General features: G+C 49.4%; 49 protein-coding genes, 2 pseudogenes and 2 riboswitches (1 of these 53 running past the window's edge). Of the genes and pseudogenes, 20 read left to right on the top strand and 31 right to left on the bottom strand.

What is annotated here, in order from left to right:
- Positions 1–480, bottom strand: the 5' portion of a protein-coding gene (locus EH198_RS07490) for a TVP38/TMEM64 family protein (RefSeq protein ID WP_124694933.1). 132 nt of this gene lie to the left of the window's left edge; the window shows 480 of its 612 coding nt (coding positions 1–480); the start codon lies at positions 478–480; its stop codon lies beyond the left edge, outside the window.
- Positions 481–806: 326 nt separating this feature from the next.
- On the opposite strand from EH198_RS07490, the gene EH198_RS07485 reads away from it, so the two are divergent.
- The gene (locus tag EH198_RS07485; RefSeq protein WP_124694932.1) at positions 807–1,316 is read left to right on the top strand and encodes an RNA polymerase sigma factor; all 510 of its coding nucleotides are present in this window, start codon (positions 807–809) and stop codon (positions 1,314–1,316) included.
- A 21-nt stretch (positions 1,317–1,337) separates the two neighbouring features.
- On the top strand, positions 1,338–2,816 hold the full coding sequence (locus EH198_RS07480; protein WP_185702792.1) for a DUF4179 domain-containing protein: 1,479 nt from the start codon (positions 1,338–1,340) through the stop codon (positions 2,814–2,816).
- 120 nt (positions 2,817–2,936) lie between these two features.
- Here EH198_RS07480 and EH198_RS07475 read toward each other — a convergent pair whose 3' ends face one another.
- The 3 genes from EH198_RS07475 to EH198_RS07465 are packed head-to-tail and all read right to left on the bottom strand — an operon-like array spanning position 2,937 to position 5,870.
- On the bottom strand, positions 2,937–3,824 hold the full coding sequence (locus EH198_RS07475; RefSeq protein WP_124694930.1) for a glycine betaine ABC transporter substrate-binding protein: 888 nt from the start codon (positions 3,822–3,824) through the stop codon (positions 2,937–2,939).
- A 14-nt stretch (positions 3,825–3,838) separates the two neighbouring features.
- Positions 3,839–4,672, bottom strand: a complete 834-nt coding sequence (locus tag EH198_RS07470; protein WP_124694929.1) for an ABC transporter permease — start codon at positions 4,670–4,672, stop codon at positions 3,839–3,841.
- A 1-nt stretch (position 4,673) separates the two neighbouring features.
- On the bottom strand, positions 4,674–5,870 hold the full coding sequence (locus tag EH198_RS07465; protein ID WP_124694928.1) for a quaternary amine ABC transporter ATP-binding protein: 1,197 nt from the start codon (positions 5,868–5,870) through the stop codon (positions 4,674–4,676).
- 252 nt (positions 5,871–6,122) lie between these two features.
- Between EH198_RS07465 and EH198_RS07460 the strand changes: the two genes are divergently transcribed.
- From EH198_RS07460 to EH198_RS07450, 3 genes are all read left to right on the top strand, one after another.
- Entirely contained in the window at positions 6,123–6,680 is a 558-nt protein-coding gene (locus EH198_RS07460) for a GbsR/MarR family transcriptional regulator (RefSeq protein WP_124694927.1), read from the top strand.
- Between the two features lie 177 nt (positions 6,681–6,857).
- Positions 6,858–7,307: a GNAT family N-acetyltransferase gene (locus EH198_RS07455; protein ID WP_124694926.1), complete on the top strand. Its 450-nt coding sequence runs from the start codon at positions 6,858–6,860 to the stop codon at positions 7,305–7,307.
- 82 nt (positions 7,308–7,389) lie between these two features.
- Entirely contained in the window at positions 7,390–7,965 is a 576-nt protein-coding gene (locus EH198_RS07450; RefSeq protein ID WP_185702791.1) for a guanylate kinase, read from the top strand.
- On the opposite strand, the gene EH198_RS07445 is transcribed toward EH198_RS07450, so the two are convergent.
- On the bottom strand, positions 7,931–8,788 hold the full coding sequence (locus tag EH198_RS07445; RefSeq protein WP_124694924.1) for a sulfite exporter TauE/SafE family protein: 858 nt from the start codon (positions 8,786–8,788) through the stop codon (positions 7,931–7,933). The two genes, EH198_RS07450 and EH198_RS07445, sit on opposite strands and share 35 nt — an antisense overlap.
- A 138-nt stretch (positions 8,789–8,926) precedes the next feature.
- Here EH198_RS07445 and EH198_RS07440 point away from each other — a divergent pair, with 138 nt between their 5' ends.
- Positions 8,927–9,865 carry a helix-turn-helix transcriptional regulator gene (locus EH198_RS07440; protein ID WP_124694923.1) on the top strand — a complete coding sequence of 313 codons (939 nt, stop codon included), beginning with the start codon at positions 8,927–8,929 and terminating at the stop codon, positions 9,863–9,865.
- 96 nt (positions 9,866–9,961) lie between these two features.
- Here EH198_RS07440 and EH198_RS07435 read toward each other — a convergent pair whose 3' ends face one another.
- Positions 9,962–10,432, bottom strand: coding sequence for a C40 family peptidase (locus EH198_RS07435; RefSeq protein WP_124695213.1), 471 nt, complete (start codon positions 10,430–10,432; stop codon positions 9,962–9,964).
- A 2-nt stretch (positions 10,433–10,434) separates the two neighbouring features.
- Positions 10,435–10,525, bottom strand: a riboswitch (cyclic di-AMP (ydaO/yuaA leader).
- Between the two features lie 316 nt (positions 10,526–10,841).
- Between EH198_RS07435 and EH198_RS07430 the strand changes: the two genes are divergently transcribed.
- From EH198_RS07430 to EH198_RS07410, 5 genes are all read left to right on the top strand, one after another.
- Positions 10,842–11,933 (top strand): Fe(3+) ABC transporter substrate-binding protein, encoded by a 1,092-nt coding sequence (locus tag EH198_RS07430; RefSeq protein ID WP_124694922.1) that lies wholly within the window; start codon positions 10,842–10,844, stop codon positions 11,931–11,933.
- An 87-nt stretch (positions 11,934–12,020) separates the two neighbouring features.
- Positions 12,021–13,586, top strand: a complete 1,566-nt coding sequence (locus EH198_RS07425; protein ID WP_246014140.1) for an ABC transporter permease — start codon at positions 12,021–12,023, stop codon at positions 13,584–13,586.
- Positions 13,583–14,263, top strand: a complete 681-nt coding sequence (locus EH198_RS07420; protein WP_124694920.1) for an ABC transporter ATP-binding protein — start codon at positions 13,583–13,585, stop codon at positions 14,261–14,263. Before EH198_RS07425 ends, EH198_RS07420 begins: the two co-directional genes overlap by 4 nt.
- 136 nt (positions 14,264–14,399) lie before the next feature.
- Positions 14,400–14,789, top strand: coding sequence for a hypothetical protein (locus EH198_RS07415; RefSeq protein WP_124694919.1), 390 nt, complete (start codon positions 14,400–14,402; stop codon positions 14,787–14,789).
- Entirely contained in the window at positions 14,782–15,129 is a 348-nt protein-coding gene (locus tag EH198_RS07410; RefSeq protein ID WP_124694918.1) for a hypothetical protein, read from the top strand. Before EH198_RS07415 ends, EH198_RS07410 begins: the two co-directional genes overlap by 8 nt.
- A 144-nt stretch (positions 15,130–15,273) precedes the next feature.
- On the opposite strand, the gene EH198_RS07405 is transcribed toward EH198_RS07410, so the two are convergent.
- From EH198_RS07405 to EH198_RS07380, 6 genes are read right to left on the bottom strand one after another with little or no spacing between them, the layout of a single operon-like run.
- Positions 15,274–16,173, bottom strand: a complete 900-nt coding sequence (locus EH198_RS07405; RefSeq protein ID WP_124694917.1) for a sugar phosphate isomerase/epimerase family protein — start codon at positions 16,171–16,173, stop codon at positions 15,274–15,276.
- 31 nt (positions 16,174–16,204) lie between these two features.
- Positions 16,205–17,287 carry a Gfo/Idh/MocA family protein gene (locus EH198_RS07400; protein WP_124694916.1) on the bottom strand — a complete coding sequence of 361 codons (1,083 nt, stop codon included), beginning with the start codon at positions 17,285–17,287 and terminating at the stop codon, positions 16,205–16,207.
- Positions 17,288–17,340: 53 nt separating this feature from the next.
- Positions 17,341–17,697 carry a cupin domain-containing protein gene (locus tag EH198_RS07395; RefSeq protein ID WP_124694915.1) on the bottom strand — a complete coding sequence of 119 codons (357 nt, stop codon included), beginning with the start codon at positions 17,695–17,697 and terminating at the stop codon, positions 17,341–17,343.
- A 47-nt stretch (positions 17,698–17,744) separates the two neighbouring features.
- Positions 17,745–18,578 carry a carbohydrate ABC transporter permease gene (locus EH198_RS07390; RefSeq protein ID WP_124694914.1) on the bottom strand — a complete coding sequence of 278 codons (834 nt, stop codon included), beginning with the start codon at positions 18,576–18,578 and terminating at the stop codon, positions 17,745–17,747.
- Between the two features lie 3 nt (positions 18,579–18,581).
- Positions 18,582–19,529 carry a carbohydrate ABC transporter permease gene (locus EH198_RS07385; RefSeq protein ID WP_148091489.1) on the bottom strand — a complete coding sequence of 316 codons (948 nt, stop codon included), beginning with the start codon at positions 19,527–19,529 and terminating at the stop codon, positions 18,582–18,584.
- A gap of 3 nt (positions 19,530–19,532) precedes the next feature.
- Complete coding sequence (locus tag EH198_RS07380) at positions 19,533–20,882, bottom strand: ABC transporter substrate-binding protein (RefSeq protein WP_124694912.1); 1,350 nt, start codon at positions 20,880–20,882, stop codon at positions 19,533–19,535.
- Positions 20,883–20,992: 110 nt separating this feature from the next.
- On the opposite strand from EH198_RS07380, the gene EH198_RS07375 reads away from it, so the two are divergent.
- The 3 genes from EH198_RS07375 to EH198_RS07365 all read left to right on the top strand — a co-directional run bounded on the left by EH198_RS07375 (position 20,993) and on the right by EH198_RS07365 (position 25,093).
- Positions 20,993–22,801, top strand: coding sequence for a cache domain-containing sensor histidine kinase (locus EH198_RS07375; RefSeq protein ID WP_124694911.1), 1,809 nt, complete (start codon positions 20,993–20,995; stop codon positions 22,799–22,801).
- The gene (locus EH198_RS07370) at positions 22,788–23,567 is read left to right on the top strand and encodes a response regulator transcription factor (protein ID WP_185702790.1); all 780 of its coding nucleotides are present in this window, start codon (positions 22,788–22,790) and stop codon (positions 23,565–23,567) included. Before EH198_RS07375 ends, EH198_RS07370 begins: the two co-directional genes overlap by 14 nt.
- Positions 23,568–23,641: 74 nt before the next feature.
- Positions 23,642–25,093, top strand: a complete 1,452-nt coding sequence (locus EH198_RS07365; protein ID WP_124694909.1) for an alpha/beta hydrolase family protein — start codon at positions 23,642–23,644, stop codon at positions 25,091–25,093.
- A 126-nt stretch (positions 25,094–25,219) separates the two neighbouring features.
- Here EH198_RS07365 and EH198_RS07360 read toward each other — a convergent pair whose 3' ends face one another.
- The 6 genes from EH198_RS07360 to EH198_RS07340 all read right to left on the bottom strand — a co-directional run bounded on the left by EH198_RS07360 (position 25,220) and on the right by EH198_RS07340 (position 31,486).
- Positions 25,220–26,725 (bottom strand): glycoside hydrolase family 32 protein, encoded by a 1,506-nt coding sequence (locus EH198_RS07360; RefSeq protein WP_124694908.1) that lies wholly within the window; start codon positions 26,723–26,725, stop codon positions 25,220–25,222.
- Between the two features lie 20 nt (positions 26,726–26,745).
- A complete protein-coding gene (locus tag EH198_RS07355; RefSeq protein ID WP_124694907.1) occupies positions 26,746–28,098 on the bottom strand; it encodes a glycoside hydrolase family 172 protein in 1,353 nt (450 codons plus the stop codon).
- Between the two features lie 79 nt (positions 28,099–28,177).
- Entirely contained in the window at positions 28,178–29,071 is an 894-nt protein-coding gene (locus EH198_RS07350; protein ID WP_246014139.1) for a carbohydrate ABC transporter permease, read from the bottom strand.
- A 12-nt stretch (positions 29,072–29,083) separates the two neighbouring features.
- Positions 29,084–29,959, bottom strand: a complete 876-nt coding sequence (locus EH198_RS07345; protein ID WP_124694906.1) for a carbohydrate ABC transporter permease — start codon at positions 29,957–29,959, stop codon at positions 29,084–29,086.
- Positions 29,956–30,102, bottom strand: coding sequence for a hypothetical protein (locus tag EH198_RS24530; protein WP_185702789.1), 147 nt, complete (start codon positions 30,100–30,102; stop codon positions 29,956–29,958). Before EH198_RS24530 ends, EH198_RS07345 begins: the two co-directional genes overlap by 4 nt.
- Before the next feature lie 79 nt (positions 30,103–30,181).
- Positions 30,182–31,486 (bottom strand): ABC transporter substrate-binding protein, encoded by a 1,305-nt coding sequence (locus EH198_RS07340; RefSeq protein WP_246014138.1) that lies wholly within the window; start codon positions 31,484–31,486, stop codon positions 30,182–30,184.
- A 180-nt stretch (positions 31,487–31,666) separates the two neighbouring features.
- Between EH198_RS07340 and EH198_RS07335 the strand changes: the two genes are divergently transcribed.
- Positions 31,667–32,536: a helix-turn-helix domain-containing protein gene (locus EH198_RS07335; protein ID WP_124695211.1), complete on the top strand. Its 870-nt coding sequence runs from the start codon at positions 31,667–31,669 to the stop codon at positions 32,534–32,536.
- 159 nt (positions 32,537–32,695) lie between these two features.
- On the opposite strand, the gene EH198_RS07330 is transcribed toward EH198_RS07335, so the two are convergent.
- The 6 genes from EH198_RS07330 to EH198_RS07305 all read right to left on the bottom strand — a co-directional run bounded on the left by EH198_RS07330 (position 32,696) and on the right by EH198_RS07305 (position 39,585).
- Positions 32,696–33,376, bottom strand: a complete 681-nt coding sequence (locus EH198_RS07330) for an ABC transporter ATP-binding protein (RefSeq protein ID WP_124694904.1) — start codon at positions 33,374–33,376, stop codon at positions 32,696–32,698.
- 23 nt (positions 33,377–33,399) lie between these two features.
- Complete coding sequence (locus EH198_RS07325; RefSeq protein ID WP_124694903.1) at positions 33,400–35,895, bottom strand: FtsX-like permease family protein; 2,496 nt, start codon at positions 35,893–35,895, stop codon at positions 33,400–33,402.
- Positions 35,896–35,937: 42 nt separating this feature from the next.
- On the bottom strand, positions 35,938–36,618 hold the full coding sequence (locus tag EH198_RS07320; RefSeq protein ID WP_124694902.1) for a hypothetical protein: 681 nt from the start codon (positions 36,616–36,618) through the stop codon (positions 35,938–35,940).
- The gene (locus tag EH198_RS07315; RefSeq protein ID WP_124694901.1) at positions 36,611–37,489 is read right to left on the bottom strand and encodes an ATP-binding cassette domain-containing protein; all 879 of its coding nucleotides are present in this window, start codon (positions 37,487–37,489) and stop codon (positions 36,611–36,613) included. The genes EH198_RS07320 and EH198_RS07315 overlap by 8 nt, the downstream gene beginning before the upstream one ends.
- A gap of 5 nt (positions 37,490–37,494) precedes the next feature.
- On the bottom strand, positions 37,495–37,863 hold the full coding sequence (locus EH198_RS07310) for a GntR family transcriptional regulator (protein WP_124694900.1): 369 nt from the start codon (positions 37,861–37,863) through the stop codon (positions 37,495–37,497).
- A 306-nt stretch (positions 37,864–38,169) separates the two neighbouring features.
- A complete protein-coding gene (locus tag EH198_RS07305; RefSeq protein ID WP_124694899.1) occupies positions 38,170–39,585 on the bottom strand; it encodes a glycoside hydrolase family 1 protein in 1,416 nt (471 codons plus the stop codon).
- A gap of 114 nt (positions 39,586–39,699) precedes the next feature.
- Between EH198_RS07305 and EH198_RS07300 the strand changes: the two genes are divergently transcribed.
- From EH198_RS07300 to EH198_RS07290, 3 genes are all read left to right on the top strand, one after another.
- A complete protein-coding gene (locus tag EH198_RS07300) occupies positions 39,700–40,668 on the top strand; it encodes a LacI family DNA-binding transcriptional regulator (RefSeq protein ID WP_124694898.1) in 969 nt (322 codons plus the stop codon).
- Positions 40,669–40,943: 275 nt separating this feature from the next.
- Positions 40,944–41,043, top strand: a riboswitch (cyclic di-GMP riboswitch).
- A 210-nt stretch (positions 41,044–41,253) separates the two neighbouring features.
- A complete protein-coding gene (locus tag EH198_RS07295; RefSeq protein WP_221621493.1) occupies positions 41,254–44,403 on the top strand; it encodes a polysaccharide lyase family protein in 3,150 nt (1,049 codons plus the stop codon).
- A 272-nt stretch (positions 44,404–44,675) separates the two neighbouring features.
- A complete protein-coding gene (locus tag EH198_RS07290; RefSeq protein WP_124694896.1) occupies positions 44,676–45,212 on the top strand; it encodes a CueP family metal-binding protein in 537 nt (178 codons plus the stop codon).
- Positions 45,213–45,362: 150 nt separating this feature from the next.
- On the opposite strand, the gene EH198_RS07285 is transcribed toward EH198_RS07290, so the two are convergent.
- The 4 genes from EH198_RS07285 to EH198_RS07270 form a co-directional block, all read right to left on the bottom strand.
- Positions 45,363–47,756, bottom strand: a complete 2,394-nt coding sequence (locus EH198_RS07285; protein ID WP_124694895.1) for a polyprenyl synthetase family protein — start codon at positions 47,754–47,756, stop codon at positions 45,363–45,365.
- Between the two features lie 217 nt (positions 47,757–47,973).
- Positions 47,974–49,587: an ABC transporter substrate-binding protein gene (locus EH198_RS07280; RefSeq protein WP_124694894.1), complete on the bottom strand. Its 1,614-nt coding sequence runs from the start codon at positions 49,585–49,587 to the stop codon at positions 47,974–47,976.
- Positions 49,588–49,646: 59 nt separating this feature from the next.
- On the bottom strand, positions 49,647–50,528 hold the full coding sequence (locus tag EH198_RS07275) for a carbohydrate ABC transporter permease (RefSeq protein WP_124694893.1): 882 nt from the start codon (positions 50,526–50,528) through the stop codon (positions 49,647–49,649).
- A 34-nt stretch (positions 50,529–50,562) separates the two neighbouring features.
- Complete coding sequence (locus EH198_RS07270) at positions 50,563–51,498, bottom strand: ABC transporter permease (protein ID WP_124695210.1); 936 nt, start codon at positions 51,496–51,498, stop codon at positions 50,563–50,565.
- A gap of 278 nt (positions 51,499–51,776) precedes the next feature.
- On the opposite strand from EH198_RS07270, the gene EH198_RS07265 reads away from it, so the two are divergent.
- Both EH198_RS07265 and EH198_RS25535 read left to right on the top strand, forming a co-directional pair.
- On the top strand, positions 51,777–52,538 hold the full coding sequence (locus tag EH198_RS07265; protein ID WP_246014137.1) for a DinB/UmuC family translesion DNA polymerase: 762 nt from the start codon (positions 51,777–51,779) through the stop codon (positions 52,536–52,538).
- A 31-nt stretch (positions 52,539–52,569) separates the two neighbouring features.
- Positions 52,570–53,060 (top strand): annotated as a pseudogene (locus EH198_RS25535) (YhjD family protein).
- A gap of 236 nt (positions 53,061–53,296) precedes the next feature.
- Here EH198_RS25535 and EH198_RS07255 read toward each other — a convergent pair.
- From EH198_RS07255 to EH198_RS07245, 3 genes and pseudogenes are all read right to left on the bottom strand, one after another.
- Positions 53,297–54,709, bottom strand: coding sequence for a sugar porter family MFS transporter (locus EH198_RS07255; protein WP_246014136.1), 1,413 nt, complete (start codon positions 54,707–54,709; stop codon positions 53,297–53,299).
- A 118-nt stretch (positions 54,710–54,827) separates the two neighbouring features.
- Positions 54,828–57,194, bottom strand: coding sequence for a phosphoketolase family protein (locus EH198_RS07250; RefSeq protein ID WP_124694890.1), 2,367 nt, complete (start codon positions 57,192–57,194; stop codon positions 54,828–54,830).
- A gap of 66 nt (positions 57,195–57,260) precedes the next feature.
- Positions 57,261–57,545 (bottom strand): annotated as a pseudogene (locus EH198_RS07245) (L-arabinose isomerase); the annotation flags it as partial.
- Positions 57,546–57,671 lie beyond the last annotated feature (126 nt).

Here is a 57,671-nt window from a genome sequence, read left to right as displayed (position 1 = left end):
GGAAGAACTGATTGTGCCGAAGAACCAGATGTAAGACAGGTTTCCAAGCGACGTTCCCCAGACAAAAGCCGGGAGGGGCAGTGGCGACACCGCCGACATAATATTAATGACATTATTCGGGATGATCGGTATTGTGCGAAGCAGCACCAGCGTCCAGATGCCGTAACGGTTCAAATAACGCTGCCATTTGTCATAACGCTTCAGCTTCCTGCCCCATTTCCGGTCAAACCAATGAAACAAATACCGACGGGACAGATAAAATACGAACAGCCCTCCCAGGTTACAGACCAGCCAGCTGATCAGCATCCCGCCGATCACATCAAATACCGAGACATGCAGCACGATCAATATAACGAACGGAAAAAATCCAAACAGGCTCTGAAGGAGCGCGAGCGGGATCGTAACCAGGAGAATTGCCGGCCCGCTAAGGCCCAGCGCCTGCAGCAGCCAATCAATCCATGCGTTTATCGTGTCCGTCATGCGATCGCACTCCTCTCTCTTGCTCTTTCCCTTGCACCCCTTGCTTCTGATCATATTCAGATATTTCAAAGAAAACACCCCGGACGGGGTGTTTGTAAACGAAAATTTCACTATATCTATCATTTAAGAACAAAAGAATATAAAGTATGACAAATTTTCAGCCGAGTTCACTCCATCATAGCATACTTGTTAATCTACTGTAAAATAATAGGGCTGCATAAAAAAATCAATCGTTTTTCCGGCCAACTGCGTCTTACTTTAAGAACCTAATAATAGATGACTTCTTCCCAATACCAACACTAATAAAGAAAGAGGGGGAGTGGTGAATGGTGGACAATACAATGGACGAGGCCCTGTTGGCGGATTTTGCGCTGATGGATGAAGAAACTTTTTTTGAGCGCCTGTACGTCGAACACCGCAAAATGTACGCGATCGCTTTCAGCTACCTGGGAACAGAAACGGACGCGCTGGAAGTGGTGCAGGAAGCGTCATGCCGGGCATGGATGAAGCGCAAAAAGCTCAAGGACGAGCAGGCCTTTACGCCCTGGCTAATCCGGATTACCATCAACTGCTGCATGGATGAACTCCGGCGCAAAAAGCGCATGTTTCCAGCGGAGAAGCTGGTGGAGGAAGCGGTGCAGGAAATGAAAAGCAACGAACGGATCGACCTGGAACGGGCGATGAATCGGATGAAGCCGAGATACCGGCATGCCGTGATCCTAAAATACTACCAGGACATGACAACGGCCCAAATTGCAAAGGTGCTGAAAAAACCCGAAGGCACGATCAAAACCTGGCTGCGCGAAGGACTGAAACAGCTTCGGAAGTATCTGTAGACATACGGGAGGCGAATGGAAATGATAAACAAAGAAGAACGCATTCTGCGCCAGAATGCCCAAGATGTGAACCGGCACGCCGAAACATTCCAGGAAATGAAAATCTACAACGCCATGCGAGAAGGAATCATGCAGGGGAAAAAGCGCGAGAAGCGGCGCATCTATTCATATGGAGCGGGTGTGGTTGTAGCCGCAGCGGCCGCAGTTCTGCTTACGTTCTCTTCCATCGGATTACCGGCAAAGGAAGTTGCTGAACATTCAGTGCAAACGGCCAGCACTAAAAATTGGGACGATTTCAAAGCGTACCGCTTGAGCTCCAGATTAGATCCTGCACTTACAAGCGCCCTGGAACAGAATCTCGTAAAGCCGGTTCGCCAGAGCGCGGAAAGCAAAGGCTACCGTGTCGATGTGGCCGGCGCTGTTACGGATGGCCGAAAAGTGTTTGTCCTGTACAGCGTCCAGAATAATACGGACAAAGAAGTAATACACGCGGATACCTCGCTTCTATTTGGAGACTTTAAGGACCCGTTTCCGCATAAGGGCGCAATATTAATGATGCTGGGTCCCGAGAGCCGAATCCCGGCGGGCCAATCCGTAGATTTTATATACTCCACCAACCTTCCCCCATCGGTTCATTCGAAGGAGGTGAACTTCCATGTTGCTCTTACCGAGACCTCAGAGGAGGCGCTCGCTTCCAGCGGTTCCCGCAAAAGCAAGTACCGGACTGATCTGGATATTGCGTTCGAGCTTGACCCCGACATGTTAAAAGACCAGCAGCATACGTTAACGGCTGATCGCACCTTGACCGTGGACGGACAGAAAATCAACGTGCGTCAAGTGCTATATACCCCGCTGAGCACCTATGTGGATTTGGAGTATGACAAGAGCAACGAGAAACGAATTTTCCAATTGATTAATCCTGTTCTGATCAGTAAAAAAGGGGACACTACTGAAAAATTATATTACCCCGGCATCATTACATCTGACAATTCCGAAGTCTACTCGGACGATTCCAAGGCTACGCTCGTGTTCAAGAACAGCCAGTACAGCCAGCCAGACTCCGTCTCATTGAAAACTTTCGGCATTTCGGCTGTCGATAAGGATCAGATGAAAATTGTCGTCGATTTAAACAAGAAACAGATTATTGAAGCGCCGGGGAGCGGTCTTGAACTTGTCGAGCCCACGTCGGAGAACAATGCGGATACGGGAGAAATTCTGTTACGGCAAAAGATTGACAATGCCCAATATTTTAACACTATTACCTGGCTGGCCGACAGCTTCACCGATGCGCAGGGTAAAGTGCACAAAAAAGCGATTAATCCCACCTCATCAAGCAGCTACGGCGTCTCTAAGTCAATGGATGGTACAGCGGTGCACGAGATTCCTTATAACTTTGGAGAGGAAGCCAAGAATTATCCGCAGCCTCTAACCATACCGATTGAGAAGTTTATAAGTCCGATTTGGGACACGCAGGCCGTAGAGCTGTACTCGAAGAATTAGGGGCTAAATCATAATCCGCACAAAAAACAGGGGTGTCCCCGCAGCCGGTTCACGGCTTGTGGGACACCCCTTCTATTTAACAACCTTCCCTCTTGTCGTCCGGCATCCCGTCAGACAAGCTTACTCTATACCCTTCGTCCATTCATTCACTTTGTCCGGATTGGCTTCAACCCAAGCCTTGGCCGCTTCCTCCGGACTCTGACCGCCCTGGATGGCAACCATGACCTTCGCCATCTCCTCCGGCGTCCACTGGAACTGGTCCATTACCCGGTAGACATCGGGCTGGTCGTCTTTAAGGCCTTTGCGGGCCATCGTATGGATCTGCTCGTCACCGCCGTATACGCCTTTGGGATCGTCCAGATACTTCAGATCCATGTTCGCAAACATCCAGTGCGGCGTCCAGCCGGTAACGACGATCGGCTGATTGGCGTCATAGGCTTTTTGCAGCTCCTGCGCCATGGCCGCCGACGAGCTTTCCACCAGCGTGTAGTCCTTCAGATTGTATTCGGCGAGCGCTTTTTCCGTGGCCGACATAATGCCGGCGCCCGGCTCGATGCCGATAATTTTGTGGTCCAGGGAATCGCCTGCCGCGCTGCCCTTCAGATCCTCGATGGAGTTGACGTTCATATAAGCCGGAACCGTCAGCCCGATTTTTGTTCCGTTCAAGTTGACGCCAAGGTCTTCTATATCTTTTCCGTATTTCTCCATATAGGAAGCATGGGTGCTCGGCAGCCAAGCTGCTACCATTGCGTCCGCGCTGCCGTCCGCAATGCCCGCAAACATCGGCCCGGCGTCGACTTGAAGCATTTCAACCGTCTTGCCCAGCTTCGATTCCAGCACTTCCTTGACTACATAGGTGCTGGCAATTTCCGAATCCCAGGCCACGTAGGCCAGCTTTACCGTTTTCGAGCCGCCGCCCGAAGACGAACAGCCTGTCAGCATAATGGCTGCGGCCATGACGGTTAATAGGGTGATTGACAAAAAGCTCCGGTTGTTTCTTTTCTTCATTAATAAAACTCCTCCTACTTATGCTTGATTTTAAGCGCGTTTTGCGTCAGACGATCCAGCAGAATCGCCATAACGACAATGGCAATTCCCGCCTCGAAGCCGGCGCCGGTCTTGGCCTGCGATACGGCGCGGTACACATAGGCGCCGACTCCCTGCGCGCCGATCATGGATGAAATGACGACCATTGACAGAGACAGCATGATCGTCTGGTTAATGCCGGCCATAATGGTCGGCAGGGCAAGCGGAAGCTGCAGCTTGAACAGCTTCTGCCTTGGGGTCGAGCCGAATGCGTCGGCGGCTTCGACCAGTTCCGGCGAGACCTGGCGGATGCCCAGGCTCGTCAGGCGGATCGTCGGCGGAATGGCGAATATAATAGATGCAATTACGCCCGGAACGACGCCCAGCGAGAAAAAGGAAACCGCCGGAAGCAGATAGACGAATGCCGGCATCGTCTGCATAAAGTCCAGAATCGGTGTTGCCACATTCCGCGCGGTAACGCTCTGCGCGCACAGAATGCCGATCGGCACGCCGATCAGCACCGCCAGCACCGAAGCCGTCAGCACAAGGGCCAGCGACTGCATCGAAGGTGCCCACAATCCAAGGTTATCGATCAGCAAAAGACCGATCAGCGCAAACAGCGCAAGACGCCACTTTCCGACCCAGTATGCCAGTGCCGAAATCAGCAGGATGACGGCAATCGCGGGCAATAAGGTAAGGCCGGCATTGATGCCTTCCACCATTCCGCCGATTACGGAATGAATCAAATCAAAAACGGCGCCGAAGTAAAGAGTAAGCCACTCCTCAATCTGCTCCACCAGGCGGCCAAGCGGCAATTTTGGAATATTCATCTCAGATATCCCCTCCTTCCGGCAGCGCATTGCCCGCAAGCGCGGACAGCACGGCGCCTTTAATCACGATTCCTTTCAACCGTTCCCGCTCATCCACGACGGCCACCGGCAGCGGCGAGCCCGCCATCAGATCGAACAATTCATTCAGCAGCGCATCCGGACCCACGATGGGAATCTCTTTCCTCAGCACATCGGAAATCGACTTTTGCTCTTTCAGCGCCAGCGAGGCGTCGTCTGCGGTAATCACGCCCAGAAGCTTCATCTCTTTATCCGCCACGTACAGGCTGGATACGCCGCTGTCGCGCATCAGCTGCAGCGCGACGCGCGGACCGCGCTCGGGCCGGATCATCTCCGGCTGCTTCATGACATGCGCCGCGGTCAGCACCTTGGACAAGTCCACATCCTCCACGAACCGCTCCACGTATTTGTTGGCAGGCTGGATGAGAATTTCCTCAGGCGTCCCGATCTGCACAATAACGCCGTCCTTCATCAAGGCAATCCGGTCGCCGATCCGCAGCGCTTCGTCCAGATCATGCGTAATGAAGACGATCGTCTTCTTCAGCCGCGACTGGAGCTCCAGAAGCTCCTGCTGCATATCCTTGCGGATCAGCGGATCAAGCGCGCTGAACGCCTCGTCCATCAGCAGAATATCCGGGTCGTTCGCCAGGCCGCGCGCAAGGCCCACGCGCTGCTGCATTCCCCCGCTGAGCTGGTCCGGCCGATGCTGTTCCCAGCCGCCGAGGCCCACCAGCTCCAGGGCCTTAAGCGCCAGTTCCCGCCGCTTCTTTTTATCTACGCCCTGCACCTCAAGTCCGTATTCCGCGTTGCCCAGCACCGTCCGGTGCGGGAACAGACCGAACTTCTGAAACACCATACCGATATTTTTGCGGCGGAACTGACGAAGCTCCTCGGCATTCATCTTCACAATATCCTGTCCACGGAACAAAATCTGTCCTGCCGTAGGATCGATCAGACGGTTAAGCAGCCGGACGAGCGTAGATTTTCCGCTGCCCGACAAGCCCATAATGACGAAAATTTCTCCTTCTTTAATATGAAATTCGGCTTGGTTCACTCCGACCGTCAGCTTGGCTTCGCGGGCAATCTTTTCTTTGGACCAGCCTTGCTGCAGCATCGAAAGCCCTCTGCGGGCATCCTGACCGAAAATTTTAGTCAGCTGTTTGACTTCCAGTATCGGCATATCGGCCTCCTTCTCCCGTATTTTCCGGGTCAATTCACTCGTTACAGTCTACCGGACGACCGAAACGGGAAGCAAACTCTATATACCGTAATAATTTAACGTACAGTTTTTACTTTACGTACTTTACATAAAGAATACTCCGTTTTACTCCAAATTACGTTCCAAACCCTTTCTTTACTTCCATCGGGGGATATGATTACAATGAACTAGGAGAAATTTTGTATATATAACGCTTCCTTCAGGAGGGACAGCATGAACGATTTAGAAGGACTCGCGCCCGAACAAATAGAAAGAATCAGCAAGGTCCGGGAGCGCGTCATTGATTCCATCGGTAGAAATATGGACTTATACGGCGTCACCCTGTCCATCGGCCATTTATACGGATACATGTATTTCAATCAGGGTCCGGTTACGCTCGACGAGCTGAGTAAAGCGATGGGCATGAGCAAGACGTCCATGAGCACGGGTGTCCGTACGCTGCTTGATCTTAAAATGATCGATAAAGTATGGGGCAAAGGAACGCGCAAAGATCTGTTCGAGGTGTCATCCGACTGGTATCAGAACTTTAGCGACTATTTTTCGATAAAATGGAGAAAAGCGGTTGAGAGCAATATGAACGTCCTGTCGAAGTCGCTTAATGAGATTCGGGCGATGAAAGAGGAATATGGCGGGCAGGAGGAACTGAAGTCCCTGCTGCATAACGACGAACACAAAATTGAAGAAGCCATCAAATACTACCGGTGGCTGCTGAAGCTGATCGAGGCTATGGAAACCGGCAAAATATATGAACTGATTCCGAAAGAAGAATAGGAAGCCTTTACTTCCGCGAGCGATGTTCTCCGGTCTCATCGAAAAGGAGCCTTTAACGAATTTCCGGTTCGTTAAAGGCTCCTTTTTCACATACTCCCATTCCCCTTTGGCCGCGGGAAGACTTATACTGGTGAAAAACCTTTCGTTCCATTATTTATTCTTATGAGGTGAGGACTGTTGAACTGGCATTTGAAAGCATTTGATGAGTTGTCCAATCTGGAGATCTATAACATACTGAAAGCGCGGACCAACGTTTTCGTCGTTGAACAGAACTGCCCCTATTCCGAGGCAGACGGCAAGGACCCGGCTTGTCATCATCTGTATCTTGAGGATCACGGCGAGATTGTCGCCTACCTTCGAATTCTGCCCCCGGGCGTGGTTTATCCCGAAGCGTCAGTCGGCCGGTTTATCGTCGATCCGAAGCTCCGGGGAACGGGCCTTGGCAGAGAGCTGTTCGGTAGGGGACTTGCTTTTGTTAGGGAGCATTTACAGGAAACCCGCGTCAAAATCCATGCGCAGGCCTATCTTCAGACGTTCTATGCCTCCTTCGGCTTCGAGCCGGTGTCGGACGTCTACCTGGAAGACGGGATTCCGCATATCGAAATGCTTCTGTCCCCGGAAGAATAAGCCGTTCAAGTCCTTCGTCTTTGATGGGCAACCGGCCCAAATCCGATTTTCCGCATCCATTTCTCTGATAGGAGTGTTGGCATTGGGACGCATTATTGTGCTGTACGGGCCGTCCGCTTCCGGCAAAAGCGAGATTCAGCGCCAGCTGACGAATCCCGGGTTCCCCCGGATCATCACGGCGACGACCCGTCCGCCGAGGCCGCATGAAAAGGATGGCGTGCATTACCTGTTCCTGGACAAAGAGAGCTTTCAGGAGAAAATGGCGCGCGGCGAGCTGATCGAATGGACCGAGTATAACGGAGAATGGTACGGCACGCTGCGCTCCAGCATCGAGGAAGCTATAGCCGGCCCTGCGGATGCCAATATCATTCTGGATCTGGCCGGTGTGCTTGCGCTTAAAGAGCGCTACAAGGAGCACATCGCCGCCATTTACATCGGCGCCAACCTCCCTTCTCTCGCCAGAAGGCTGGCCGAAAGAGGCGGAGACGATGCCGAAACGGCAAGCAGGCTGCAAAAGGCGCGGGAGCAGGAGCTCACCGAAGCCTATATGCAGCCTGCGGACGCCGTCATTTGGAACAACGACGGCGTAGATTTCGAGGATACGCTGAAGCGGATACGGGAAGTTATAGCTTCCTTCCGCGGACGGGGGGCGCAATGACGGCCTTGCTTGCCCGCGCCGATTTGAGCGCTTTTGTAAACATTTTGATCGCGGACAGGATCAATATGAATCCCAGAACCAATTTGAGCAGGCTGGAAGAAATGTAACCGATCAAAAGGCCGCCAACGAATGAACCGACAATCGAGCCAATTCCCATGGGAACGACCAGTTCCCTCCACTCTTTTTTCTCCGCATACGCCCCATTGGAAGCATGCTTGATCATCCCGATCACCACCGTCGGCAGACTGATCAGGACGCTGGCGGTGCCCGCGATTTTGATATCCACCCCGTAAACGAGCAGCAAAGTCGGAATAATCAGTTCCCCTCCGGCAACCCCGAGCATGCTGCTTACAATGCCGATTCCTATCCCGCAAGCGATTCCTACGAGTACAGCAACGGGCAGCAGCATCGGTATTCCGCTGGAGACCACCGGGGAGAAGCCTTCGACGACCAGCAGGATGCCAATGGAAACGAGCAGAATGAGAATGATTTTCTCGAGCGTGTGCTCTGACAAGCGCTTGGAGTAGTTCGCCCCCGTGTAGGCGCCGATCATCCCGCCGGCGATAAAAGAGGCAATGACGGGCAGAATAGCCGTCAGCGCTGGAAGGGAAGCCTGGGGAAGACGCATGATCAGCGAGGAGATCAGGGTGACCAGGCTGACAGCCAAATTGAACGCCACCGCCTGACGCGTCGGATACTTGAACAGACCCACGAGCACAGGAAGGCGGAATTCCGCTCCGCCGAGTCCGATCAATCCCCCCAGACAGCCGATTGGCGCTCCTGTTAATACGGCGAGCAGTGATTTTTTACCTTTTTCATTCATAAATCCTTTATCCCCTCCCACAAAACCGTACGAAACACCACGAAACGCAACAAAATCCTATTTTAAAAAAGTGTATCCTAGCCTATAATCATTGACAAGAGCAAGATTTGAACGAATATTGACGAGGTGATGTTCCGCATGTCCGACAACACGCTTTCCTATTCACCCGAAGAGGTATCCAAAATCCTGAAAATATCCAAAGGCACCGTGTATGACCTTATCAAACGCGGCGAACTTCCATCCTACCGGATCGGCAAAAAGCTGCGGGTCGCTCCCGCCGACCTGGAAGCCTACACCCGCCCCTCCAATGCTGCCGAAAAGCCTCAGCCCGCAGCTCCGCCGGTCTCCATGGAGAAGCTTATCATCGATAACCACGGACTCATCATATGCGGCCAGGACATTGTACTTGATGTGCTGGCTACGCATATGGAAAAAAGAACCCCCGCCATCCGCTCCCTTCGTTCCTACGTCGGCAGTCTGGACGGGCTGCTGTCCCTTTACCGGGGCACCGCCAATCTCGCCGCCGCCCATTTATGGGACGCGGAGACAGACGAATTCAATATTCCATACGTCCGCCGGCTGCTGCCCGGACACCGGAGCGTAATCGTTAATCTGGTATTCCGCAATCAGGGATTTTATGTCGCTCCCGGCAATCCAAAGAATCTGCGCTCCTGGGAGAGCCTGCTGGAACCGGGAATCGTCCTGGCCAACCGGGAAAAAGGCTCGGGAACCCGCATCATGCTGGACGAATGGCTGCGCAGTATGAACGTCGACTCCCATTCCATTGAGGGATACGCCCATGAGGAACCGAGCCATATCGCTGTGGCCAGCGCTGTTGCGCGGGGAATCGCCGATGTGGGGATCGGCACGGAGAAAGCGGCGCAGCAGGTATCCGACGTCGACTTTATTCCGCTGAAGAAGGAACGCTACGATCTTGTCTTTTACAGAGAGGATATGGGCAAGCCGCATTTCCAGGCGCTCCTGGCGACTCTGCGGTCGCCTGAATTCAGACATGAAGTAAGCGGACTCGGAGGATATGATATTTCAAACTGCGGTGAGATTGTTGGAGAGGTGTGACTTAGAGAATTAAGGGCTGGGAAAAGAACGGATTTCTCAGACAAGCTAAAAGGACAAGCCCGGCGAAATACCAAGGGCTTGTCCTTTATTTTTCATCTATTCGCTTATCATCTTGGAGTAACTCTTCTCATCTACTACTCGGCGGGCAGTAACATAGCGGTCCTTGTAATACGCATCCGACAGCTTGCTTACTCTTACTCCCCTGACGCTGGAAGAGTGGGCGAACTGATTATCGCCGATATAGATTCCCGCATGGGAAACTCCCTTGCCAAATGTATTAAAAAACACCAGATCGCCAACGCGAAGATCTTCTTTCGATACCGGAGTTCCAACCCTGGCCTGGGATTGGGAGGTGCGCGGCAGATCATCAACATTAAATTTCTTTAACACATACAGGATAAATCCGGAACAATCGAAACCAGAGGCGGTAGTGCCCCCGTAAAGGTAAGGCGTTCCTAAAACTTGGTTCACGACACTCTCAAGCTTAACTTCACTTGCATATGTACTGGGTGCGGCGGAAGTAAATATAGCAGCGGCTGCGATCAGCGACAGGATAACTTTCTTCAGTGTCGTTCTCCCTTTCAATGCCTACGGAGTTAGCTGGAGGGTTCGGTTAAAGGTTCGCCCGTTTTCAACAGCGAAATTCGGCAATTCATTAATATTTTGTAACTATTTACACTTTAATATAGGAAAAAGAAGACTGTCAATCCTTATGTCACCCCGTTTTTTATAAGGAAAACACCACTGTCCGGGCAACCTTTTATTTTCGTTAAAAAGAACAAAGTTGTAACCGCATCTCCCTACATCCCAGGATGTGGAATTACACGGCGAGAATATGGCGGAAATGTGCTTATTTAAAATGACTATTATAAATTCCTGAAATATTTAAATTCAATCTTATTGACATAAAGAAAGCACTGCAGTTATCATGTTGCTAATTGAGAATAATAATCATTATCTTAGGGGGATGTTTGAAATGTTGAAACGTAAAATCTTTGCTCCGCTGCTTACGGGAGTAATAGCTGCCGGTCTGTTGGCCGGATGCGGAGCGGATAAGGCGAGTGAAGCCGGTGCGGGTAATACAGAAAAGACAAAGCCGAGCGCACAGGCAGTGGAGCAAGTCGTCAATATTTATTCCGCCCGCAGCTATGATGTGGACGCACTGCTGTATAAGAAATTCACGGAAGAGACCGGCATCAAAGTAAACGTGATTGACGGCAAGGCGGAGGAACTGATTGAGCGCATGAAGCGTGAAGGCGAAAGCACACAGGCCGATCTGTTCCTTACGGTAGACGGCGGCGTGTTGAACAATGCCAAGCAGGCCGGACTGCTTCAGCCGGCCACTTCGGAAACGATCGACCAGAATGTTCCAAAAGAGCTTCGCGATCCTGAGAATCAGTGGATCGGACTCTCCACACGCGCCCGTGTAATCGTCTACTCCAAGGATCGTGTAAAACCGGAGCGGCTCTCTACCTATGAGGACCTCACCAGCCCGGCCTGGAAAGGTAAAGTGCTTGTCCGTCCGTCCTCCAGCTTGTACAACCAGTCCCTGCTGTCCTCCTTCATTGAATTGAATGGCGAAGAGAAAGCGGAAGAATGGTCCAAAGGATTGGTAGCCAATCTGGCCCGCACTCCGGAAGGAAACGACCGTGACCAGGCCAAGGCAATTGTTGCCGGTGTAGGCGATGTAGCGCTGATGAATACGTACTACGTGGGCCTGCTGATCAATTCGGATGATCCGGAAGAAGTGAAGGTCGGACAAAGCATCGGCGTCTTCTTCCCGAATCAGGAAACGACAGGCACGCATGTAAATATCAGCGGCGCGGGCGTAACCAAGTACAGCAAGAACAAGGATAACGCCGTCAAGCTGATTGAATTCCTGACCGGCACCGAAGCGCAGACGATGGTTACCAATGAAAACTACGAGTTCCCGGTCAATGCCAAAGCCGAGCTGCCCGAGCTGCTCAAATCCTGGGGAACATTTAAAACGCAGCAAATCGATTTCAACACACTGGGCGTTCACAATGCCAAAGCGATTGAAATCATCAATAAAACAGGCTGGAAATAACATATGCATTTAAACACAGTTAAGGTACACATAAAAAGACGCCTTAGCGGTTGGCGAATCGTAAGCTTGGCAGGGGCGGCAGTTATTATGCTGCCCATTCTTTTTGTACTGCTCTCGATCTTTGATCCCCCAAATAACAACTGGGTTCAAATCAGGCAGTATCTCGTAAAAGATTATATCGCCCAGACGATTCAGCTGACGCTGACGGTTGCCGTGCTAACGACATTGCTCGGGGTGACGTTGGCCTGGCTTACGGCGGTCTTTGATTTTCCGGGAAAACGGTTCTTCAGATGGGCGCTGATTCTTCCTCTGGCCATTCCTCCATACATCGCCGCTTTTACATACAGCACGATGTTCAGCTATACCGGCGTTGTCCAGACCACGCTCCGGAACCGGTTCGGAATTGTTCCCAATCAGGAGCTTGTTACCGTCTCCTCCATGCGGGGCGCGGTCCTGGTATTCACCTTGTTTTTGTTTCCTTATGTATATCTGATTACCAAATCGTTTCTGGAAAAACAGAGCGCTTCTTATATTGAGAACGCCCGGCTGCTGGGAAGAAATGGCTTGTCCATATTCCTGAGGATTACGCTTCCTTTATCCCGGCCGGCTATTGCGGGAAGCGTCAGCCTGGTCATATTTGAGGTGCTGAGCGATTACGGGGTCACGAGCTATTTTGGCATACAGACCGTCTCGACGGCGATCTTCCAGACCTGGTTCGGGATGTATGATGCCGATTCGGCGATGCGCCTTGCCGCCTGGCTCATGATGATTGTCATCGGCTTGTTCCTGGTCGAAATGCTGCTGCGCAAACGGCGTGCTTACAGCTCGACGACGAGTAAGTCGAGGCCGCTTGTGCCGAGGCGCTTAACGGGAATTCGCGGGTGGGCTGCTGGCCTGTTCTGCATGATCGTCTGGTGCGCGGCCTTTTTGTTCCCGCTTATGCAATTAATCGTATGGGCGGGCTGGACGTTTGACAGCATGTGGAACGCAGGGTTGTTCCGGCTGATCTATCAAACCTTGATCGTGGCTGTCGTCTCCACCTTGATCATCATGATTTTTTCGCTGATTGCCGCCGCGTCCAACCGGACACGTTCCACAGCTTCATTTGTGCTCTCAAAGGCGATAACCGCCGGATATTCGATGCCCGGGGCCATTATCGCCATCGGTGTGCTGGTTGTTTTTTTGAAGCTGGATAAAGTCTGGGCGGCCTTCCATCATCAGTTCACGCTCGGGGGAACGCCTCTGGTGATCAGTCTGACTCTCGCGATGCTGATCGCGGGGTACGTGATCCGGTTTATGGCTACCGGGTATAACGCCGTGGAAGTCGGTTTTGAAAAAATGGGCCGGAAATATACGGAAGCGTCCCGAATGCTGGGGCACGGAATGACCGCAACCTTTTTCAAGGTGGATCTGCCTTTGATTAAGGGAGCGGTGATGAGCGGATGCCTCCTGACTTTTGTGGAAATCTGCAAGGAGCTGCCGCTGGCTTTAATCCTCAGGCCCTTCAATTTCGAGACTTTGGCTACAAAAGCTTACCGGTATGCGAGCGATGAACAGATTTTCGAGGCGGCCATTCCCTCTTTGCTTATTATTGGCATCAGCTTGATCTCGGTTTATGTCATTCATTATTTAGACAGGAGGTGGGAGCAATGAGTATCGTAGACATCCGAAATCTATCCTTCTCTTATGAGCGGGGCAAGTCCCCGGTGATCGACCGGTTCTCCTGTTCCATTGAAAAAGGGGATATCGTTGGGATCGTAGGCGCAAGCGGCAACGGAAAAAGCACGCTGCTGCGGCTGATCGCGGGTCTGGAGATTCCTTCGGGCGGGGAGATTCGGATCAACGGGGCTCCCGTTGTAAATGAAGGCTGCTACATCCAGCCGGAGCGGCGGGGTATCGGCATGGTGTTTCAGGATTACGCCCTGTTCCCTCATATGACCGTCCGCAAAAATATCGAGTTCGCCCTGCACCGTCTCCCCCGCAAAGAACGGGCCAAACGGCTGGAAGATATGCTTGAGCTTGTCCAGCTCGGCGAATTCAAGGATCGTTATCCGCATGAGCTGAGCGGCGGACAGCAGCAGAGGGTCGCGCTGGCCCGGGCGCTGGCGCAGAAGCCGGAAGTTCTGCTGATGGATGAGCCCTTCAGCAACCTGGATGCGGGATTAAAGGACGCGATCCGTTCCGAACTACGGACGATTTTGAAGAAAGCGCAGATGACCTGCCTGTTCGTCACCCATGACCGGCAGGATGTAGAGGCGATCAGCGACCGGTCGATTCATCTGGGGCCGGGGGCCGGTTTAACCGCACGGGTGCTGACCTGCAAAGCTTAGTGTTGCGGCAGCATAATATGATAACACCAAAAAGTGTAGTTGAGCCGCATGGCATTCTTGGATTCATAATAGGCGTGAGTTCTCTCCGATGATATAATGGAGATAATCTATTCCCCTTAACAGGATGACGCTTATTATGAACTTGGTTGATAAAAAGAAGAAGGCCGCGGAGCTTGTAGCCTTGATGAAGCAGAATGAGCCCATATGGAAGCCAGGTTCAGATCAGCATCACTTGAAGCGGCGAAAACGTAAGGGTCATCTTCCGGATGACTTTACGTTGGACAACTATAACAGCTTGATTCGAAATCTATGTACGTCAGATGAGCATGAAGCCTATGTGTATCACCTGCAGGGCTTTGATCAGGACTATTATGTGTTCGGTGACGGGGGTTATTGGATCGCTATCATTGGAGAGAATGGAGTAATGGAGACAGCATTTCCGCCGGATTCCTACTCCGACTATTTGGCCCCGGAAGACGGCTATCAATTATTAGGAACAATCAAGGAGGTGCTCCGATATGTCTAGGCAAAATGATATTGACCATTATGGGATGGATGTGAAAGACTTGGATGCCAGCCCCTTTGAAATGGTCGAGATGCTCCGGCTGCGGAGCAAGATCCATTCGTATTTCCGAGAATTGACCGACGAAGAGAAGCTGGAGGTGAATCGATATGATTTGATCCTCCTGTCTAACGCCAAGGGATTCTACGATAAACTGAAGCTCATTCATGACTTTCAGAATAGCAATAAGCCAGAAGACGAGTGGTGGTGGCATTTGCATAACGTGGTTAGGGCCTTCTATAAAAGGAGTTTCTCCATTAGCTTTGCAGACCCCCACGGGGATTTGATGGTCAACATGGTATAAATTAGATAGAAGCCAAATTCCACGTCGGGTGGGGTTGGCTTTTTTTACTTATATGGCTTCCGACCAATCCCTTTTATACGAAATGCCCCTCCGCTACAGCGGAGGGGCAAGCTACTATTATTGATATTGGCTCCATTCATTCGATCAATCCGCCGTAATGGATTCGAAAAAACGCTTGCTCCGGCGCATGACTTCCACTTCCCCCAGCTTGTCCTTTTCGTCCAGCGACGGATAATGGGGGTCGATGGTCATTACGGCCTGCGGGTCATGCTTGGCGATGGCCGACATGACCGGTTTGTGATCGTAATCGTCCTGTCCGGGAATGGCAAAATTCCCGAACTCGCCAAACGGATTGTCATCTGTTGCCGAATCCGCCTTACGGTATGCCCCTTTGATATGGGTCTGCCATACGTATTCTTTGACATGCTCGTACGCTTCTTCCGTCGGGTACTCCCCTGCGCGCCAGCCGTTTAATATATCCCAGTTAATTTTGAGCCCAGGATGGTCCGCGTAGCGAATTAACAGGCCTAGCTCCTTTGCGTTACATGACATGGTAGGAGGCTCGTTTTCCACCAGCAGCATTTTCCCCCGCCGCTCCGCATGTTCGGCGTGCCGGCGCATAATGGACGCATTATAGCGGTACTCCGCTTCTTTTTGCTCATCCGTCCACTGGTCAAATCCTTCCGGGCGATGCAGAGAATAGACGCGTACATGCGGCGCATCAAAGATGTCGGCCAAATCAAACAGCCGATCCAGCACCTCCGTCATCTGCCGATGATGTCCTTCATCGTGACTGTCATACTTCGGAGGTCCGGAAAAGGCGCAGGAGTTAACCGCCCATGAACTGACACTGCTGACTTGCAGGCCGTGCTGATCGATCTGTGTTTTCAGCTCTTTTGCCTTCTCCAGCGAAATTGTGTCAATCGTGTCGCCATCCAGCTTCGCCCGCAAATCAATGGAGGAAAAGCCAAGCTCCGCCGCGGCCTTTAGAGCATCCGAAAAGGTTTCAAACCCCAGCATATCGGTAAACACGCTAAATTTCATCAAGTGTTCCTCATCCCTTCAGGTAGTAGTCTTAGTCAATGGTGATCCATTTGCCGGAACGCTGTTTGAAAGCGTCGAAAATCTTGGTAAGATGAAGCGAATCTCTCAGCGTGGAGCGTTCTATTTTTTTGCCTTCCAATACGGCATTGGCAAAGTAACTGACGCTTTGGACCATTCCCTGCAGGAAGAGATTTTTGTTATACACTTGGCCGAGCGAAAACTCGGGTTCCCATAATACAGGCCCGTCTGCCGGATCATCGCCGATATACACCGGCGCCTTGCCATATTCGCCGCTTCCTTTTGACCCCTTATAATAAATCAGGCGCATACCGTTATCTATCACCACATTCTGATTGCTGCCGATCACTTCGAAGCGCTCCAGCGGACTGGTCGGCGCTTGCGTCGAGGCCAGCTGAAGATTTCCGATCCCGCCGGATTTGAACTGCAGCAAGGCCTGTACGTTTCCACTGGGCTGATGCTCAATAAAGCACATTTCTTTGACTTCGCCCATGAGATAGTGAATGCCCGACATCGGATGGCAGATATCCTGGAACCAATGCAAGCCCGTTCGGGTAGCTATATCCTCTTGGTAGGGACTGAGCGTGAGCGGATAGCGGCCGTTAATCGAAACCGGTTGGCCAAACCCCTCCAGACCAATGATTTGCTTGGCCTTTTCAAACGTCGGGTAGAAGTAACGCTTGTTGGCTACCAGTACGAATTGTCCGGATCGCTCCTCTACTTCCAGCATCCGTTCCACTTCATCAGCGGTATAAGCTGCAGGCTTTTCCATCCACACCGGCAGTCCCGCCTCTAACAAATCGGGAACGATACGGGGGTACATCGGACGTCCTTCTTTATCGAAGTTAAGCACGACGAAGACGGCATCCAGTTTCTCCTGCTTGATCATTTCCTTGTAGTCGGTGTATATGTTCTCCGCTCCAAATCGCTTGCGAAAGATTTCAGCACGTTCCGCATTCAAGTCGCAGACTGCCACCAGATCAACCGGGGCATAGTCAAACGTAGGATACACGTTGCGAAACGCATGGGCGCCGCACCCGATAAAGCCGGCCTTGATTTTGCGGTCGTACTCATAGTTGAATTTAATTGGGCTCATTACGGTCAGGCCTCCTGTTCAATGTTGTATATGAAGTTGATAAAGTGAAGCGATTATTCGCCGATGGTCTGACGGTCACCCGCCGAGTAAGCAATGATCATACGGCACGGCTCCCAGCTAGTCACTGTCGCGTTATGGGGCACACCCCGCGGAATACGCAGCAGCATGCCCGGCTTCAGGTGAAATACCTCGTCCCCGAGCGTATGGTCGCATTCACCCGAAAGCACAAAGATCACTTCCTCGCAGTTGGGATGGATATGTCTTGGATTGCATTCTCCCGCGTTGATATACACCATGCCGAAGGTCATTTCCGCCTCGGGGTCGATCTCCTGTCCGTACAGCCACTGGATTCCTCCCCAATTCTGCGGAAAAGGAAACTGTTCTTTGTTCAAATCGGTTATCGTTGCCATGTACATTCTCTCCTTTTATCCATTTCATGTGCTTGTCCTTCGGTTGATTATTTATTCGACCCGGCCGACATGCCTTCCACAAACTGCCGCTGAAAAATCAGGTAAACAATAATACTGGGGATCATGCTGATCAGAGTGCCGCCGAAAATAAGTCCGTAGTTGGCGCCGTTGTTTCCCTGGAAAGAAAGCAGCCCGAGCGGAATCGTATACTTGTCCTCGGAAATCAGAAGGACCAAAGGCAGCAAAAAGTCGTTCCAAATATTCATAAAGGTGAATACCATTAATGCCACAATGCCGGGCTTGGCCATCGGCAGCATGATGTACAGGAAAGCTCTCCACTCTCCCGCTCCATCAACATAGGCGGATTCACGCAGCTCTTTCGGCACGTCCTTGAACGTGTTGCGCATCAGAAAGACCGAGAAGGGAAGCGCCATCCCGACCGAGACAAGGGTGATGCCCGTCAGTGTATTGACGAGGCCCAAGGATTTCAATTGGAAGAAGACCGGAATGATAATCGCTTGAACCGGCAGCGACCATCCAAAAATGAATAAATATAATAGAAGCTTATTTCCCGGGAATGACATCTGCGCGAAGGCATATCCTGCCGGACATGCAGTAAGGACTACAATTAGCATTCCGATGCCGGTGATAAACGCGCTGTTGATAAAATAGGTTTTGAAATTCCCCAGCTCCCACGCTTCTCTCAGGTTATCGAATTTCCAGGAGGATGGAAGAGAAAACGGATGATTGGCAATTTCGAAAGTGGTCTTGAAGCTTCCCAGAACTACCCAAAGGATTGGCATGATGATAAACATAAGCGAAATCGTCAAGAATACCAGCAATAATACCTGTGATTTCCCTCCGGCACTCAGCAGTCTCATACACTATTCCCGCCTTTCCCGCCATTGATTGAACAAGATGGTCAGCGTGATGACAATAACGGCCAACAGTACGCCGCCTGCTGTCGCGTAGCTCACTTTATTCATGCCAAAAGCTGATTTGTAAATGTACGTGGAGACCACTTCACTTTTATAAAACGGTCCGCCTTGGGTCATAATCCAGATGAGGGCAAAACCTTTAAAGGCGTATATGATAACCATACTTATGACTACATTCATGGTGTAACGCAGGCTTGGGATGGTAATGCTGAAAAACTTACAGACCGGTCCTGCCCCGTCGATCTCGGCCGCCTCGTACAAGGAAGGATCAATGTTCTGCAGCCCTGCCAGGTACAAGATCAGGAAAGACCCGTAAAACGCCCAGGTTCCGACGATCACCAAGGCAGGCAGCACCGTCCATTGTTCTCCCAACCAGTTATGCGCCAGAGTTCCGAGGCCCGCTTTCTGTAACGTGACGTTGATCGGACCCATCAGGGGATCGTAAATCTTGGCCCAGAGCACCCCCACCACAGCCAATGAAATGACGGAAGGAAGGTAGAACCCGGCACGAAAGAACAATCTCCCTTTTTTTACTTTGCTGATCAGGACCGCAAGCACGAGTGTAGGAATGACCACAAGGGTGAGGCTGATGACGACCCATACAAGGTTATGGAACAAAGATTGCAAGAATACATCATCTTTCAATAAGTTCATATAGTTGTCCAAGCCGATAAAAGACATGGTCGGGGAAGCTCCGTCCCAATCGAATAAACTAAGCCGGACCGCATCGAACATCGGGTAGAGCATAAATAGTCCGTATAAAAGTAAGGAGGGAGCCAAGAAGGAGAGCACCACCGCAAAACGTTTCGCTTTCCGGCTCCAGTGTCTGACTTGTAAATGGGGCCTTATATTAACAGCACTTTGAACAGGCAGCGGATTCATGGTATTCTTCACTTCCTATCTAGTTAATTGGTAACCGGCCTCCTGATCCTTCTTGACGCCTTCAGCTATTCTCCCCATCGCTTCCTGCGGCTTCACTAACCCTCCGACAAGTCCGACCAGGTTTTGGTAGTAGGCCTCTTTAGCTTCACTTCCGATGAATACGCTCGGGTTGTAGCCTGATCTCGCCTCAATAGACTGAATCGCACTCGTCAGCAGCGCACCCGCCGGCTTGACGTTCAATGCCGCTTGGGAAGTAGGAATCAGATTGTAGGACGGATCACTCAATACGACGTTGGCATAATCTTCAGAGACAATGAAATTCAGCCAGTTTTCGGCTTGCTCGGGGTGAGCGGCTTTTGACGGAACAACCCAGGTGTAACCTAGACCGCCTGTCGGATCTGTCTTCTCCCCGCCGATAAAGGATGGCATCGTGAACGCTCCTACACTGTCTTCCTCCTGCTTGTCTACGATCGTGGAAATGAGGTGGGTAGGCGAGATCATCATTGCCACCTTCTTGTCCAGGAAGGATAGCTGAAGGTCGGCGAGATTAAGAGACATGGATTCCTTCCCGATGTATCCCTGCTTGGCCCAGTCCGCCAGCATTTCCCCCGCTTTGACAAACTCCGGGTCGGTCCATTGTTTCTCTCCATAAAGCAGTGCTTCCACGGCATCTCTGCCTGCAACGGATTCCATAATATTGGAGAACAGGCCGCCAACGGTAAACGAAGTACGGGCCGCCGTATTCAGCGGGGTGACCCCGTTATCCTTCAGCTTTTTCATCGTTGCTACAAACTCGTCGCCCGTTTGGGGAACCGGAATGGCATATTTTTCAAAAATATCTTTATTGTAATAGACCTCAATCGCATCGACGGTATGGGGCAATTCATAGATTGTATCGTTGACTGCCGCCATTTGATAAGCAAACGGCTGAAGCTTGTCTTTCCAGCTGTTCTTCGCATACCAGTCATCGAGCGGCTTAATCAGGCCCACATCCGACAAAATACTGACACGGCCCGGTCCTGCATTCATGAGGATAGCGTCAGGAGGAGTAACACCTGATTGCAGAGTTGTTGTCAATTTTCCTGACTCTGTGTTAACATCACCATTAGACAAAGTCACTTCAACACCAGGGTTTAATTCTTTGAATTTGTTCACTACACTTTCCCATTGATGCTTTTCCGTATCGTTGTAAAAGTTAGGGATCAGCAGGCTTAATTGCTTATTATCTGCTGCTGCAGCTGCGGCCGGCTCTTTGTTCTCCGCCGGGGCATTGGAGCTTGAGCCCGTGGGAGAAGAACACCCGGCTACCAAGAGTAAAGAAACGGAGGCAGTCGCTACAAATTTTTTAAGGTTGCTAATTAGCATGGAATTCACTCCCTGATGTTAGTTTTGTTGACGGCCGTCGTCTTATCTAAATTTTAAAATATTTTAGATTTTAAACAATAGTTCAAATCGTGGGAAAAGGGGGCGAAAAAGTGGAACCCTTGAAAGGAAGACCGGCAGCAGTAACCTTCATCCACTCGATTTTTTTTAAACTTTTAATCTGCTTTCTGCTGTTGTCGATCGTTCCTTTGACGTTGGCGGGGCTTCTGACCTACAGCAATGTCTCCGATTTACTGACCCGGAAATTAGATAAGGATGCCTCCTCCGTGTTAGATCAGCATTCCAAGGTACTCACCTTTTATCTCAACGACTTGATACGAATGGGCGAGATTTCAAATACAAGCCCGGCGGTCTCTGACTTTCTAAAAAACAAGGATTACGATAACTATCTGCGTTCCTTTCTCCCGCTCGATCAAGTGTTCACCGGCATTCATGTCATCCGGCCTGAAAACGCGGGGATCACTCTGGTAAACGAGCAAGGCTATGTCTATACCTACGGTTATTCTTTGAATCGCGAGCACAGCGGCTTCTACCACTTTAACTGGATTCCGCAGCTGCCTCCGTTATCCATAGAGCACAGGCTGACCCCCCTGCACGATCGGCCGTACAGTAACCAAGAAGCGCAAGAGCAGGTGTTTTCTTACGTGCAGCAGGTGTTCAGCAGGGATTTGAAAGCCAAAGGCCTGCTGATTATCGATTTTAAGCGCGATGTGCTGGCAAGCTTGTTCCAAAGCTCCTCCCTTTCGCATAACGTCCCTGGAGAAACGGAAATCGGCCTGCTGATCACCAACTCAAGCGGTCAATTGTTATATCCCCAAGATACCGGGCTGTTCCGTCCGGAAGAGCTCAAGAACTTAAATATGGCGGAACGGATCACCGACCTTAACGGCGACGTGTATCGGCTGGTTACCCGGACAAACGATGAAACGGGTCTGATATTAACGGGCTATTTTCAGGAAGACAAGCTGTATGAGCCCATCCACCGTATCCGCAATTCGGTCTATTGGATCATTTTGCCGAGCATCGCCTTTTGTCTGCTGGTCTCCTTTTACTTATCCCATCGCATATCCGGCCCGATCCGCTATTTGCAGTACCTGATGGGAAAGGTGGGCCGGGGAGAGTTTTATTCTCTGTTTAAGCTGAAGCGAAAGGACGAGATCGGCCAGCTGGGACTTGGATTTAACCATATGGTGGAGAAGATCAAGGAGTTGATTCAGCTCGTTTATGAAGAACAAAGCAAAAAGCGTGACGCCGAGGTAACCGCGCTGCAGTCCCAGATCAACCCGCATTTCCTATACAACACACTGGAGTCTATCAACAGTTTGGCGCGTAAGCGGAAAGAGCCGCAGATCAGTAAGATGATCGTTCTCTTAGGCAAGCTGCTGAGGGCGTCGATCAGTACGTTCGATACGATGATTCCGATCTGGAGAGAGCTGGAATACGCGGCCTGCTACCTGGAACTGCACCAAATCCGCCTGAAAAAGCCTATTCAATATTCAATCGATATCGACGAAGAGATCCGAAGCTTATTTACGGTGAAATGGATTATTCAACCGATCGTGGAGAACGCCGTTCTGCACGGGTTGGACCCCATTGCAAGTGAAGAGGTCAGCGGACGCATTGAGATCAAAGGCTGGCTGGAGCAGGATGCCGTCTATCTGCAGGTGAGAGATTATGGCGTAGGCCTGGATAAGGCAGCGCTGAAAGAGCTGCGCCACAACCTGGAGTATCACTCAGAGAATCTCACCAAGTATGGACAAAAAGTGGGGATCCTTAACGTTCAGTCGCGAATCCGTCTCCACTTTGGAGAGACGTACGGGCTGTCCGTGGACAGCGCTCCCCAGCAGGGCATGAATGTTACCATTAAACTGCCTAGGAGGTTCGGCAATGAGAACAATTAAACTGTTGATCGTGGACGATGAATGGATGATCTCTGACAGCTTGCGCTCGATGGAGGAGTGGAAAGAGCGGAACATAGAGGTGGTCGGCACGGCTTCCAGCGGAAGAGAAGCCTTGCAGTGGGTGGAGCAGGGAGACCTGGATATGATCCTGACAGATATCCATATGCCGGACATGAGCGGTCTGGAGCTGCTGCAGCGTCTTTATGAAACCAAGCCGGGGATCAGCGTCATTCTCATCAGCGGGTACGAGGAGTTCACCTATGCCTGCACCGCCCTGCGGTATCAGGCAAAAGGATATGTAACCAAGCCGATTGATACCGATGAGCTATTCTCCATTGTAGACAGCCTTCTGGACACGGAAACAAAAAAGGGAGAAGAATCAGGCGATGCCGAGTCTCCCAAAACGTATCACGAAGCCATTGTGGAACGAGCCATTACCTATATGAAAACAAATCTGGACAAGCCTCTTTCGTTAAAAAGAACGGCGGAGGAGGTCCATCTTACCCCCCATTATTTCGGACAAGTATTTAAAGCGGTGACCGGAGAGACGTTCGTCAATTATCTCACAGGACTCCGTATGGAAAAGGCGTGCCTGCTGCTGAAAAACCCCGAGCTGAAGCAATATGAAATATGCGAAAGCATAGGGTATCCGGACACTAAATATTTTGCAAAGGTGTTTACCAAATGCTTTGGCATGCCTCCGCGCGAATACCGGAGAGAATATATAAACAAGAGCCGTCAGGCCAAAGATTTAACCCAATTTTAAACATTACCTGCCCGCAGAATTAACCTTGATTCGATATGATGATGGCAAACCAGATGAATTGAGGAGATTATGCAATGCGTATGTTGGAAATGACCCTGGCGGCGCTTGATTTGTTGGTGTTGTTCTATTTTGTTTTTGCCAAGCCAACCTCCCCCCGCAAAACAACGAATATGCTGATTGGCGCCGGATTGCTCACGATTCCGGTGCTGCAGCTGCTTCTGGAAGGCTACCGGTGGCAGCTGGTTCCCCTTTATTTCGTCACTCTCATCCTGCTGGGAAGCATTCTGCTTAGACTATTCAGACCGGTTCCAGCGGTGAAAAAACGGCGTGTTCTCCGGTATATAAACGGCCTTGCGCTAAGCGTGCTGGTTATACTCTCCACCGTTCTGGCTGCAGCTCTGCCGGTCATTGATTTGCCCAAGCCGGACGGAGCCGATGCGGTTGGGACGGCTACCTTTGATTGGATCGACGGGAACCGCGAGGAGACGCTCACAACCGATCCGGGAGATAAACGCGAGCTCGTAGTACAAGTATGGTATCCGGCGGAAAAGACGGACGGCCCGCCGCAGTTTCTTTTTCCCCAGGACCCGCAAATTTTTCACAATTACATCTCAGCTTTTGCCGAAGGGCTTCATCTGCCTGCGTTTGCCCTGGATTACTGGAAGTATGCGCGCAGCCATTCCTTTCATGATGCGCCCGTCCTCCCGTCCCTCAAACCTTACCCCTTGGTTATCATCAGCCACGGCCTGGGCACCAGCCGAATGCTTCATGCCTCGCAAGCCGAAAATCTGGCAAGCCACGGGTATATCGTAGCCGCTATCGACCATACGTACAGTACGGCGGCAACGGCATTTTCGGACGGCCGAATAACAGGATTTAAAACGGAACTCTCTGCCGAGGATATCTATGATAAAGCCCCCGCTATCGGAGAGATATGGACTCAGGATGTGGAATTTGTGCTGAATCAATTAGATTCGCTGAATGCGGGACGGGTGGAAAGTGATTTTAAGGGCAAAATCGATTTGGACAACGTTGGCATTATGGGCCATTCGTTCGGCGGGGCAACCGCCTATAACGCAGCCTATACGATCGACAAAATCAAAGCCGGGATTAACATGGATGGGTCGCTGCTTGAATTGGACCGGGACCAATTGAACAAGCCGTTTATGTTCTTACAGTCCGATGCTTCCGCGAACATAATTGAAGCCCTAGACGATCCTGCGGTTCCTGAGGAAATCCGGGAAAGGTTCGCCAAAGAGACGCAGATTGCCCGCCATGTTGTCGAACGCGGAGGCAAAAGCATTCATATCAAGGGAACGGCCCATTTTAATTTTACAGATCTGCAATTCTATTCGCCGTTAATCAAATATATGGGTATGACCGGCAGCATTGACGGGGACAGAGGGGCTTATCTTGTGAACCGGTACGTTCTGGATTTCTTCGATAAATATTTAAAGGGGGGCGCGGGCGAACTCATCAACGGACCTCATGCGGATGATCCGGAGATTGATTTTCAGACGCTGTAAGGTTTGCCATGTTTTTGAGCGCGATGCGCCGGCAAGAGCACAAGCAGCCCGCTTTCCTGTTAGGAAAAGCGGGCTGCTTTCGCTCATGTAATCAAGTGCCAATCATTGGCATTCGGGTACGATGACTTACCACGCCGACCGCAGCTTCCAGATATCCAGCGACGCGATATTCGCGCTGCCGCCGCTTGCGAAGACTTCCAGCGCAATGCTGGCGGGCTCCGGATAGATATTATTGGTCATGGAGGTCCGGTAATTATCGGTATAAACCTCTACTACACAGGTATCGACAAAAATATGAATTCTTAGCGGCTCTTCCCCCGTTCTCTCCAGAACAGCCGACCGGACGCCCTCGCTCCAGCCGTCGGAGCCGGTGCGGTCAAAGCGCAGCTCGCCGGTCTTCGTATTATAGACGAGCAGCGTCTGCTGCGCACCGTCCTCGGAACCCCTCAGCACGAACCCGATTTCTTCGGCCGTGCAGCCGAACATTTCGAACTCCACCTTAATCTCCAGGCAGTCGCTGCCCACATATTTCGGGATCACCGAAACTTCCGGTGTGACTGCGGTCTGCTCTATATGGTAATGCTCTCTGCGGAGAACCTCCAATTCCTTCACTGGCGTGAATTTCAGCCGGCCATCGCCGTCCAGCTCCACGGTACGCGGGGCCGACATGGCGCCGCACCAGTGATTGACAGCCGTCGGCCCGAAGTCCTTGAACCACGGCATCCAGTCCCAAGCGTTCAGCCAGGCGATGATGATCCGTCTGCCCTGGCCGTCCAAGAAAGACTGCGGAGCGTAGTATTCAAAGCCGAGATCCACATCGCCCATCGTGTCCCAGGTGAACCGGCCGGTTTCATAATCCATGTCCCCGACCAGATAGATGGTTTTGCGTTCTCCCATGCCCATCGGCGAGAACAGCAGCACATAGCGTCCATCCAGAGGGAAGAAATCCGGGCACTCCCACATCGTCCCCATCGTTCCGTCGCTTTCGGCCAGAACGCCTGCGTAGTTCCATCCGCGAAGATCCGGAGATTTGTAGAGCAAAGCCTTCCCTATTCCGTCTTTACCGGAGCCAACGACCATGTACCACGTTCCGTCATGCTTCCAAACTTTCGGATCGCGGAAATCGGCGGAGCCGTCCTCCGGCGGACCGGGAATGACCGGGTTGCCTTCATACTTCTCGAAGGTGATCCCGTCCTGGCTGGTGGCCAGGCACTGGGACTGGATCAGAACGCCGTCTTTAATGACTGTCCCCGTATAGAGAACGGACAAAACGCCGTTGTCGTCAACCGCGCTGCCCGAAAAGACGCCCCCCCGATCATGCAGATCATAAGGCTCGCTTGGGGCGAGCGCGATCGGCAGATGCTCCCAGTGGACGAGATCCTTGCTTTTGGCGTGGCCCCAGTGCATGGCGCCCCATTTGGCCGCATACGGATAATGCTGGTAGAACAAATGATATTCGCCCTTGTAAAAAATCAGGCCGTTCGGATCGTTAATCCAAAATGCTGGCGCCATAAAATGATATTTCAGCCGTCCCGGGTCCTTACCGACGGTGTCCTTGATCCTGGAAATGGACTGTTCCGCCTTTAACAACGCTTCCCGGTGCAGCAACGCTCCTTGAGTTGGTAGCTCCACTAGTATCCCTCCACCCTCTCTTATTTGGACAAGAACGAATCACGCACGCTTTTGCTTTGCATGATATTGCCTTCCGAATGCCAGGACACCCGGTCCGTTTTAATTTGAACCTGCTCTTCTCGCCCTTTGGCATAGCCGTCCATCCGTTCTGCAGCCAGTCTGAAGGATTCTTCCATCTCTTCGTTCAGAGCGGCCGGCTTAAGCGGCCCCGGGCTAGGGAATTGCGGCATCCGCTGAATCCGCTCTTCCACAGGCAGAATGCCGAACGGCTTGGACGGCAGGGTCTGGTACCAGTATGCGGTCGACGACCAGTCGTCGGACAGGTGGTTGGCATGACCGTGCTCGATTGTTACTTTGAGGCTCTCCGAGAAATGCACCGGGTCGGTGATATGAAACCGGTAGGAGACCTGATAGCCCGGAACGTCGCTCTCATGCACAATGGAGCCGTGGAACGGGAACGCATTCTTTTGCATCCCCCAGGCATGGTTGAAATAATCCTCAGCGCCCGTGCCGACAATGCTCGGCAGCTTCTCTCCGTCGATGAAAATCATATCGTCCCCCTCGCCCCACCAGCTGCCCTGGAAATGGGTGACCGAGAGGTTGCAGCCGATATAGTGGCCTTTGCCTTCCGCCTCCAGAATGACGTAATTTCCTTCGCCGTCCAGATTGGCCACCTGGTTAACTTCCGGTGTATTCACCTGAAGATTCGGCCCCCAGCCGTCGCAAGGATTCTCGCGGCGCCACTGCGCATGAAAATAAGCGGTATCATCGCCAAGCGGCTGCTTGTACAGCTCGTAATCGATATGGAAGTACAAGCCGAACGGCACATCATTTTCATTAATGATCTCGATTTTGGCCCGTTTGTTGAAAGGCATCGGCAGATAGCAGTTGACCGAAGCCACGCCGCCGAATTTGAACTGCTCCTCCGGTTTCACCGAAACGGTGAACGGAAGGGAAGCGAAGTTGCCGGGCATGGAATGGCCGATGCAGAAGAAATCGCCATACGGTACAAGCACGCTTGGATGGGACTCATCGTCCCAGGTCATTCGGATCAGCACCTTGCGGTACCAGGCCGGATCGGCCGATTCCCAGGTCACGCCGAGCGCGTTATGGATTTCGTTAACAGGCGCGATATTGCCGCCCCACTCGGGATTCATTACGCTTGGCCCGTGTACCCGGCGGCAGAACGAGGTCATCCAGATATGATTGATGCTGCCCGGTCCTTCCATATCGCCAAGCACGACGGAGCCGCCGGCCGGAATCATCCAATAATCTTGATTTCGTCCGTCCTGATCCCAGCTGGATACGCGAGCCGAGCGGACCTCCTTCACCTGGGTCAATTGACCGAGCAAATTCAACGATTGAGTATGCATGCGTAATCTCTCCTTTAGCGTGAAATAATTTTTTCTATATAAAAGAGTTGTTGCCGATAGGTTGCCAGCAGGTACTTGTTTACCCCTTTACGGCCCCGGCCGTCATGCCTTCGATAATGAATCTTTGAAAGACGGCGAAGAATACCAGCTGCGGGATAATGAGCAGCGTGCTCGCCGCAATGATGCCGCCGTAATCAATGTTAAAGCGGCCTTTGAACTGGGAAATGCCAAGCGAGATCGTGGTCATCGTTTCATCGCTGATTAAGGTGACCGCAAACGGGAACTCGTTCCAGATATACAGCATATTGAAAATGAACACCGTGGCGACCACCGGGATAATAATCGGGAATACGACAGACCTGCCCAGTGTAAGGAGACCGCAGCCGTCGATAACTGCCGCTTCCTCCACCTCTCTCGGAAATCCGCGGAGAAAGCCTGTGAAGAGCAGCGTATTGAAGGAAATTGAAGTCGCGATATAGGGAATGATCAGCGAAGCATACGTGTTGAGCAGCCCGAAGGACAAGGTCAGCCGGTACACCGGGAACAGCAGGATGAACGCCGGTATGGCTAACCCCGCCAGCAGGAACGCGGTCAAGGAATTTCTCAAGCGTTCGGAGCGGAACACCATCCGAGTCAAAGCATAGGAGCTCATAAACGTAATCAACACTTCAATCACGATGGTGATGACGGCGATGATGAACGTATTTTTATACAGCAGCCCCATATTCAGCGTCGTAAACGCCCGCTCGTAATTGTCAAAGCTCAGCGTTTTGGGCAGACTGAACGGATTGTTCAGAATGTCGCTGTTTGTTTTGAATGACAACAGAAGCATCCACAGAAAAGGAAGCAAAACGATAAGGGTGACGAGATAGGCGAGCAGGTTCATGCCGGCACTTCCATTCATACGGCCCTTCTTCATCACTTTCGCCTCTTTTACAGCGGAGCCTGTTGCGGTACCTGATACATAACTCATTGAACTCCACCCCTATTCCTCAATGCTCTTTCTGCTCAGGGTCATATAGATCAGGGAAAAGACCAGGGTCAGCAGAAAGGTAACCGTGGCAATGGCCATGCCGTAACCGTATTCGCCCGAGGTAAAGGTGATATTGTACATGTAGGTAACCATGACCTCAGATAAATGATTCGGGCCTCCATTTGTCAGCAGCAGCACGGTTTCAAAGATTTTGAACACACCCGTAATAATAAGGACGACATTAATCTTGACCGTCTCGTTCATCATCGGAATGGTAATCCGGAACATCTGCTGAATCTTGTTCGCCCCGTCCATGGAACTGGATTCGTAGACGTCCCTTGGTATCATCTTGAGTCCGGCCAGAAAGATCGTTGCCAGAAAGCCGATCATCTGCCAGGTAAACACAATGCCGATCGAATACGGGGTCAAGGTCTTCCCGCCAATCCAGGACAGGGCGAACTGCCCGAGACCCAGCTTGGTCAAAATAACGTTGATCAGCCCCATCTGCGGGTCGAGAATGAACACCCAGATCAGGCCCACCAGGATCGGAGCGACAATGCTTGGCGCAAAATTCAGCGCTTTGACGGCGTTGCCCCCTCTCACCTTGACATTGAGCAGCAGGGCGAGCAGGAAAGCTCCCGGCAGAAGCAGCAGCAAGGAGACTGCTAGAACAATCATTGTGTTCTTTAGCGAAATCCAGAACAGGGAATCGTGCCAGAGCCTGCTGAAATTATCCAGGCCGATAAATTTCGCCGCGCCTATGCCCGTATATTCGGTCAGGCTGTAGTAGAAGGAAATGAGCACGGGCATGATGATGTAACCCAGATAGACAATCATTGTAGGGATCAGCATGAAAAAAATCGTTCTTCGTTTACTAAGCCAGATCATTTCTTTTCCCCCCATCCGACAGATGTTGCTCCGCTTCCCGTATCCGGTTTGCCGTTATACTCTGAAATGGCTTCGGACCGGACCGAACTGGCAGAGACAATCAGCAGAAGGATCAGCGCGCCCAGAGCAAAGCTTCCAATCATGACATCAACCGCCTTTCCCGGGTTGGGTATCGGCTGCCGCCGGACGCCGGAGCGCCGGCAGCAGCCTGTGCTTATCCAATTACTTCGCGACTTTCTCGTCAATCAGATCCAGCGCTTGTTCCGGCTTGTAAATGCCGTTGATGACGCCGTAAATGCTGTCGTTAAGCTGATTGGCCACCGCCTCACTTACCACGAGATCGGGCTGCGCCTTCGCCCGTTCCCAGCCCGGCTCATTCAGCTTGCTGATCACTTCCGCATATACCGGATATTTCGCCTTGTCCACGGTTCCCGTATACTTCACGACCGGCGGCGCCTCGTTCTCGGCCATTACCGCCGCGCCTTCCTGGCTGTAGAAGTAGGCGAAAAACTTCTGAACCGCGTCATACTTGGCCGGGTCATCTTTCACTTTGGCGCTTGCGACCAGCGGAGCCGCGGCGACAGCCATGGCAATCTTCTGGTTGCCTACTCCGTCGGAGAAGGTCGGGCCCCAGGAGAAGCCGGCTGTTTTGCCGATCGGGCTGCCTTCAATCTTCTTCGTCTCCCATACGCCGGCATCCAGCATGGCAGCCTTGCCGCCGGTGAACATTTCGACCGCCTGGAAGTAGGACAGCGTCGAGACATTTTCCGGGAAAGCCCCGTTCACCCGAAGCTCGTCAATCTTGTTGAACAGCTTCAAAAAGTCGGGATTGTTGAATTTCTCTTTGCCGCTCTCGATGTCGGCGATTTTGTCAAAGAATCCGTACCGGGTCAGCATGCCGAGAAAAGCCCATGTACTGAACGTATCCTTCGAGCCCTTTGCAATGGTAACGATGTTATTGGCTTTGAACACTTTCGCCGCCGCCAGCAGCTCCTCATACGTTTCCGGCACTTTGACTTTGTATTGATCAAACAATGCCTGGTTGTACCATAATCCCGTCACGAGCGCCTGATACGGCAGCCCGAACTGCTTGCCCCCATCCTGGTAGTCGCTTACCATTTGGGAATCAATGCTTGAAGCAATATCGGGATTGCTCTTCAGGAAATCGGTCAAATCCAGCAGCAATCCCGCCTGGTTCATTTCCTTGGCCGGAGCCGGCAGCATCCAGAAAATATCGGGAAGGTTCCCCGACTGGGACATCATTTTCATTTTCTTGACATGCTCCTGAGTTTCCGCTCCCGTAAGATCGATCTTGATATCGGGGTATTTCTCCTGGAACTTTTGAATGATCCCGTACATATAAGGCTCTTGATCCTTGACGTTGGCTACGTGCATGGCAATAGATAAAGTGACCGGACCCGCCTTTGATGAAGCGTTTTCATTTTTGGGAGTGCTATTGCTTCCGCAGGCTGCCAAACCGAGAATCAACAAACATGCCATCAGAACAATCAGAAATCTTTTCTTCATAGCTCGCATGTCCCCCTCTGTATCGAATTCTTCAAGATGGCAAATATTGCTTCTGCCTTTGAAGTACACCTTTATCGTAACCCTATTTTTAGGCTGCGTATTTAGCATAGCTTATTTTTTATTTAACATTTATTGCTTTTGTGATACGCTTTCATTTAGAGAGGGGAGGGCTTGATTATCATGATCCTGCACCAGATTTCGCCTTACATCCGTGTAGCCATGGATAATATTGTGGAAGATTCCTGGGTTATAAAAGAGAGGCAATTGTTCGATTATGAGCTGCTGTACATTATGGAGGGCAAGGTGATCGTGACGATCGAGGATGCGGTTTATGAAGGCGTTCGCGGCGATATTTTTCTGTTCCGGCCGAAGCAGCGGCATAAAATTAAAAAGGTCGGCAAACAGCGCCTCCGCCAGCCCCATATCCATTTCGACTTCTTCTATACGGAAGACAGCGAGAAGGTAAAGGTGTCGTTTCGGCCGATCGAAGAGATTGAACCCGAGGAATTGGCCTATTTCCGGCCGGATATTATCGATGAGATGCCCGTCCCCTTATCCAGCCATCTCCGGCTGAAGAATCCGGTGCTCATTGAAAAAATGCTGCTGGACATCATCTACGAATACGAAACGAAAATGCCGTACTACGAGTTCAAGGTCAAAGGCTTATTCATTCAGCTGTGGATTCAGCTGCTCCGCGAAAGTTACTGGAGCCTCAACTCCCATGTCGAGACTAATATGCATTCCCTGATGCACATTAAACAATATCTGATGCATAATACGAACCGCAAAGTCAGTCTGGATGAAATCGCAAAAATGTCCGGAATCAGCAAGCACTATCTGGTCCGCCTGTTTCAGCAGGCTTTCGGCATGAGTCCCATTCAGTACCACCAGCTCATGCGCGCCCACGCCGCGAGGCATATGATCCAGTTCACCGCCGACCCGCTGACCATCATCGCCGAGAACATGGGGTTTTCCAGCATTCACGCGTTCAGCCGCTTTTTCAAAACCGTCGAAGGCAAGAGTCCTTCTTATTACCGCCGGAAAAGCTAACACTCCTTGCTGTTCTCTGTTATGTTAAGGAATGATGTTTGATTTTGAAATGACGGCTCATCAAATTATTTATTCAAAAAAGAATCCCAATCCTACTGCATACCTTCAAACATTTCGGCACGGTCGAGATAAGCGACCTAAAGGTACACCATGCTCCACTTACGCCTCTTTCTGCAAAACTCCATCTTTCAAACGAATGATACGGTTGCCGTACACGGTTGCTTCTTGAGAGTGCGTCACTTGAATAATGGTTTTGCCACGTTCTTTGTTGATTTTTCTGAACAGTTCCATAATCTCCATGCCGGTTGTGCTGTCAAGATTGCCTATCGGTTCGTCGGCCAGAATGAGTTCAGGCCCATTGATTAATGCCCGAGCAATTGCCACTCTTTGCTGCTGTCCACCGGACAGTTCCCTTGGTGTATGTTTTCGTCTTTCCGACAGGCCGACAATTTCGATAATGCCATCCAACTTGTCCCGATAGCTGCTTTTAGGCTTTCCATCCAGCAGCATGGGTAGCATAATATTTTCTTCCACACTCAGATTTGGGATTAAATTATAAAATTGAAACACAAATCCGATGTCCCGCCTTCTCATAATGCTTTCATCCTTGTCTTTCATAACGGAAATTTCCTTGCCAAGTATCTCGATTCTACCTGCGCTCGGTTTGTCTAAGCCGCCTATTAAATACAATAATGTACTTTTTCCAGACCCGGAGGAGCCCATAATACTAATGAATTCACCCTTATTGATTTGAAGATTCACGTTTTTCAAAATTTCAGTCGAGATACCTCCCATTTCATAACTTTTAGATACATTTTTAGTTTCAACGATAATACTCATTGCGCTCTCCCCTTCTTTATCACCTATTCGTATTTAATTACATTAATAATGTTTAACTTAGATGATTTATTCATTGGGCTGATGGAAGCCACGATTGCGATGCACACCGATGCCAGGAAATATAGCCACACTTGGCTAATCGGATAGAAAATATATACCGGTGGAATGAATACCGCTTTATAAATGTACGGGAGAAGCCATATTAGCAGATAGCCTCCTAAGCATCCAAACACGCCACCCATTAAACCAAGTGTTAACGATTCAATAAATATCATTTTAACGGTCTGAACCTTGCTCATGCCGATTGAACGAAGCATCGCTAGATTTCGTCTTCTCTGGATAAGATTGATAACCAGATTATTGAACACACCAACAATGCCGATCAGCATAGAGAGAAACGCAAAGCCTTTTAATATATTAAATATCTGCTTGTTGCTCTTGACGTTTCCCTGCTGCCAGTCTTTCACCGTTACAATTTGAGGTCGATCAGAGAAAAACTTCCGTTCCAAATGTTTAGAAACCGTACTTGGATTTTGATTTGTTTTAATATAAATGTTCGAATACGTTGTCGCACCCAAATCCTGTTTCATATACTTCTCGGAAATCAATGCATAATTGCCCGTATACATCAGCGTGTTGAAGCTGCCTTGAACTTTATATTCTTTATTTCCCTTAGGAAATGCCAGCGTAATTGTATCCCCGTCTTTTACGCCGAGCCTTTCTTTTACCTGCACGGCAAGCAAAATATTGCGCTCGTTATCCAGCTTTTTTAACTGTCCCTTGAGATCGCCATCCATATCTATTTTCCAAAAATCAAGGTGCCGGGCGGAATCCACACTGTCTATGGCAAGAATATCTCCGTTCTTATCAACTACTTTTACATTTTTCGCTTCATAATTCGCATATACGTCTTGTACCCCATCCACTTTCCGAATATCGTTCACAAGTTGTTGATCCGCTCCGGCGGCGGCCATCTTAATATCAAAGGTGGAACTTTCTGAATACAAATTTGTAGTTGCTGTCAAGACGCTATTGCTCGCCGTATTAACAAACATAATCGAAGTGATGCCAATTGCGATTAACGATATCGTATTCATCATATTGCTATTGCCTCTAATGTTCTTCAACGCGAGCGGCCCTACATTGCCGAAGATGAGAGCATAAAGCTTCTCAAGAATTGCAGCAGCAAGTTCAGTCAAGAAAGGAACTACCAGCGTTACTGCCACTCCTGCTAATATAACGCTGACACCTACAACCGCTACGGCTAATTGGCCGGTGACCATTGGCGCGAATATCACAATCATTGCAATAAAGACAAGGCCCATAATGAATTTCTTTGTTTTCCCTAAATCCTTTAACTCGGTAAGGCTTAATATAACTTCTTTAAGAGGAATTTTTGATGTTTTAAGAATAGGCATGAGCGAGCTTCCCAAGCACAACACAATAGCAAATAGGGAGGCTGCAACTATATGTACTGGCGAGAACTGAATCATCATTTGGGACTGCTTAATATAGCTTGGAGTAGTCATGGACGTAATATAGTAAAGAATGACAACACCGAAAGCACTGCCTAATACTGCACCAATCACGCCATAAAACAGACTTTCCGCAATGAGTAATAAATGAATGACTTTCTTTGTCGCTCCTATGCTTCTAAAAGTTCCTACCATTGGCAGCCGCTCAATCGTCAGAACTTTAAAGCATGTATATATAATGAATATGCTCATAAACGTGACTACGACAACCATCACCATCAACGCGGTACTTAGAACGCTAGTTTGACTTTTAATATCCTCTGGAGATACAGGATCTTTCACCATTTGATTCTTATACACACCTGACAGCTCCGTAATGGCTGCCGACTTATCATTGACGTCCGCAAGTTTAATATTCACATAATTAACCAGACCATTTGCCTGATATATTTGACTGAGCGTTTGTTTCGGCACGATCGCCGAGTAGAACTGGGACTCATCCATAAAATAACCCACCGGATAAGAAATTCCGTAAATATGGAAGGATTGCTTTTTGCCGTTAACCTCCAAATAAAGAGCATCGCCTATGCTGAGCTTAAATTTATCAACCATCCCCTGGCTGACAATGATCTGATTCCCCTCGAAGGGCTGGTCATTTTGTTTGTCTACGTACGTAATGGGGTTCAGTTTTTCAAGCTCATTCTCCTCCAACCCATGCAGGTTAAACCAGTTTATGTTATTATCCTTTGTTATAAATATGGCCGGGCTCTGGATTTCCCCGATGATATAGGTTGTGCTGTTGCTCAATTTCTCAGCCTTATCTGCCGAGAAGAACGAGGTAGTATTATCCCCATTCTTAATTACAATATCTGCATTGCCTTGCGCATTTTCCAGCTTCTGTGTATATACATGGGTCAACGCATTCGAAATCGTAATAGAGGAAAAGAAGAGCGCAGTGGAAATCAAGATAGAAAATATAATTAGACCTGTTCGAAATTTTCTTTCAGCAATATTTTTGATAATACTTCTAGCAATAATATTCATAATTCGCTCCCCACAGCCATTTTTCTTTCGAATAAACCATGATTATATTTCTTTTTTTGAAATAAAATACCATCCCATTGCAAAAAAGAAGCCCGCAACAACTAAAGTTAACAGTGTTCCCACAACGATGTTCGGATTCATAATGACAGCCGTCAGACCCTCTACAAAAACGGTTCTCAGCGCTTTAATGGACAAAACGGAGGACAACACTCCCGCTATAATCAAGCTGAGAACAATTCCGAGCTTGCTCTTAAGAGAAGTGACAATGAAGCTGAAAAACGAAATAGCGAGTAAATAGGTCGCGAACTGGTATACGAACATGCCCCATTTCCCATGTTGATTCCAATTAAGAATTTCAATAATATTAAAGTAGTTTTTGTAGTTAATAAATATATTAATTTCAAATAAGTACCATATTATATTAAAAAAAGAGAAGACGGCTGTGAATAGGAGATAAGTAACTATGCTACCTATATAATATTCCTTGCGAGATGCTCCCAGATTCAGAATTCGTTTGAATAAGATAAGGGGTAATATGATAGCCATAACAATGAGGAAGGATGTCGCAATATTGCCTGCCGACACTTCAGGATTTTGATTAAGCCCGCTCATGCCCAAAATAGAGTTGATCAGAAAGTGGAGTCCCTCCAATCCAATAATAATGAATAAGTACGGCTTCAACAAGGAATATGCGCCGTTTACAACGCCCCGAACTCTAGTCATGTTTCCTCACCCCTTCTACCAGATCGGTAAATAGCTTCTGAAGTGACATTCCTGCAATAGAAATGTCTAGTTTCTGGGAATCCCTCTTCTCTGTGTCACTGATTTCATCAAATACACTAGCGACTTCTATGTTTCCGTAATTTTCTATGTTCAATATGTTCTTATTGCTTAAGAAATCTTTAAGCGCAGCAGGCTTGCCTGATACAATATGGGCTTTGCTCCGAATAACTTCCATAGACTCGTTCAGCAGTATGCTTCCTGTATGAAGGATATAAATTTCTTCAACAATTTTAGAAATTTCATCCAATAAGTGGGTTGATAATATTATTGTACGCGGATGATCTGCATAATCCCTTAACAGCACATTATAAAATTGTTCTCTCATAATGACATCCAAGCCGAGCACAGGTTCATCGAACAAAGTAATCGGGGCCCTGCTTGCTAGTCCGATTATATTTCCGACTAGCGACTGCGCGCCTCTAGATAATTGGCTTATTTTTTTATTGGGATTCACATCGAACAGCTGCAGCAATTCTTTGGTAAACGCCCAGTCCCAATTCTCATAAAAGGGAGACGCCACTCTCAATATTTCTGATACCTTTAAACGGGGAAAATGAATGTTTTTCTCCCTTACATAACACATGCCCTTCGGTGTATCGCCCTTTTTTAAGACCTCTTCTTGAACCTTGATCGTACCGTCACTCGGAAACAGTCCGCCGCTGAGCATATCCATCAGCGTTGTTTTGCCTGCTCCATTTGGCCCGAGCAAACCATAGATTATATTGTCTTTGAACAATAAATCAACATTTCGAATAGCGTGTAAATTCCCATAAGTTTTAACCAGCTTCTTGGATTCCAATACAATCGCCATTGAGGTTACTCCTTTAGCCCATTATTAATCATGTCAATAATATCTTCAGTTGTTAGATGAATTTTGTCAGCCTCTATCAAGAGCTTCATAACATAATCATGATAAAATGTTTTTCTTCTCTTGCTTAAAATTTTCGCCTTGGCTCCCGGCGCAACAAACATTCCTAGCCCTCTTTTTTTGTAGAGAATCTCATTATCAACAAGCAAGTTTATTCCTTTAACAGCAGTCGCCGGATTTATATGGTACACATTGGAAAACTGCGTTGTTGACATAATCTGCCCATCCTCTTCATACGTTCCGTTAAGGATTCCATCCTCAATCATTTCAGCGATCTGCTGAAAAATCGGCTGCCCTTCATCAAAGCTAGCCTTCAATTAGATCACCCTTCACTCAGCTGGTTAGTTACTTATGTAACTAACCATATAACACAAATTTTTCCTTGTCAATTTTTTTCAGGGATTTTTTTGAAAAAACATGGATTGCCCCCGGGCCAGACTATGATGAGTAAGCCATCATAGTCTTGTTCTCATGTTCCTGCATGGGCTATACGGAGGAGAAAGAACCAGGCTGTATCCAAATACTTTTGCCGGACTCTTCCGGTATCTTTTGTTGACCCTTACTGCGACTTATCTATGAAAGCAAGTATGCAAAAAAAATTGCACAGCCACCCGTAGGAGTTCTTATTTGAACAGGCTCTGCCCGTTGGTCTCAATCACTTCCTTGTACCAGTGGAACGACTTCTTGCGGTATCTCGCGAGCGTGCCCGAACCGTCGTCATGGCGGTCCACATAGATGAAGCCGTAGCGTTTCTTCAATTCGGCGCTTGTTGCGCTGACCAGGTCGATGCAGCCCCAGCTCGTATACCCCATGACTTCAACGCCGTCCGCAACAGCTTCCGCGACTTGAACGAGGTGATCCCGCAAATAATTGATCCGGTAGTCGTCCTCCACCGTCTTGTCGCCGCTCTCGTCCGTCACAAGCCGGTCGACGGCGCCAAGACCGTTCTCCACGACAAACAGCGGCTTCTGGTACCGGTCGTAGTACGCGTTCATGATGTAGCGGAGACCCTGCGGGTCGATCTGCCAGCCCCAATCGCTCGCTTCGAGATATGGATTCGGGACCCCGCCCAGCAGATTGCCTTCTCCTCTGATCTGTTTCTCCGGGTCGGCCGTTTCGCAGGTGCTCATATAATAACTGAACGAAATGAAATCCACGGTATGCTTCAGGGTCTCTTCGTCTCCCGGCTCGAAATGAATGTCAATGCCGTTCTCTTTGAAGAAACGCTTCATGTAGCCCGGGTAATAGCCTCTGGCATGGACATCGGCAAAGAACGTATTTTCGTGATCGCTCTCCATGGCCTTGATCACATCGGCTGGATGCGGTGTGAGCGGATAAATCGGCATGCTGAGCACCATGCACCCGATTTGGAAATCCGGATTGATCTCATGCCCGATCTTCACGGCGAGGGCGCTTGCCACGAATTCATGATGAATCGCCTGATACAGATCCTGCTTGCCAAGCTTCTCTTTCGGGGTGTTAATCCCGCCGCTCATAAACGGGAATTCCAGAATGGAATTAATCTCGTTAAAGGTCAGCCAATATTTCACCTTGTTTTTGTACCGGGTAAAAATCGTTCTCGCATAGCGCGTATAAAAATCAACCAGCTTGCGGTTGACCCAACCGTCGTATTCCCTTGCCAGGTGCAGCGGCGTCTCATAGTGGGAGATGGTGACCAGCGGCTCGATGCCGTACCGATGACACTCGTCGAACAGGTCGTCGTAGAACCGCAGGCCTTGTTCGTTTGGCTCCAGCTCGTCCCCTTTCGGGAAAATCCGGGACCAGGCGATGGACGTCCGGAACACCTTGAAGCCCATTTCGGCAAACAGCTTGATATCTTCTTTATACCGGTGATAAAAATCGATCCCGATCAGCTTCATGTTATCATCGGTAGGGACTTCCGTAGGAGGCGCCTTGATTCCATGCGGCATGACGTCCTGGGTAGACCAGCCTTTGCCGTCTTCCTGATACGCCCCCTCCAGTTGGTTCGCGGCAACCGCGCCGCCCCACAAAAAGCCTTCCGGAAATTGCAAACTCATGTTTCTTCCCGCCTTTGTTATTGTGATAGTATAGGATAACGTCCATATCCCGCATCCTAAACCTTGGAACGCGTTACATGTCAAGCATTTTTTATGCGAAAGGAGAACCAGCCGATGTCCACTCTTGACGAGATTGCCAAGCTGTCGGGCTTTTCCAAAGCCACGGTGTCCAGGGTCCTGAACCACTCCCCTCATGTCAGCCCCGAGACCAGGGAGAAGATTCTCGCCATAATGGAAGAGACGGACTATGTGCCCAACCGGAACGCTATTTCTCTATCCAAAGGCCAAACCCAGCAAATCGGCATGATCACCATGGACCTAAGCGAGCTTATCCTGCGCTTTATGAACGGCTTCGTCGAAATCTCCGGCCGGTACGGGTTTCAGACGATTATTTATACGACCGGCGGGGATAAGCAAAAGGAGCTTCAGGCCTTCGAGGATCTCAAAAGAAAAAGAGTCGACGCCCTGCTCATTCTGACCTCCGTAAATGATACGAATGTCATATCTTCTTACTGCAAATATGGGTCGATCGTGTCGTGGCAGCGCATGGACCATCCGGAAATACCGTCGGTCGCCATGAATCAATATGACGGATATGCCCTCGCCCTGGAGCATTTGATTGAGCGGGGCTATACACGTATCGCCAATGCTTTCGGCCGCCCCAGCAGCATCAATACCCGGAGCAGACGGCTGGCCTATGAGCAACTCATGGCCAAGTATAGTCTTCCTGTGAATGAGAAATGGTACTACTCCTCTATTTACAGCATCCGTGACGGCGAACAGGTGGTGAAGTCCCTGATGGAGAGAACGGATCGGCCGGATGCGATTCTATGCTCCAATGATTTGGTGGCGGCGGGCGTTCTCAGCGAAGCGCGCAGACAGAGACTGGACGTGCCCAGGGATCTGGCAATCGTCGGTTTTGACAATTCGGAGTTGTCGCGGACCCTCGGAATCACAACCGTCCGGAATCCAATTTCGGGCCAGGCGGAGAACGCTTTTCTTCTGCTGGCTCCATCGCTGCTTGGGCGGAACATGGAGCTGCAGCCGCTCTCGTTCAGCCTGGTGAAACGGGAGACTACATAGTCGTTTATACCCACAACGCATTATGTTAACCAGTCAAAAAGGACCATTCCTTGCTTTATGACTAACAATTCATCTTCACTGGGCCGATACTACTATTGAACCGCTGTTCAGGTTTTTTATAGGTTGTATCGGCTATCATCGTCCTACATAAAACAGCCCTTTTCTCCCACCTTTCTCTCCCCTAATGCCCATGCAGCCGCAGCGTTTTTATATAGATTTGTCGCCTGCCGCTGTGGTCCCATTTTTACATCTTTTGCACCATTCAGCTTCACCCATTGTGACAAAGGCAAACTTGTCGAAAGGCAAGGACGCAAAGCCATAGGGCCTTCTTCATCTCCACTTTCGGAGAACGAGGGTGGCAGCCGTGCTGCCGGAAAAAAAGAATGTCCTTGAAGCTGCGCCCGTTATGGAGCGCGGCAGCCTGGCATTCCGGGGGAAGAGCTTTTTGAACGATTGCTGCCGTTTGAACGATTGCCGCGTTTGTTAAAAGTTATTCCTCCTCCGCCCAATCCGGGCGCCGATCTGCTTACCCGAGCAAATCGGCGGCGTAAAGGGATATATTGAACCGGAGGAGAATTCACCATGATGAACCAATCCCAATCAAAGTGTCAACCTGTCCACGATTTACCTAGAAAGACTGCAAGAAAGACTTCACGTTCCCGTTTCCATTTCCTCGCCAAAGGCATCACCGCGCTTATGGCGCTGGGACTTGCCATCGGCAATCCTTCCATCCCGGCCGGCACGGCCTTCGCCGAACAGCAGACGGCCGTCTCCGCGCCTGTTACTGTTGAGCAAGACGTTTACGGCAATTCCGCAGCCGCCATGCAGCCGGAGTCCTTGCCCGCCGGACCCGTCTGGACCATCGGCGCCCATGACGGAAGCTCCGCCGAATTTTCCGATTTCAAAGCCATGACCGCTTCTTATGCCGTCTATTCGCCGGATACCGAACCAAGCACAAGCGGCTGGAAGTCGTTCCCGAAAGGCATGAAGGCCAGCATCAACAAAACGGTCAGCCTCAATTACTCGCTGCCAAGTCTGCCCGCATACGGGCTTGAGTTCGACGTTCACATTCTGAACGCCTATATTTCCGTCCCCCAAATGGCCGTATATTCTAACGGCAGGCTGGCGGGGCTCCTGCAAATTGCCGGTACGTCCGGCAGCGGCGGCGCCTACGCTTACCGTGACCTTTACCGTTTGTATATACCGAACGAACTGCTGAAGACCGGAGACAATACACTGAATCTGGAGGTATACGCCGGGTCCTATTCGGGTACTTCGGGGAATGCGTACCTGTGGTACGAATGGGACGAGCTGTCGATGACCGCTCTCTCCGCCCCGGCCTCCGAGCCAATCCACGGCCGGTATGTCCATCTGGGCACCGCCATCACCAATTCGTTTGTAATGAACGACGATGTAACCCGACTCCTGCCCGATTTGACGGAATGGCTCGGCATTGCCTACAGCGGGAATATGATGCGGACAGGCTTATGGTCCGACACGAGGAAAATGTGGGAAAACGGCATCGTCTCATACCTCCAGACCATGAAGGATCTGAATCTGCAGCCGGTGGTCGGGATCTTCGGCACGGACTTCATGAACAGCGCCGACATGACCGCAGGCCACATGCCTGACAGCATGAAGACATATTACCGCCAGTTCATGGCCGATTATGGCTCGTATTTCTCCTATCTTGAAATGGACAATGAGCCTGGCGTGTTCAATCATAATCAGTCCTCGCTCGTGGAAATGGCCCAGTTCCTGAAGTCGGAGCAGGCCAACACCCCGTGGGTCAAGATGGTCGCTCCCGGCTGGGCCTACTGGCCGACCAAGGGAACGCCGTACGGCTGGGAGCGAGACCCCGCGCAGCGGCGGCCGATCGAGGCGCTGTCGGACCTGACGAACGGCCACAGCTACGGGCTGTCCGGCCTTGCGCAGGGGCGCGGCGGAGCCCTGAACGAGAATCTGCTTACCTATAACGGCGGCACGGACGAAGGGCTCCCGAAGGAAATGGTCATGACCGAATCGGGAGCGAACGATCTGCACGCCGACCAGAGCAAGTTCGGCGCTTCGGCGTATAAATTCGCCGCCGTCTTCGACCGGGAAATGCGCGGGGACATCGGCTACGCGGACCATATCATGCAGCATACCGCTTTCGATTCGTCTTCCCCGAATTATGCACTGTTTGCCCGTCCGGCCAATTGGAGTACGCACCGGGCGGCCGACACGGCAGCCTGGGCGGCCAATTCGGCAGAGGGCGGCGAGACCCGGCTGCGCACCTTCCGCCGCTTGGCGGCGGCGTATGCGACGCACGGCGCGCCGCTGCCCTACACCTTCCTGAGCGGCGACGAATCCGCCGGCCGCAAGATTTATGTCCGCGCCGTCGATACGCGTGCGCTCGGCGCGTCTCCGGTCGGCGCCTCGTCCGACAAGCGGATCATCAGCGTGGTGAACTTCGAGCCAGCCGGTACTCCGGCGCGCCATGTGAGCGTCCGGGTCACGCTGCCAGAGAGCGGCACGTACCGGGTGGAGCAGTACCGGGACGGCAGCACGCTCGGCGCCGCCTATTCGGTGGATGACCGAAGCGTGTCACCCTACCTGGACCTTGACCTGACCGTAGCCGCCGGTGAAGCGGTTCAGCTCTATTTGACGCCGAAGGAAGATCAGACGCCGGAGAAGCCGGTCATGGCCGGCGCGGCCATGGCGGCATGGAATTCCGCCGCGATTGATTGGAACGAAGCGGCGGACAACCGGGGAACGACCGGTTACCGCCTGTACCGCGACGAAGAGGAAATCGCGGAATTGCCGTCTTCGGTGACGCAGTTCACCGATACGACGATCGGCTACGACCGCACCTACTCGTATACGGTTCGGGCCGTCGACGATTCCGGCAACGTCTCCGCCCCGAGCGACCCGGTGCAGCTCACCGTGCCGGATATGCCGGTTACCCCTGGCGGTCCGGTGTACGAGGCTGAGAAGGCTCAGCTTGGCGGCATCGCCAAAACGGCGGTAGACTACGCCGCCTCCGGCGGCGGTTATGTTCGCGATATGCACGGGAACGGATCGAGCATCAGCATCATCAACATCATGCCGGGAGCCGGCAGCTATACGCTCCGCATCGGTTACGCCACCTCGGCGGACGCGACATTGAATCTGTATGTCAACGGCAAGATGATCAAGAAGCTGGCCTTCGTTTCAACCGGCAAGAACTTGGGCTCCGGCGCCTATAAAAGCATAACGGCCGATGTCACGCTTATCGATGGACCGAACACGATCATGCTGCGGCATGACGGCAGCAACACGGGAGGCGTCAATATCGACTATGCGGAGCTCACTCCCAAGCAGTCGTCAACGACCGAGTCCGGCTGGCACGATTACGCCTTTAATGATACGGGCGTCTACTATTCTCCGGGTATCCAGACCAATGACAACGGAAGCTGGAACGAAACCGAGGCTCCGGCAGAGGTCGCATCCTTCGGCTTCACGGGAACCGGCATCCGCTGGCTGGCTAACGTGCAGAGCAATTTGGGCAGAGCGGATGTATATATCGATAACGTGCTGCAGGGCACGATTGACCTCACCGCCGCCGATCTCGAAGGCTACAATAAAGTCGTATTTGAGAAAAATAATCTGCCGGACGGCGACCACACCCTGCGGATCGTCACCTCGGAAGGCAAGGTAACTTTTAACCGCTACAGCGTCAACGGTCTGCAGCAGTCTCTGCGGCTGGCGAACTAGAACTAGATGCTGCAAGCCCAGCGACGCGCCTGTTAACCGCAAACAACCCCGCTCCGATATCTAATCGGGCCGGGGTTGTTCATGTTTTGCCATCTTCCGACCGCATCCTCACGCCTCGGCTAGTGCAGTGATGAAATGCAAAATATGAAGCGGAATGTCCCCGATATGGATTGGATGCTGTTGCAAAGGGGGGCTAATCTAAATTACAATTCACAACAGGGGTCTTCAGACGGTCATTGGTAGGTTCAGAAAAATAGATAAGGAGTTTGAGAATGAGAAGAAAAATTTTAATTACTGCGGCTTTGATTGCTGTCGTTTTAGGAACGTACGTCATCGCAGGCGGAGCCAAAACAAAGGAGACCGCAAACCAGACGGTCCCGAGCATCAAACAATTGGTGAATGATTACAGCTCAGGAAACCTTGATGCTAAATCTGCATCGATTACATCGCATGAACTCACCGTGACAGCAGACAACAATGACAAATCGACCTACAGCCTGCCTGATAACGAGTTTTTCGTTTCCATTGCTCCATATGTCAACAAGACGCATCCCTGCGCTACTCATAACTTGACCGGCTGCCAGGGAGAAATGGCGAATGAGAAATTCAACGTAACCATAACGGATTCGGACGGCAAAGTCGTGATTAAAGATGTATTCCAAACTTTCGGCAATGGATTCATCGATTTCTGGCTCCCGCGCGACCAAACCTTCGACGTCAAAATTGAGCAAGGCGGCAAAAGCAGCGAATCCAAAATCTCAACTTTTGAAGACGACAACACCTGTGTTTCCACCATGCAATTGACTTAATGATGAAACTCAGTTCAGCGTCAACGCAACGCGGCGTGATCTCTTTATTCTTGATAGTTCCGTTTCGAACCCAGCCTCCTAACGGCAAACAGCCCCGGTCCGATACGTAATCGGGCGGGGGTTATTAATGTTTTGCCTTCAAGCAACCTTTCATCGTTCCCGATTAACCATATAATTCAATAAATGCTTCAGAAAAGCGATATTGCGGGGCACCTCTTTCAACGCTTCCATTGCAAGGCAGTAGTGCTCCCACATCTCTTTTCTGGCGCCTTCCTGACCAAGGATGGACACAAATGTCGAACTGTTATTTTGGGTATCCTGGCGGGCGGGCTTGCCGAGCACGAGCAGATCACCTTCCAAGTCAAGCAAATCATCTTTAATCTGAAAGGCAATGCCTGCATGATAGGCGAATTTCTTCAAAGCCGCGATTTCCGGCTCGTTCACCTGAGCGAGAATCGCGGGCATAACCAGAGAAGCTTCAAATGCAACACCGGTTTTATAAAAGCACATCCTGTTCAATTGCTCCAGTGTCAGCGCTTTTCCTTTGGAATGCAAATCCATCGCCTGCCCCATACACATATCTTCCGCCTTCCCGGCCGAATATTGCATCAAGGATAGCACGGTTTTCGCATCGAACTTATCAAGCGACGCTTGTTCATTGATCGCCTTCTGGATGAGAAACAGACCAGTTAATTCCGCCGTGGCGCTATTATGGACCTGATGCAGGGTTGGACGCCCTCTGCGGGTAGATGCATTATCCTGGGACGGCAGATCATCGAAGATCAAGGATGCGGTATGCATATATTCCAATGATCTCAGAAGAGGCGCGATGGCCGATGCATTCAGTCCATATTCATTTACGCCCATGACCCAGGTCAATATCGGCCGTATCCGCTTCCCGTCCCCTTCGAGACTGTAATTTGCGGCATCAATAAGCGGTTCTTTCATCGGAGAAATCCCGTTATTTTTCGGAATCTGCAACAAGTTGTTTATCTGACCGCGGACCGTTTTGATCGTATCCTGAAAGTCTTCCTTTTCCCTCTGATCGTTTTTCAAAAGGGTATTCATCTGGTCCCGCAGCAGCTTATCGAAGAAATCAACATCCTCCGCTTTTCGAACCATCTGCCCGATGAGACGATTAAATTCCGGATTTCCGGAAGCAAATATTTCCATGATTTCGTTATACTTTTCAGTGCCCAAGCGTTCTTTACAACGTTTGAGACCGTTGATTGCACGATCCAATATCACCTCACGGGTCTTGATGTCGGACTGATACACGTTATGGATCAAATGGGAAATGACCGTCCAGTATAATTCATAGGGATTGATAAGATCCGAACGTTGTTTATGGTATTTTAAATAATAGGTATAAGGCGTTACCGCACCATCTCTCCTATCATCGAACATATCCGCAAAATCATCAGCCAACTGGTTGTAAATGCCGTAAAAGAACGTTCGATCATCAAAACCTTCATCTTTGGGAGCGCTAATGACGGAACGGACAATCAACCTGGAAGAAGAGGATTTTAAAATGATGGGTATATAAAGCTCTTCGTTCGTGTAATTGGCATTGGATAGATTCTTGGCGCGATCCATATCCTGGGAATAAAAAAATACATAAGACTGCTCAAAAAATGTTTTCTGTGTTTCCGGCCGCTGAAGGCCCTTAATATATTCAAAAGCATCCCGGAGCTCGGAATGGACGTATTGAATGAAATCCATGTTATGTCCGGCCCACCCGCTAATTTCCGGAACAAATCCAGTGAGAAGCGCGGTGCGTATCATACGGGAATATTGTTCTTTCTCCCCTGCGGTTAAGACCTGGGAATCGAGAAGATCGTCAATGAAAGGATAGGTCAAACCATAGGAATACCCTAGCCTGATGGCTTCATCAAGTCTCCGCGCACGTTCCGCAGGCGATGTTTCATCGTCCATCTCTTCTATCACATGCAAAACAACCCCGACAATGATCTTGATCAGTTTTCGCTGGGACTGCTCGGCATTCATTTCTTTCGGAATATGGAAGGACACGTCCTTAAGTTTGTCCATCACCCAAATCGCAGCCGTTTCTATTCCTTCCTTCTGAGCCCACCGATAAAACCCGGCCAAACTCATATACTCCGGCTGGTCTCCCCGGTTTGCTCTAGTGGAATGAACCAAGTGACTTTTGATGTCGGCAACCATATGCTGGATCCGGGTCTGTGTCTCGGAAGAATCAAGGGCCTTGCCCAGATCCCTCATATAAATGTAGGAGACGCTTCGATCCAGGTAACCATCCAATTTCCCCATATAATCCAGCCACCCGATATATCTATGATAATCCCGAGTATCAGGTTTTCTTTTTCCCCGCGAAAAAAAGGATAGCCATGTATGATGACGCACATGGTTCCGTTTCCACAATTGGATATCTTTTGTCAGGGCAGGCACATAAGTCTTCTCCATAACCTGCATATAAAGGGATGCAAAATACTGAGCCGCCTTCTGCTCAGCCAGCCGATACGATGTATCGGCGTAATCCGTAAATTCCACATTCATATGATTCATTACCTCTACTTCTATTTTTGTAAAATCGGATTCATGTTCATGGGTTAATACGGGAAACAGGCTTTTTGGTTACCAAATCGTTGTGAGGGTAAATGTAGTCCGGGGGGAATATTTCAAAGCATTGCCGGGGATTCGAGGCTGGGCGACCTTTGATCATCAGAAAAAGGCCGTGTTCAGCAGCATAACTGCATGGAACACGGCCTTCACCGGCTAACGTTTATTTTTTCGTGGCTCTGTCATAACCGTCCTGTTTAATTTTAAGCCATTCTTCCAAGCCGAGGCGGTTCAGTTCTTTCTGGTAATCTCCCCACTGCTCGTTCACTTTGCCGTTCTGGTACCATTCTGTACGCATTCTAAGCACGTAGGCGAACAAGTCTGCTTCAATCGTCGTAAGGCGGTCAAGCTCTTCAATCGAATTGAATACGCTTGGCATTACGTTATCCGCCTTCATGTGTGGAGCCATGATATTCTTGATAATATCCATTCTGCCTTTGGCGTCATCCGGCACGGTCGTGTATTTACCATAGTAGGAATTAAGAACAGCCAGTGGCCCGCCGACACTTGTTTTCTCACGAAGTTCAACGGGCGCTGCGCCTTCGAGCGGCAGATGCTTCAGCATGCCTTTGGCTTCATCAAATTCGAAGATGTTCTGCTGCTTGTCGTCCCCGTATGTTCCCCAGTTGTCCTGCACGGACTGAACCGGTTCATACAGCTGATCCACCCATTTCGCAGTCGCATCCAGGCTTTTATTTGCGCTCGTAACAACCATTTTACCGCGGCCAAGGCCAATGCCGTTTGTACGGGCTACGTTAATTTCACCATCGGGACCTGCGAGCGGCGGCAATACTTGATAAGACTCGTTTGCTCCGGAGATGTTGGCCTTATCCCAGGAGAAGTAAAGACCGTATTTTTGATCCTTTCCTTTGGCAAGGTAAGTACTCCAGTCCTGCGTATAAGCTTCAATATCAATGAGCCCTTCTTTATAAAGATCGTTGATATAGGAAACAGCGTTTTTATAGCCTTCATCCGCCGGCGCAAAGATCACTTTACCATCATTGCTTACGACCGCATGGTCGGGATTCTCTCCCAGTCCGAAAGCGGCAAAGAGGTAGGTCAGATCTTCTGCTCCCGGCTTGTTAATAAAGGACAAAGGAATTTCATCCGCCTTACCGTTGCCATTCGGATCTTTTGTCTTGAACGCGATCAGCACTTTCTTCAGTTCTTCCGTTGTTTTCGGCATTTCGAGCCCAAGCTTCTTGAGCCATTCCACATTGATCCAAGGCATGCTGTCTACAGCCTGAATTCTTTCTTTTCCGCTGCCCAGCTCTTCAATCCAAGGGAATCCATAAATCTTTCCGTCCGGCGCCGTAATCATGCTCTTGTATTCAGGGGCTTCTTCCAGCACTTTTTTAAAGTTGGGCATATCCTTCTCGATCAGATCATTAAGCGGAACGATGACACCGTCTTTAGCGAGTTTGAGCAGCTCGTAGTCGCTGTAGTCCGCATTGAAAATCGCATCGGGAAGATCGCCGCTTGCGACCGCGAGGTTTCTTTTTTCCACAAACACGTCTTTGGTGAAGTTTTTCCAATTAATATGAACATTCGTTTTTTCTTCGAGACGTTTATTGATCAGCTTCTCATTGGGATCGGCCGGTGCCAGCGGGGAGCTTTGCGTAATAATATTCAGGGTTACTTTACCGTTTGGATCCTGTTCTTTACTAGACGCATTCCCTCCCCCTCCACCACTGCAAGCAGTAAGGAACATTAGAGAAGCAAGTATAGAGGCGGAAGCTGTTTTAGCCAAGACTTTTGACTTTTTTAATCTTTTCATAAGATATGACCTCCAAAGTAGTATGAATAAAATAATTTCAACTATGTGCAGTCCGTTTCCTATTTAAGGGAACCGACCATGACACCCTTTTCAAAGTACTTTTGAAAGAACGGATACATAATAAGAAGAGGCAAACTGGAAATAACAATCGCAGCATACTTGATGATTTCGGACAATCGTTTCATTTCCGCCATGGCGAGCTGATCACTGATCATGCTTGGATCAACCTGATTCTGAATCAGGATAGAACGCAGAACGAGCTGCAGCGGATGAAGGTTCGGATTATCCAAATAGATCATGGCATCAAAGTAGGAATTCCACTGGCCAACAAAGGCATAAAGAGCAAGCACGAAGATAATCGGTTTGGAGAGCGGCAATACTATGCTGAGGAATATCCTCATCTCCGACGCCCCATCCACATTGGCCGCTTCCCTCAGTTCATTAGGCACTCCTTTGAAGAAGGTTCTGGACAAAATAATGTTCCATACGTTGACCGCTCCAGGTATGATCACAGCCCAAGGCGTATTAAGAAGGCCCAGATTCTTGACCAGCAGGTAAGTTGGAACAAGCCCTCCTCCAAAAAACATCGTAATGATGAACAATGTCATAAAAAATCCTTTACCTTTTAGTCTGTCATCCGACAGGGCATATCCCGCACAAATTGAGACCAGGACGGTAAGTATAGCAAATGAAGAAGCGTAAAATACAGCGTTTCCAAAACCTCGAATCATGGCCGGATTGGAAAGAATCTTTTGATATCCTTCAAATGACCAGTCCGAAATTTTGAACGATAATCCTTGGCTGAGCAGTACAGACGGGTCCATTAAGGATGCAATGACCACATAAATGAGCGGAAGCACCACCAACAGTACGGCCAGTATCAAAAAGGTGGTATTCAGTATGAGAACAAAGCGGTCCAACCTGGAATGTTTGATAAACATGACTTGTGACTCCTTTCTTAAGTAACATCCTTTCTTAATAAAGACCTTCGCCCTCGTTCAGTCTTTTCACAATGAAATTAACCGTGATGAGCAAAATGACGTTGATAAGAGAGTTAAACAACCCTACTGCGGCTGAGTATGCGTAGTCGCCGGACTGCAAACCAATTTTGTAAACGTAAGTCGGAATAATCTCAGCTGCCGGCAGATTCGTTGTCGTTTGCAATAGATAGGCCTTTTCAAATCCAATCGACATGATGCCGCCCGCAGCAAGGATAAAGACAATGGCCATAATCGGACGAATGGTTGGAAGATCAATATGACGTATCCTTTGAAGAAGATTGGCACCATCCAGATTTGCTGCATTATGTAACTCGGGATCAACATTGGCAAGAGCCGCCACATAGATAATCGAGGCCCATCCTGCACCCGTCCAAATATCCGAAAGAATATATATCCAGCGGAAGTATTCAGGACGAGACATGAACATAATCGGTTCATTGGTAATCAAGCTGAACAGCTGGTTGATTGGTCCTGTCGGGGACAAGAAAATAAACAGCATACCACACACAACAACGACGGAAATGAAGTTAGGAGCATACAGCAATAATTGGATGTTCTTTTTAACTCCGGCCCTGCGCACCTGATTTAACATCAAGGCAAGCAGGATAGGAACGGGAAAGCCCAAAATCAAACCAAAAAGACTCAATTTAAGCGTATTCATAAATATAACTGTAAAATTGGGGGAAGACAGGAACTTCTCGAAGTTATAAAACCCCACCCAGTCACTTCCCATAATTCCTTTGATCGGACTGAAATCTTTAAAGGCAATAATCGCACCATACATAGGACCGTATTTAAAAATAAGGGTCAGGATCACAGCAGGCGCGAGCAATAAATAAAGAAAGTAATGCTTCTTCACATTTTCAAATACGGAGCTCTTTTGTCTTATCACCGTTTTTTTGTAATCCATTTGCACTGAGTTTTGCAAAGCCACCGACCTCCTTTTTGTAAAGTTTATATTTGATGCAGTAAGAGCGATTAAAGGGCTTTCACATCCACTTATTTCTTTCTGCATTTACAATTTACCAAATACATCACCAAACGTCAATACATTTTGTAAATAAAAAATTGTTCAATTGACAACAAAAATGCATAATTGCTTCAAACAAAATATAAATTCAGCATGTATTACTGTCCACCGGTGTGTGGACAAGAGTGGGGATCGGACCAACCAAAATTCTTGCCAAAATGGCTAATAACTTTGCCAAAAAGAGGGAAGGCGGGATTTTTAAGCTAGATTTCGATAACTTAGATCAAGAGCTATGGCCTCTCCCCATTCATGAAATGTTTATGGTAGCGGGACGTATGACCAGAAATTTTTACCGCATGGGTATTAGCACGATTGGTGATATTGCCCGGATGGATTTAGGAGAATTTAAGCGACGGATGCGCACAACCATGGGCAAGCAGAGCGATATTCAAGCAGAATATTACTGGCAGACAGCGCGCGGGATCGACCCCAGCCCCGTTGTGACCGGAATACGGCATCAGATTAAATCAGTTGGTCACGGGAAGGCCTTACGTTGGAATCTTTATACCCGGCTAACCGAGATTGAGGTAGTTCTGCTGGAGCTGGTAATTGAGGTGTGTCAGCGGGCGCGGCGGTACCGTTATATGGGCTCTGTTGTATCTATTGTGGTGTCAGAAACCGACGGCAATAAATCTAACTCGTATAGCCGGCAAATGACGCTACCTGAACCATCTGCTTTGACGCATGAGGTGGCTGCCGCGGCCTATCGTCTTTTTGTGGACAATTGGACTGGAATGCCTGTAAGCCGACTAGCCATTTCCATTTCTCAATTAACGGATGACAGTGTCATGCAATTACGTTATTCGACGACCGGATCCGAACGTATAACAGAGAACTTGCTATTGATCAAATCAAAACTCGCTTTGGCAGCCGGGCACTCATCCGCGCTTCCTCATTGTTGGAATCCGGAGTTGCTCTAGAACGGGCTGAACAGATCGGAGGACACTACAAATGAGCAAATTAAGCGGCAATGAAAGATGGAAAACCAAAATGATATTGACCGAACACGCGGAGGAATACGAGCGGCAAGATCATAACGAGAGGAATCGTGGGAATATGCTTACAAATGAGGAACGCACGATGGTCCGTGATCTAATATTGCTGCCTTACATAGATACGATGGTTAGTAAGAGCATGAAAGAAATTGAGCAATCGGGCAATATACTCACACCAATGTATTTAATGTTCGGGCAATTTGTTCAAAACCGAATCTCGAAAGATACCTTTCAGCTGCAGAGGGAACTGAAACGCACAATATCCGGTTTATAGAGGATGAGCAAGATGATTTTATTTCTTATTATAAAATCTTCTTTAGAGGCTATCAGGAGCAGTTTGGTCTAACCCGTGATGTGATGCGTACAGAAATCAGTTTAAGGCTGACCCGGTATATTTCAGAGCTCGGAGCACATCTTAAGGAACTTCTAAAAGTTAAACTCCACTAGATTTTTCTGGCGGGGTTTAACTTTTGTATGTTATCCTGTAGGCCTTCGGGGAGCAAGCAGTCTTTACATTATTTCTTTGAACACCTGGTTTTCCCGCACTGGTTTTGGCATTTGATGATCTAATGGAGCAGATCATTTTTTCGAGTCTTCGTTGCCTGGCCGTTTCGTCGTCCGAATTACACCCTGCTTAACCGACGCGAGCTGTTGCCGCAGTTCGTTATTTTCAGCATAATCAATTAATCCTGTAGGGATTGATACAGGCTCTCCTGTTTGCCGCTATACTTCGTCTCCCACATCGCTTCGATTTCTTCCAGCGATTTGCCCTTCGTCTCCGGAATGAAACCCAGAGTGAAGAGGAAGGTGAACAGGGAGGTCGCACCGAAAATCCAGAACGTTACAGCCGGTCCCGCGGAAGCGAGCAGCGGCAGAAAGGACTGGGATACCGCGAAGTCGGCTCCCCACAGCGCCATTGTTGCGACTGCCGTGGCCAAGCCGCGAATCCGGCTTGGGAAGATTTCGGACAGAATCACCCATACAACCGCTCCAAGCGAAATAGCGAAGGCGGCGACGTAAACGAGAATACAGATCAGGACGATAGGACCGCTTGTTTGCCCCGTAAGGAAGGCGAAGCCGATGATCGCAAGACTGATTGTCATGAAGAATGAACCGATGAGCAGCAGCAGCTTGCGTCCAAGCTTATCGACAAGCCACAGGGACAATGCGGTGAAGATCAGAAAGACCAGACCGACCATAATGGTCTGGGTAAGAGAACCGCTCGTTCCAGCTCCGGTCTGGCGGAAGATTTCCGGCGCATAATACATAACCGCGTTGATTCCCGTTACCTGCTGGAGCATAGCAATGACAATACCAACGATAAGAACGGTGCGCAGAGCCGGAGTGAATCTCCGTCCGGAGGCGGCTTTTGCCGCTTCCTCGTCCTGTTTGAAGGTCTGCTTGATGTCGAGCACTTCTTTCTTCGCCAGCTCTTCCCCGTGAATTTTCAGCAGAATAGGCAGGGCTTCGGCGGCTCTTCCTTTCTTGATCAGCCATCTTGGGCTTTCCGGAACAAGAAACAGCAGAACCAGGAACAGCAGTCCCGGCACGATGCCGGTTCCGAACATGATGCGCCAGCCGGTGGAAATGTCCCAAGCGTCGTTGCCGATACTGGATACGCCGAAAGCCAGGAACGAACCGATGAAAATGCCCGTTACTATTGCCATCTGGTTCATGGCGACCAGCCGTCCGCGATATTTGGCAGGCGCGATTTCCGCATTATAGAGCGGGCAGAGCGTTGAAGTGATCCCGATGCCAACGCCCTCGATCATGCGGGCAACGATGAAGATCAACAGGCTCGGCGAAATCGCGGAAACAAAAATTCCGGCGGTACACAATACTGCGGCCGCTATTAGCACTTTTTTCCGGCCGAACCATTCACCCAGCGTGCCCGAAACCGCCGCACCGGCCATACAGCCGATAATCAGACAGGATACCGTCCAGCCGAGCATGAAGTCGCCCAGCTCAAACCAGGAACGCAAGAAGCCGTTTGCTCCCGACATGACTGCCGTATCAAATCCGAACAAAAAACCGCCAAGGGCCGCTACCATGGATACAAGCAGAACAAATTTGATTTCACTTGATGCTTGACTCATAATACTATTTCTCCTTTTCATTTTTTATTCTTTCCATATATACATTTCCGCTTTATAAGCGTTTTCACCTATCCTGAAAACCATGGTCACTCTTACTAATAAGAGGACCATGATAGGGTTACTTTATTAATTGTTCCCATTTCCATTCTACAACCTCTGGAATATCCAGACCGTTTTCACGGATAAAGTGTTGATGAAATTCAACTGTCTTATCCATTTTCGTAATGAAATCTTTCGCAACTTCTCCAAATACTTGTTCCGCCACATCTTTAGCAAGGTGGAAGCGATCCATTTCGCTTAGGACACGCATGTCAAATGGTGTTGTAATATCCCCATTTTCACGATAACCATGTACAAACAAGTTATGATTATTACGTTTGAAGAAGATATCGCGTATCAATCCTTCGTAACCGTGGAAGGCAAATACCACAGGTTTGTCAGTTGTGAAGATTGCATCGAATTCTTCGTCTGTGAGACCGCGTGGGTCAACTGATGGATGACGTAGTTTCAAAAGATCAACGACATTTACAAAGCGAATCTTAAGTGATGGGAACTCTTTGTTAAGAATCGTAATTGCTGCCAATGCTTCTAAGTTTGGTTCTGTACCAGCCGCAGCAATGACTACGTCAGTTTTTTCACCATCATCTGTTGAAGCCCAGTCGATAACTTTCAAACCTTTTTCCACTAATTCAACTGCCTCTTCTGCAGAATAGAACTGAGGACGCGGGTGTTTGGAAGAAACGATTAAGTTAATGACATCTCTTTCTTGGAGGGCTTTCTCCATGACAGCCATCACAGTATTTGCATCAGCGGGTAGATATTCACGAATAAACTCCGGTTTTTTCTCAGCAAGGTGAGTCAACATTCCAGGATCTTGGTGAGTATAACCGTTGTGGTCCTGTTGGAATACCGTAGATGTTGCAATCAAGTTTAATGCTGGATAATCGTTGCGCCAAGTTTGTTCTTTCGCTTTGCGTAACCATTTGAAGTGTTGTGTAATCATTGAATCAACTACACGGAAGAACGCTTCATAACTTGCGAAGAATCCATGGCGGCCAGTCAGAACATACCCTTCTAAGAATCCTTCCGCTTGGTGTTCAGATAATTGACTATCGATTACTCGACCCGTTGGAGAAAGCCATTCATCTCGCGGGAAGTCAGCCTTTTCCAACCATTGACGGTTCGTTACTTCAAATACTTTATTTAAACGATTTGATTTGGTTTCATCAGGACCGAAAATACGGAAATTATCTGGGTTGTTTTTAATAATGTCACGGACATATCCACCAAAGACAATCATATCTTGAGCAGTCACAGCCCCTGGAGTCGTTGTCTCGATTGCATGCTCTTTCCAATCAGGTAAATCCAGTGGTTTTGGATTAAGCCCGCCATTCGTAATTGGATTCATTGCCATGCGTTTATTCCCTTTTGGCGCAATCTCTTTAATTACGTCTACCAATTTTCCATCTGCTGTAAACAGTTCTTCAGGTTTGTATGATCTCAACCAATCAACTAATGCCTCAATATGTTCCATGTGATGAGCATCTACTGGAATTGGCACTTGGTGAGCACGGAAGCTGCCTTCAATTGGTTCACCATCCCATTCTTTTGGCCCTGTCCACCCTTTTGGTGTGCGGACGATTAAGACTGGCCAAGTTGGCATAGCAGCTTCTTCAGCAGAACCAGCACGAGCTTTTTCTTGAATCGCTTTAATCTTTTCAATTGCTTCGTCTAATTTTTCGGCCATGATTGGGTGAACTTTTTCAGGATCTTCGCCTTCAACGAAAAGAGGTTCCCAACCCAGACCTTCGAAGTACTTCGTTAAGTCTTCGTTTGATTTTCGACTAAGAATTGTTGGATTCGAAATTTTCGCACCATTGAGGTACAGGATTGGCAATACTGCACCATCTTTTACTGGGTTGATGAATGAGTTTGAAAACCAACCTGCTGCAAGTGGACCAGTTTCTGCTTCACCATCACCAATAACCGTTGCGGCGATTACATTTGGACTATCTAAGATAGCACCTGTTGCATGAGAAAGTGAGTAACCTAGTTCTCCACCTTCATGAATAGAACCCGGTGTTTCTGGTGCTGCGTGACTTGCGACACCGCCAGGGAATGAAAATTGTTTGTATAATTTCTTAAGTCCTGCAATATCTTCAGTGATATCTGGATAAATTTCTGTATAGCTACCATCCAGATAAGAATTTGAAACCATTACTTGGCCACCATGCCCAGGTCCTTCAATGTAGAACATGTTTAAATCGTATTTGTTTATCACACGATTTAGATGGGCATAGATAAAGTTTTGCCCGGAAATTGTTCCCCAGTGACCAATAGGGTGTACTTTTACATCACCTGCTTCAATTGGTCGCTGAAGTAACGGGTTATCCTTTAAATACAGCTGTCCAACAGAGATGAAATCCGCTGCACGCCACCAAGCATCAACTTTTTGTAAATAATCTTTTGAATTGTAAGCTGTCATTTTATCTCTTCCTTTTTTTTAAAATTTTTCTCGAAGGAAGCAAAGCCTCCTCTTATGGTAGAGGCATTACTTAATAGCTGTTGTTAAATTCAATGAAACAACCGTATGGTGACCGCCACCATTCTCAATCCAAGCTTTAACCCCATCTTGAAAGTTTGGCTTAACGTTCCAAAGTACACGAGCTACTGGAAGTTTTGGAGCTGGAACAGTCGGCTTAAATGCAGAAACTTCATTGATCAAAAGTTTATAATGGGTTCCCATGTCAACCATTGAAACAACCACGACGTCTCCTGACTTGCCATCAAATACCAAACGTGTTGGATCTTCACGATTGCCAATACCTAATGGAGTATAATGCTACATAGAAACTAGACAGCAAAAAAGGAGATCCTTAGTTGTGCCAACACCGAGAAGAACGTTTACACCGGAAGAAAAAGCACGGATCGTGCTGGAGATTTTGAAAGAAGAAAGATCCAT

The sequence above is a fragment of the Paenibacillus rhizophilus genome (assembly GCF_003854965.1).
GTDB lineage: Bacteria > Bacillota > Bacilli > Paenibacillales > Paenibacillaceae > Paenibacillus_AQ > Paenibacillus_AQ rhizophilus.
The sequence above is the reverse complement of the archived record's forward strand: the minus strand, read 5'-3'. Positions and strand labels throughout refer to the sequence as shown.

Excerpts from the sequence above, each read along its gene's own strand:
- EH198_RS07425 (WP_246014140.1), top strand. The coding sequence starts at position 12,021 with ATGCTGCCCATTCTTTTTGTACTGCTCTCGATCTTTGATCCCCCAAAT.
- EH198_RS07275 (WP_124694893.1), bottom strand. The coding sequence starts at position 50,528 with ATGTTTATCAAACATTCCAGGTTGGACCGCTTTGTTCTCATACTGAAT.
- EH198_RS07480 (WP_185702792.1), top strand. The coding sequence starts at position 1,338 with ATGATAAACAAAGAAGAACGCATTCTGCGCCAGAATGCCCAAGATGTG.
- EH198_RS07460 (WP_124694927.1), top strand. The coding sequence starts at position 6,123 with ATGAACGATTTAGAAGGACTCGCGCCCGAACAAATAGAAAGAATCAGC.
- EH198_RS07295 (WP_221621493.1), top strand. The coding sequence starts at position 41,254 with ATGAACCAATCCCAATCAAAGTGTCAACCTGTCCACGATTTACCTAGA.
- EH198_RS07400 (WP_124694916.1), bottom strand. The coding sequence starts at position 17,287 with ATGAGCCCAATTAAATTCAACTATGAGTACGACCGCAAAATCAAGGCC.
- EH198_RS07250 (WP_124694890.1), bottom strand. The coding sequence starts at position 57,194 with ATGACAGCTTACAATTCAAAAGATTATTTACAAAAAGTTGATGCTTGG.
- EH198_RS07300 (WP_124694898.1), top strand. The coding sequence starts at position 39,700 with ATGTCCACTCTTGACGAGATTGCCAAGCTGTCGGGCTTTTCCAAAGCC.
- EH198_RS07325 (WP_124694903.1), bottom strand. The coding sequence starts at position 35,895 with ATGAATATTATTGCTAGAAGTATTATCAAAAATATTGCTGAAAGAAAA.
- EH198_RS07320 (WP_124694902.1), bottom strand. The coding sequence starts at position 36,618 with ATGACTAGAGTTCGGGGCGTTGTAAACGGCGCATATTCCTTGTTGAAG.
- EH198_RS07445 (WP_124694924.1), bottom strand. The coding sequence starts at position 8,788 with ATGAATGAAAAAGGTAAAAAATCACTGCTCGCCGTATTAACAGGAGCG.
- EH198_RS07380 (WP_124694912.1), bottom strand. The coding sequence starts at position 20,882 with ATGCTAATTAGCAACCTTAAAAAATTTGTAGCGACTGCCTCCGTTTCT.
- EH198_RS07415 (WP_124694919.1), top strand. The coding sequence starts at position 14,400 with ATGAACTTGGTTGATAAAAAGAAGAAGGCCGCGGAGCTTGTAGCCTTG.
- EH198_RS07270 (WP_124695210.1), bottom strand. The coding sequence starts at position 51,498 with ATGGATTACAAAAAAACGGTGATAAGACAAAAGAGCTCCGTATTTGAA.
- EH198_RS07395 (WP_124694915.1), bottom strand. The coding sequence starts at position 17,697 with ATGGCAACGATAACCGATTTGAACAAAGAACAGTTTCCTTTTCCGCAG.
- EH198_RS07370 (WP_185702790.1), top strand. The coding sequence starts at position 22,788 with ATGAGAACAATTAAACTGTTGATCGTGGACGATGAATGGATGATCTCT.
- EH198_RS07340 (WP_246014138.1), bottom strand. The coding sequence starts at position 31,486 with ATGAAGAAAAGATTTCTGATTGTTCTGATGGCATGTTTGTTGATTCTC.
- EH198_RS07390 (WP_124694914.1), bottom strand. The coding sequence starts at position 18,578 with ATGAGACTGCTGAGTGCCGGAGGGAAATCACAGGTATTATTGCTGGTA.
- EH198_RS07470 (WP_124694929.1), bottom strand. The coding sequence starts at position 4,672 with ATGAATATTCCAAAATTGCCGCTTGGCCGCCTGGTGGAGCAGATTGAG.
- EH198_RS07305 (WP_124694899.1), bottom strand. The coding sequence starts at position 39,585 with ATGAGTTTGCAATTTCCGGAAGGCTTTTTGTGGGGCGGCGCGGTTGCC.
- EH198_RS07405 (WP_124694917.1), bottom strand. The coding sequence starts at position 16,173 with ATGAAATTTAGCGTGTTTACCGATATGCTGGGGTTTGAAACCTTTTCG.
- EH198_RS07335 (WP_124695211.1), top strand. The coding sequence starts at position 31,667 with ATGATCCTGCACCAGATTTCGCCTTACATCCGTGTAGCCATGGATAAT.
- EH198_RS07265 (WP_246014137.1), top strand. The coding sequence starts at position 51,777 with ATGGCTAATAACTTTGCCAAAAAGAGGGAAGGCGGGATTTTTAAGCTA.
- EH198_RS07430 (WP_124694922.1), top strand. The coding sequence starts at position 10,842 with ATGTTGAAACGTAAAATCTTTGCTCCGCTGCTTACGGGAGTAATAGCT.
- EH198_RS07410 (WP_124694918.1), top strand. The coding sequence starts at position 14,782 with ATGTCTAGGCAAAATGATATTGACCATTATGGGATGGATGTGAAAGAC.
- EH198_RS07290 (WP_124694896.1), top strand. The coding sequence starts at position 44,676 with ATGAGAAGAAAAATTTTAATTACTGCGGCTTTGATTGCTGTCGTTTTA.
- EH198_RS07365 (WP_124694909.1), top strand. The coding sequence starts at position 23,642 with ATGCGTATGTTGGAAATGACCCTGGCGGCGCTTGATTTGTTGGTGTTG.
- EH198_RS07440 (WP_124694923.1), top strand. The coding sequence starts at position 8,927 with ATGTCCGACAACACGCTTTCCTATTCACCCGAAGAGGTATCCAAAATC.
- EH198_RS07285 (WP_124694895.1), bottom strand. The coding sequence starts at position 47,756 with ATGAATCATATGAATGTGGAATTTACGGATTACGCCGATACATCGTAT.
- EH198_RS07330 (WP_124694904.1), bottom strand. The coding sequence starts at position 33,376 with ATGAGTATTATCGTTGAAACTAAAAATGTATCTAAAAGTTATGAAATG.
- EH198_RS07255 (WP_246014136.1), bottom strand. The coding sequence starts at position 54,709 with ATGAGTCAAGCATCAAGTGAAATCAAATTTGTTCTGCTTGTATCCATG.
- EH198_RS07345 (WP_124694906.1), bottom strand. The coding sequence starts at position 29,959 with ATGATCTGGCTTAGTAAACGAAGAACGATTTTTTTCATGCTGATCCCT.
- EH198_RS07280 (WP_124694894.1), bottom strand. The coding sequence starts at position 49,587 with ATGAAAAGATTAAAAAAGTCAAAAGTCTTGGCTAAAACAGCTTCCGCC.
- EH198_RS24530 (WP_185702789.1), bottom strand. The coding sequence starts at position 30,102 with ATGATTGGAAGCTTTGCTCTGGGCGCGCTGATCCTTCTGCTGATTGTC.
- EH198_RS07315 (WP_124694901.1), bottom strand. The coding sequence starts at position 37,489 with ATGGCGATTGTATTGGAATCCAAGAAGCTGGTTAAAACTTATGGGAAT.
- EH198_RS07355 (WP_124694907.1), bottom strand. The coding sequence starts at position 28,098 with ATGCATACTCAATCGTTGAATTTGCTCGGTCAATTGACCCAGGTGAAG.
- EH198_RS07475 (WP_124694930.1), bottom strand. The coding sequence starts at position 3,824 with ATGAAGAAAAGAAACAACCGGAGCTTTTTGTCAATCACCCTATTAACC.
- EH198_RS07465 (WP_124694928.1), bottom strand. The coding sequence starts at position 5,870 with ATGCCGATACTGGAAGTCAAACAGCTGACTAAAATTTTCGGTCAGGAT.
- EH198_RS07485 (WP_124694932.1), top strand. The coding sequence starts at position 807 with ATGGTGGACAATACAATGGACGAGGCCCTGTTGGCGGATTTTGCGCTG.
- EH198_RS07420 (WP_124694920.1), top strand. The coding sequence starts at position 13,583 with ATGAGTATCGTAGACATCCGAAATCTATCCTTCTCTTATGAGCGGGGC.
- EH198_RS07350 (WP_246014139.1), bottom strand. The coding sequence starts at position 29,071 with ATGAGTTATGTATCAGGTACCGCAACAGGCTCCGCTGTAAAAGAGGCG.